52 protein-coding genes (1 of these 52 running past the window's edge) are annotated in these 57,671 nt (G+C 52.2%); 31 read left to right on the forward strand and 21 right to left on the reverse strand.

What is annotated here, in order from left to right:
- Nucleotides 1-70: 70 nt before the first annotated feature.
- On the reverse strand, nucleotides 71-514 hold the full coding sequence (locus A7Z29_RS15740; RefSeq protein ID WP_085461295.1) for an acetyltransferase: 444 nt from the start codon (nucleotides 512-514) through the stop codon (nucleotides 71-73).
- A gap of 156 nt (nucleotides 515-670) precedes the next feature.
- Here A7Z29_RS15740 and metA point away from each other — a divergent pair, with 156 nt between their 5' ends.
- From metA to aceK, 4 genes are all read left to right on the forward strand, one after another.
- The gene (metA, locus tag A7Z29_RS15745; RefSeq protein ID WP_001122790.1) at nucleotides 671-1,600 is read left to right on the forward strand and encodes a homoserine O-acetyltransferase MetA; all 930 of its coding nucleotides are present in this window, start codon (nucleotides 671-673) and stop codon (nucleotides 1,598-1,600) included.
- A 268-nt stretch (nucleotides 1,601-1,868) separates the two neighbouring features.
- Nucleotides 1,869-3,470, forward strand: a complete 1,602-nt coding sequence (gene aceB, locus A7Z29_RS15750) for a malate synthase A (protein ID WP_105279296.1) — start codon at nucleotides 1,869-1,871, stop codon at nucleotides 3,468-3,470.
- A 29-nt stretch (nucleotides 3,471-3,499) separates the two neighbouring features.
- Nucleotides 3,500-4,804 carry an isocitrate lyase gene (gene aceA / locus A7Z29_RS15755; protein ID WP_000857853.1) on the forward strand — a complete coding sequence of 435 codons (1,305 nt, stop codon included), beginning with the start codon at nucleotides 3,500-3,502 and terminating at the stop codon, nucleotides 4,802-4,804.
- A 224-nt stretch (nucleotides 4,805-5,028) separates the two neighbouring features.
- Nucleotides 5,029-6,753 (forward strand): bifunctional isocitrate dehydrogenase kinase/phosphatase, encoded by a 1,725-nt coding sequence (gene aceK, locus A7Z29_RS15760; RefSeq protein WP_001137207.1) that lies wholly within the window; start codon nucleotides 5,029-5,031, stop codon nucleotides 6,751-6,753.
- A 15-nt stretch (nucleotides 6,754-6,768) separates the two neighbouring features.
- Here aceK and iclR read toward each other — a convergent pair whose 3' ends face one another.
- Nucleotides 6,769-7,593 carry a glyoxylate bypass operon transcriptional repressor IclR gene (iclR, locus tag A7Z29_RS15765; RefSeq protein ID WP_000226416.1) on the reverse strand — a complete coding sequence of 275 codons (825 nt, stop codon included), beginning with the start codon at nucleotides 7,591-7,593 and terminating at the stop codon, nucleotides 6,769-6,771.
- 199 nt (nucleotides 7,594-7,792) lie between these two features.
- On the opposite strand from iclR, the gene metH reads away from it, so the two are divergent.
- Together metH and A7Z29_RS15775 are read left to right on the forward strand one after the other, a co-directional pair.
- On the forward strand, nucleotides 7,793-11,476 hold the full coding sequence (metH, locus tag A7Z29_RS15770; protein ID WP_105290443.1) for a methionine synthase: 3,684 nt from the start codon (nucleotides 7,793-7,795) through the stop codon (nucleotides 11,474-11,476).
- Between the two features lie 169 nt (nucleotides 11,477-11,645).
- The gene (locus A7Z29_RS15775; RefSeq protein WP_000956836.1) at nucleotides 11,646-13,277 is read left to right on the forward strand and encodes a Na/Pi cotransporter family protein; all 1,632 of its coding nucleotides are present in this window, start codon (nucleotides 11,646-11,648) and stop codon (nucleotides 13,275-13,277) included.
- Between the two features lie 89 nt (nucleotides 13,278-13,366).
- Here the strand turns inward: A7Z29_RS15775 and pepE are convergent, their stop codons facing one another.
- The 9 genes from pepE to A7Z29_RS15820 form a co-directional block, all read right to left on the reverse strand.
- On the reverse strand, nucleotides 13,367-14,056 hold the full coding sequence (gene pepE / locus A7Z29_RS15780) for a dipeptidase PepE (RefSeq protein WP_032226505.1): 690 nt from the start codon (nucleotides 14,054-14,056) through the stop codon (nucleotides 13,367-13,369).
- A 304-nt stretch (nucleotides 14,057-14,360) separates the two neighbouring features.
- Nucleotides 14,361-15,173, reverse strand: a complete 813-nt coding sequence (locus A7Z29_RS15785) for a shikimate 5-dehydrogenase (protein WP_000610345.1) — start codon at nucleotides 15,171-15,173, stop codon at nucleotides 14,361-14,363.
- Nucleotides 15,166-16,395, reverse strand: a complete 1,230-nt coding sequence (gene sorE, locus A7Z29_RS15790) for an L-sorbose 1-phosphate reductase (protein WP_105290444.1) — start codon at nucleotides 16,393-16,395, stop codon at nucleotides 15,166-15,168. The genes A7Z29_RS15785 and sorE overlap by 8 nt, the downstream gene beginning before the upstream one ends.
- Before the next feature lie 51 nt (nucleotides 16,396-16,446).
- A complete protein-coding gene (locus A7Z29_RS15795) occupies nucleotides 16,447-17,271 on the reverse strand; it encodes a PTS system mannose/fructose/sorbose family transporter subunit IID (RefSeq protein WP_123058415.1) in 825 nt (274 codons plus the stop codon).
- Between the two features lie 10 nt (nucleotides 17,272-17,281).
- Complete coding sequence (locus A7Z29_RS15800) at nucleotides 17,282-18,079, reverse strand: PTS mannose/fructose/sorbose transporter subunit IIC (RefSeq protein ID WP_105290446.1); 798 nt, start codon at nucleotides 18,077-18,079, stop codon at nucleotides 17,282-17,284.
- A 65-nt stretch (nucleotides 18,080-18,144) separates the two neighbouring features.
- The gene (locus A7Z29_RS15805) at nucleotides 18,145-18,639 is read right to left on the reverse strand and encodes a PTS system mannose/fructose/N-acetylgalactosamine-transporter subunit IIB (protein ID WP_001027842.1); all 495 of its coding nucleotides are present in this window, start codon (nucleotides 18,637-18,639) and stop codon (nucleotides 18,145-18,147) included.
- Nucleotides 18,639-19,046 carry a mannose/fructose/sorbose PTS transporter subunit IIA gene (locus tag A7Z29_RS15810; RefSeq protein ID WP_105290447.1) on the reverse strand — a complete coding sequence of 136 codons (408 nt, stop codon included), beginning with the start codon at nucleotides 19,044-19,046 and terminating at the stop codon, nucleotides 18,639-18,641. The genes A7Z29_RS15805 and A7Z29_RS15810 overlap by 1 nt, the downstream gene beginning before the upstream one ends.
- Before the next feature lie 9 nt (nucleotides 19,047-19,055).
- Entirely contained in the window at nucleotides 19,056-19,862 is an 807-nt protein-coding gene (locus A7Z29_RS15815) for an SDR family oxidoreductase (RefSeq protein ID WP_105290448.1), read from the reverse strand.
- 69 nt (nucleotides 19,863-19,931) lie between these two features.
- The gene (locus A7Z29_RS15820) at nucleotides 19,932-20,879 is read right to left on the reverse strand and encodes a sugar-binding transcriptional regulator (protein ID WP_105290449.1); all 948 of its coding nucleotides are present in this window, start codon (nucleotides 20,877-20,879) and stop codon (nucleotides 19,932-19,934) included.
- 348 nt (nucleotides 20,880-21,227) lie between these two features.
- Between A7Z29_RS15820 and rluF the strand changes: the two genes are divergently transcribed.
- Nucleotides 21,228-22,100: a 23S rRNA pseudouridine(2604) synthase RluF gene (rluF, locus tag A7Z29_RS15825; RefSeq protein WP_000936363.1), complete on the forward strand. Its 873-nt coding sequence runs from the start codon at nucleotides 21,228-21,230 to the stop codon at nucleotides 22,098-22,100.
- Here rluF and A7Z29_RS15830 read toward each other — a convergent pair whose 3' ends face one another.
- Nucleotides 22,101-22,373, reverse strand: coding sequence for a YjbD family protein (locus tag A7Z29_RS15830; protein ID WP_105290450.1), 273 nt, complete (start codon nucleotides 22,371-22,373; stop codon nucleotides 22,101-22,103).
- A gap of 303 nt (nucleotides 22,374-22,676) precedes the next feature.
- Between A7Z29_RS15830 and A7Z29_RS15835 the strand changes: the two genes are divergently transcribed.
- Nucleotides 22,677-23,465, forward strand: coding sequence for a nucleotidyltransferase domain-containing protein (locus tag A7Z29_RS15835; protein ID WP_105290451.1), 789 nt, complete (start codon nucleotides 22,677-22,679; stop codon nucleotides 23,463-23,465).
- A gap of 37 nt (nucleotides 23,466-23,502) precedes the next feature.
- Here A7Z29_RS15835 and lysC read toward each other — a convergent pair whose 3' ends face one another.
- Nucleotides 23,503-24,852 (reverse strand): lysine-sensitive aspartokinase 3, encoded by a 1,350-nt coding sequence (gene lysC / locus A7Z29_RS15840; RefSeq protein ID WP_001112913.1) that lies wholly within the window; start codon nucleotides 24,850-24,852, stop codon nucleotides 23,503-23,505.
- Between the two features lie 293 nt (nucleotides 24,853-25,145).
- On the opposite strand from lysC, the gene pgi reads away from it, so the two are divergent.
- The 5 genes from pgi to A7Z29_RS15865 all read left to right on the forward strand — a co-directional run bounded on the left by pgi (nucleotide 25,146) and on the right by A7Z29_RS15865 (nucleotide 31,204).
- Nucleotides 25,146-26,795 carry a glucose-6-phosphate isomerase gene (gene pgi / locus A7Z29_RS15845; protein ID WP_000789996.1) on the forward strand — a complete coding sequence of 550 codons (1,650 nt, stop codon included), beginning with the start codon at nucleotides 25,146-25,148 and terminating at the stop codon, nucleotides 26,793-26,795.
- Nucleotides 26,796-27,306: 511 nt separating this feature from the next.
- Nucleotides 27,307-27,549, forward strand: coding sequence for an exopolysaccharide production protein YjbE (yjbE, locus tag A7Z29_RS15850; protein WP_001233407.1), 243 nt, complete (start codon nucleotides 27,307-27,309; stop codon nucleotides 27,547-27,549).
- A 186-nt stretch (nucleotides 27,550-27,735) separates the two neighbouring features.
- Entirely contained in the window at nucleotides 27,736-28,374 is a 639-nt protein-coding gene (locus A7Z29_RS15855) for a YjbF family lipoprotein (protein WP_001296632.1), read from the forward strand.
- Nucleotides 28,371-29,108 (forward strand): capsule biosynthesis GfcC family protein, encoded by a 738-nt coding sequence (locus A7Z29_RS15860; protein WP_105290452.1) that lies wholly within the window; start codon nucleotides 28,371-28,373, stop codon nucleotides 29,106-29,108. The genes A7Z29_RS15855 and A7Z29_RS15860 overlap by 4 nt, the downstream gene beginning before the upstream one ends.
- A complete protein-coding gene (locus A7Z29_RS15865; protein WP_105290453.1) occupies nucleotides 29,108-31,204 on the forward strand; it encodes a YjbH domain-containing protein in 2,097 nt (698 codons plus the stop codon). The genes A7Z29_RS15860 and A7Z29_RS15865 overlap by 1 nt, the downstream gene beginning before the upstream one ends.
- 46 nt (nucleotides 31,205-31,250) lie before the next feature.
- Here A7Z29_RS15865 and A7Z29_RS15870 read toward each other — a convergent pair whose 3' ends face one another.
- Nucleotides 31,251-31,529, reverse strand: a complete 279-nt coding sequence (locus tag A7Z29_RS15870; RefSeq protein WP_010344805.1) for a hypothetical protein — start codon at nucleotides 31,527-31,529, stop codon at nucleotides 31,251-31,253.
- Nucleotides 31,530-31,804: 275 nt separating this feature from the next.
- Between A7Z29_RS15870 and psiE the strand changes: the two genes are divergently transcribed.
- Complete coding sequence (gene psiE / locus A7Z29_RS15880; RefSeq protein WP_000202902.1) at nucleotides 31,805-32,215, forward strand: phosphate-starvation-inducible protein PsiE; 411 nt, start codon at nucleotides 31,805-31,807, stop codon at nucleotides 32,213-32,215.
- Nucleotides 32,216-32,308: 93 nt separating this feature from the next.
- Here the strand turns inward: psiE and malG are convergent, their stop codons facing one another.
- From malG to malE, 3 genes are all read right to left on the reverse strand, one after another.
- Nucleotides 32,309-33,199 (reverse strand): maltose ABC transporter permease MalG, encoded by an 891-nt coding sequence (gene malG / locus A7Z29_RS15885; protein WP_001252058.1) that lies wholly within the window; start codon nucleotides 33,197-33,199, stop codon nucleotides 32,309-32,311.
- A 14-nt stretch (nucleotides 33,200-33,213) separates the two neighbouring features.
- The gene (malF, locus tag A7Z29_RS15890) at nucleotides 33,214-34,758 is read right to left on the reverse strand and encodes a maltose ABC transporter permease MalF (protein WP_010344809.1); all 1,545 of its coding nucleotides are present in this window, start codon (nucleotides 34,756-34,758) and stop codon (nucleotides 33,214-33,216) included.
- Between the two features lie 244 nt (nucleotides 34,759-35,002).
- The gene (gene malE / locus A7Z29_RS15895; protein ID WP_000695404.1) at nucleotides 35,003-36,193 is read right to left on the reverse strand and encodes a maltose/maltodextrin ABC transporter substrate-binding protein MalE; all 1,191 of its coding nucleotides are present in this window, start codon (nucleotides 36,191-36,193) and stop codon (nucleotides 35,003-35,005) included.
- Nucleotides 36,194-36,557: 364 nt separating this feature from the next.
- On the opposite strand from malE, the gene malK reads away from it, so the two are divergent.
- From malK to ubiA, 5 genes are all read left to right on the forward strand, one after another.
- Nucleotides 36,558-37,673: a maltose/maltodextrin ABC transporter ATP-binding protein MalK gene (malK, locus tag A7Z29_RS15900; RefSeq protein ID WP_000179160.1), complete on the forward strand. Its 1,116-nt coding sequence runs from the start codon at nucleotides 36,558-36,560 to the stop codon at nucleotides 37,671-37,673.
- A 72-nt stretch (nucleotides 37,674-37,745) separates the two neighbouring features.
- A complete protein-coding gene (gene lamB / locus A7Z29_RS15905; protein WP_000973648.1) occupies nucleotides 37,746-39,086 on the forward strand; it encodes a maltoporin LamB in 1,341 nt (446 codons plus the stop codon).
- 241 nt (nucleotides 39,087-39,327) lie between these two features.
- Nucleotides 39,328-40,266: a maltose operon protein MalM gene (gene malM, locus A7Z29_RS15910; protein WP_010344810.1), complete on the forward strand. Its 939-nt coding sequence runs from the start codon at nucleotides 39,328-39,330 to the stop codon at nucleotides 40,264-40,266.
- A gap of 179 nt (nucleotides 40,267-40,445) precedes the next feature.
- Nucleotides 40,446-40,943 carry a chorismate lyase gene (ubiC, locus tag A7Z29_RS15915; protein WP_105290454.1) on the forward strand — a complete coding sequence of 166 codons (498 nt, stop codon included), beginning with the start codon at nucleotides 40,446-40,448 and terminating at the stop codon, nucleotides 40,941-40,943.
- Between the two features lie 12 nt (nucleotides 40,944-40,955).
- A complete protein-coding gene (gene ubiA, locus A7Z29_RS15920) occupies nucleotides 40,956-41,828 on the forward strand; it encodes a 4-hydroxybenzoate octaprenyltransferase (protein ID WP_105290455.1) in 873 nt (290 codons plus the stop codon).
- Nucleotides 41,829-41,994: 166 nt separating this feature from the next.
- Here ubiA and plsB read toward each other — a convergent pair whose 3' ends face one another.
- Nucleotides 41,995-44,418 (reverse strand): glycerol-3-phosphate 1-O-acyltransferase PlsB, encoded by a 2,424-nt coding sequence (plsB, locus tag A7Z29_RS15925; RefSeq protein ID WP_016159874.1) that lies wholly within the window; start codon nucleotides 44,416-44,418, stop codon nucleotides 41,995-41,997.
- A 169-nt stretch (nucleotides 44,419-44,587) separates the two neighbouring features.
- Here plsB and dgkA point away from each other — a divergent pair, with 169 nt between their 5' ends.
- The 4 genes from dgkA (at nucleotide 44,588) to A7Z29_RS15945 (ending at nucleotide 47,397) form a co-directional block, all read left to right on the forward strand.
- Nucleotides 44,588-44,956, forward strand: a complete 369-nt coding sequence (dgkA, locus tag A7Z29_RS15930; RefSeq protein ID WP_000002906.1) for a diacylglycerol kinase — start codon at nucleotides 44,588-44,590, stop codon at nucleotides 44,954-44,956.
- Nucleotides 44,957-45,065: 109 nt separating this feature from the next.
- On the forward strand, nucleotides 45,066-45,674 hold the full coding sequence (gene lexA, locus A7Z29_RS15935) for a transcriptional repressor LexA (RefSeq protein ID WP_000646078.1): 609 nt from the start codon (nucleotides 45,066-45,068) through the stop codon (nucleotides 45,672-45,674).
- Between the two features lie 72 nt (nucleotides 45,675-45,746).
- The gene (gene dinF, locus A7Z29_RS15940) at nucleotides 45,747-47,072 is read left to right on the forward strand and encodes an MATE family efflux transporter DinF (protein ID WP_123058416.1); all 1,326 of its coding nucleotides are present in this window, start codon (nucleotides 45,747-45,749) and stop codon (nucleotides 47,070-47,072) included.
- Between the two features lie 115 nt (nucleotides 47,073-47,187).
- Nucleotides 47,188-47,397: a CsbD family protein gene (locus A7Z29_RS15945; RefSeq protein WP_001030603.1), complete on the forward strand. Its 210-nt coding sequence runs from the start codon at nucleotides 47,188-47,190 to the stop codon at nucleotides 47,395-47,397.
- Nucleotides 47,398-47,438: 41 nt separating this feature from the next.
- Here A7Z29_RS15945 and zur read toward each other — a convergent pair whose 3' ends face one another.
- Complete coding sequence (zur, locus tag A7Z29_RS15950) at nucleotides 47,439-47,954, reverse strand: zinc uptake transcriptional repressor Zur (RefSeq protein ID WP_000416266.1); 516 nt, start codon at nucleotides 47,952-47,954, stop codon at nucleotides 47,439-47,441.
- A gap of 154 nt (nucleotides 47,955-48,108) precedes the next feature.
- Between zur and dusA the strand changes: the two genes are divergently transcribed.
- Both dusA and pspG read left to right on the forward strand, forming a co-directional pair.
- Nucleotides 48,109-49,104: a tRNA dihydrouridine(20/20a) synthase DusA gene (gene dusA, locus A7Z29_RS15955; RefSeq protein WP_085461286.1), complete on the forward strand. Its 996-nt coding sequence runs from the start codon at nucleotides 48,109-48,111 to the stop codon at nucleotides 49,102-49,104.
- A 135-nt stretch (nucleotides 49,105-49,239) separates the two neighbouring features.
- Nucleotides 49,240-49,482, forward strand: coding sequence for an envelope stress response protein PspG (gene pspG / locus A7Z29_RS15960; RefSeq protein WP_000891404.1), 243 nt, complete (start codon nucleotides 49,240-49,242; stop codon nucleotides 49,480-49,482).
- A gap of 163 nt (nucleotides 49,483-49,645) precedes the next feature.
- Here pspG and A7Z29_RS15965 read toward each other — a convergent pair whose 3' ends face one another.
- The gene (locus A7Z29_RS15965) at nucleotides 49,646-50,629 is read right to left on the reverse strand and encodes a quinone oxidoreductase (protein ID WP_000235546.1); all 984 of its coding nucleotides are present in this window, start codon (nucleotides 50,627-50,629) and stop codon (nucleotides 49,646-49,648) included.
- 82 nt (nucleotides 50,630-50,711) lie between these two features.
- Here A7Z29_RS15965 and dnaB point away from each other — a divergent pair, with 82 nt between their 5' ends.
- The 6 genes from dnaB to A7Z29_RS15995 all read left to right on the forward strand — a co-directional run bounded on the left by dnaB (nucleotide 50,712) and on the right by A7Z29_RS15995 (nucleotide 56,631).
- Nucleotides 50,712-52,127 (forward strand): replicative DNA helicase, encoded by a 1,416-nt coding sequence (gene dnaB, locus A7Z29_RS15970; RefSeq protein WP_000918355.1) that lies wholly within the window; start codon nucleotides 50,712-50,714, stop codon nucleotides 52,125-52,127.
- A gap of 52 nt (nucleotides 52,128-52,179) precedes the next feature.
- Nucleotides 52,180-53,259 carry an alanine racemase gene (alr, locus tag A7Z29_RS15975; protein ID WP_001147290.1) on the forward strand — a complete coding sequence of 360 codons (1,080 nt, stop codon included), beginning with the start codon at nucleotides 52,180-52,182 and terminating at the stop codon, nucleotides 53,257-53,259.
- A 242-nt stretch (nucleotides 53,260-53,501) separates the two neighbouring features.
- Nucleotides 53,502-54,695, forward strand: a complete 1,194-nt coding sequence (gene tyrB, locus A7Z29_RS15980) for an aromatic amino acid transaminase (protein ID WP_000486927.1) — start codon at nucleotides 53,502-53,504, stop codon at nucleotides 54,693-54,695.
- A gap of 335 nt (nucleotides 54,696-55,030) precedes the next feature.
- A complete protein-coding gene (gene aphA, locus A7Z29_RS15985) occupies nucleotides 55,031-55,744 on the forward strand; it encodes an acid phosphatase AphA (protein WP_105290457.1) in 714 nt (237 codons plus the stop codon).
- Nucleotides 55,745-55,854: 110 nt separating this feature from the next.
- Entirely contained in the window at nucleotides 55,855-56,271 is a 417-nt protein-coding gene (locus tag A7Z29_RS15990; protein WP_000270381.1) for a secondary thiamine-phosphate synthase enzyme YjbQ, read from the forward strand.
- 3 nt (nucleotides 56,272-56,274) lie between these two features.
- Complete coding sequence (locus tag A7Z29_RS15995; RefSeq protein WP_000155671.1) at nucleotides 56,275-56,631, forward strand: MmcQ/YjbR family DNA-binding protein; 357 nt, start codon at nucleotides 56,275-56,277, stop codon at nucleotides 56,629-56,631.
- A gap of 241 nt (nucleotides 56,632-56,872) precedes the next feature.
- Here the strand turns inward: A7Z29_RS15995 and uvrA are convergent, their stop codons facing one another.
- Nucleotides 56,873-57,671 carry the final stretch of an excinuclease ABC subunit UvrA gene (uvrA, locus tag A7Z29_RS16000; RefSeq protein WP_000357756.1) on the reverse strand. Its footprint extends 2,024 nt past the window's final position, so only the last 799 of its 2,823 coding nucleotides appear in the window; the start codon falls outside the window, past its right edge — the gene reads right to left on this strand; the stop codon is at nucleotides 56,873-56,875.

Genomic DNA, 57,671 nt, shown 5'->3' on the forward strand with positions numbered 1-57,671 from the left:
AAAATGCCGGATGCGACGCTGGTGCGTCTGATCCGTCCTACTCAGGGTTACGGTAGGGGGCAACAGTGCATTATTCCTCCACATACGCCAGATTCAGCAACGGATACGGTTTCCCCAGATCGTCCACTTCAGAACGTCCTGTAACCTTAAACCCCATCTTCTTATAGAACCCAACCGCCTGCGTATTTTGCTCATTAACGTTGGTTGTCAGTTCTGGTGCCCTTGAGAGCGCATGTTTCACCAGCATTCGACCCACGCCAGCGCCACGCACATCAGGATCGATAAACAGCGCATCCATATGCTGTCCGCTTAGCAACATAAACCCAACCGGCCGATCCCGCTCATTAACCGCGACCCACAATGGCGCTTCCGGCAGAAACGAACGTACCAGTTCTTCCAGTTCAGCCCGATACTCTGCTGATAAAAAATCGTGAGTGGCATCGACAGAACGACACCAAATCGCAACGAGTTCCTCTCCTTCCTCATGCCGTGAGCGGCGAATACTAATAACCATTTTCTCTCCTTTTATTGGTGCTTATATCCTAACGCAATCTTTTCCTTGAAACTTTCTCACCTTCGACATGCAGGCTCGACATTGGCAAATTTTCTGGTTATCTTCAGCTATCTGGATGTCTAAACGTATAAGCGTATGTAAAGAGGTAATCAGGTTATGCCGATTCGTGTGCCGGACGAGCTGCCCGCCGTCAATTTCTTGCGTGAAGAAAATGTCTTTGTGATGACAACTTCTCGCGCGTCTGGTCAGGAAATTCGTCCGCTAAAGGTGCTTATCCTTAACCTGATGCCGAAGAAGATCGAAACTGAAAATCAGTTTTTACGCCTGCTTTCAAACTCACCTTTGCAGGTCGATATTCAGCTGTTGCGCATCGATTCCCGTGAATCGCGCAACACGCCCGCAGAGCATCTGAATAATTTTTACTGCAACTTTGAAGATATTCAGGAACAAAACTTTGACGGTCTGATTGTAACTGGCGCGCCACTGGGTCTGGTGGAGTTTAATGACGTCGCTTACTGGCCGCAGATCAAACAGGTGCTGGAGTGGTCGAAAGATCACGTCACCTCAACGCTGTTTGTCTGTTGGGCGGTACAGGCCGCGCTCAATATCCTCTACGGCATTCCTAAGCAAACCCGCACCGACAAACTCTCTGGCGTTTACGAGCATCATATTCTCCATCCCCATGCGCTTCTGACGCGTGGCTTTGATGATTCATTTCTGGCGCCACATTCGCGTTATGCAGACTTTCCGGCAGCGTTGATTCGTGATTACACCGATCTGGAAATTCTGGCGGAGACAGAAGAAGGGGACGCATATCTGTTTGCCAGCAAAGATAAGCGCATTGCCTTTGTAACGGGGCATCCGGAATACGATGCGCAAACGCTGGCACAGGAATATTTCCGCGATGTGGAAGCCGGGCTAAATCCGGATGTTCCGTATAACTATTTCCCGCACAACGACCCGCAAAACAAACCGCGAGCGAGCTGGCGTAGCCACGGCAATTTGCTGTTTACCAACTGGCTCAACTATTACGTTTACCAGATCACGCCATACGATCTACGCCATATGAATCCTACGCTGGATTAATCTTCTGCTGAGCTCGATCGTTAAGCGATTCAGCACCTTACCTCAGGCACCTTCGGGTGCCTTTTTTATTTCCGAAACACACCGCAACAGGTGAATAAATTTTATTCTTATTGTTATCAGTAAGTTAAATGCAATTTAAATTAAAAATGGAAATTGTTTTTGATTTTGCATTTTAAATGAGTAGTCTTAGTTGTGCTGAACGAAAAGCGCACAACGATCCTTCGTTCACAGTGGGGAAGTTTTCGGATCCATGACGAGGAGCTGCACGATGACTGAACAGGCAACAACAACCGATGAACTGGCTTTCACAAGGCCGTATGGCGAGCAGGAGAAGCAAATCCTTACTGCCGAAGCGGTAGAATTTCTGACTGAGCTGGTGACGCATTTTACGCCACAACGCAATAAACTTCTGGCAGCGCGCATTCAGCAGCAGCAAGATATTGATAACGGAACGTTGCCTGATTTTATTTCGGAAACAGCTTCCATTCGTGATGCTGGCTGGAAAATTCGCGGGATTCCTGCGGACTTAGAAGATCGTCGGGTAGAGATAACTGGCCCGGTAGAGCGCAAGATGGTGATCAACGCGCTCAACGCCAATGTGAAAGTCTTTATGGCCGATTTCGAAGATTCACTGGCTCCGGACTGGAACAAAGTGATCGACGGGCAAATTAACCTGCGTGATGCGGTTAACGGCACCATCAGTTACACCAACGAATCCGGCAAAATTTATCAACTCAAACCCAATCCGGCTGTTTTAATTTGTCGGGTACGCGGTCTGCACTTGCCGGAAAAACATGTCACCTGGCGCGGCGAAGCGATCCCAGGCAGCCTGTTTGATTTTGCCCTCTATTTCTTCCACAACTACCAGGCGCTATTAGCAAAAGGCAGCGGTCCCTATTTCTATCTGCCGAAAACCCAGTCCTGGCAGGAAGCGGCCTGGTGGAGCGAAGTCTTTAGCTATGCCGAAGATCGCTTTAATCTGCCGCGCGGCACTATCAAGGCGACGTTGCTGATCGAAACGCTGCCTGCCGTGTTCCAGATGGACGAAATTCTCTATGCGTTGCGCGACCATATTGTGGGTCTGAATTGCGGTCGCTGGGATTACATCTTCAGCTATATCAAAACGTTGAAAAACTATTCCGATCGTGTCCTGCCAGACAGACAGGCTGTGACGATGGATAAACCGTTCCTTAATGCCTACTCACGCCTGTTAATCAAAACCTGCCATAAACGCGGCGCATTTGCGATGGGCGGCATGGCGGCGTTTATTCCGAGCAAAGATGAAGAGCGCAATAACCAGGTGCTCAACAAAGTGAAAGCGGATAAATCGCTGGAAGCGAATAACGGTCACGATGGCACATGGATCGCCCATCCAGGCCTTGCTGATACCGCAATGGCGGTTTTCAACGACATCCTCGGCTCCCGCAAAAATCAGCTTGAGGTGATGCGCGAAAAAGACGCGCCGATTACTGCCGATCAACTGCTGGCACCTTGTGACGGTGAACGCACCGAAGAAGGTATGCGCGCCAATATTCGCGTAGCTGTCCAGTACATTGAGGCATGGATCTCCGGCAACGGTTGTGTGCCGATTTATGGCCTGATGGAAGATGCGGCGACGGCTGAAATCTCCCGTACTTCCATCTGGCAGTGGATCCATCATCAAAAAACCTTGAGTAATGGCAAACCGGTGACCAAAGCCCTGTTCCGCCAGATGCTGGGGGAAGAGATGAAGGTCATTGCCAGCGAACTGGGCGAAGAGCGTTTCTCCCAGGGGCGTTTTGACGACGCCGCACGCCTGATGGAACAGATCACCACTTCTGATGAGTTAATTGATTTCCTGACCCTGCCAGGCTACCGCCTGTTAGCGTAAACCACCACATAACTATGGAGCATCTGCACATGAAAACCCGTACACAACAAATTGAAGAATTACAGAAAGAGTGGACTCAACCGCGTTGGGAAGGCATTACCCGTCCGTACAGCGCGGAAGATGTGGTGAAATTACGCGGTTCGGTCAATCCGGAATGTACGCTGGCGCAACTGGGTGCGGCGAAAATGTGGCGTCTGCTGCACGGCGAGTCGAAAAAAGGCTACATCAACAGCCTCGGTGCACTGACTGGCGGTCAGGCGCTGCAACAGGCGAAAGCGGGTATCGAAGCGGTTTACCTGTCTGGCTGGCAGGTAGCGGCGGACGCTAACCTGGCGGCCAGCATGTATCCGGACCAGTCGCTCTACCCGGCAAACTCGGTGCCTGCAGTGGTGGAGCGGATCAACAACACCTTCCGTCGTGCGGATCAGATCCAGTGGTCTGCTGGCATTGAGCCGGGCGATCCGCGCTATGTCGATTACTTCCTGCCGATCGTTGCCGATGCGGAAGCCGGTTTTGGCGGTGTACTTAATGCCTTTGAACTGATGAAAGCGATGATTGAAGCCGGTGCAGCGGCAGTTCACTTCGAAGATCAGCTGGCATCAGTGAAGAAATGCGGTCACATGGGCGGCAAAGTTTTGGTGCCAACTCAGGAAGCTATTCAGAAACTGGTCGCGGCGCGTCTGGCTGCTGACGTGACGGGCGTTCCAACCCTACTGGTTGCTCGTACCGATGCCGATGCGGCGGATCTGATTACCTCCGATTGCGACCCGTATGATAGCGAATTTATTACCGGCGAGCGTACCAGTGAAGGCTTCTTCCGTACTCATGCGGGCATTGAGCAAGCGATCAGCCGTGGCCTGGCGTATGCGCCATATGCTGACCTGGTATGGTGTGAAACCTCCACGCCAGACCTGGAATTGGCGCGTCGCTTTGCGGAAGCTATCCACGCGAAATATCCGGGCAAACTGCTGGCTTATAACTGCTCGCCGTCGTTCAACTGGCAGAAAAACCTCGACGACAAAACTATCGCCAGCTTCCAGCAGCAGCTGTCGGATATGGGCTACAAGTTCCAGTTCATCACCCTGGCCGGTATCCACAGCATGTGGTTCAACATGTTCGACCTGGCAAACGCCTATGCGCAGGGTGAAGGTATGAAGCACTATGTTGAGAAAGTGCAGCAGCCGGAATTTGCTGCCGCGAAAGATGGCTATACCTTCGTTTCTCACCAGCAGGAAGTGGGTACGGGTTACTTCGATAAAGTGACGACCATTATTCAGGGCGGCACGTCGTCAGTTACCGCGCTGACCGGCTCCACCGAAGAATCGCAGTTCTAAGCAACCTACAAACGTTGCTGACTGTAGGCCGGATAAGGCGTTTATGCCGCATCCGGCAATCAGCGCCTGATGCGACGCTGACGCGTCTTATCATGCCTACAAATGTTGCAGACGCGTAGGCCGGATAAGGCGTTCACGCCGCATCCGGCAATCGGCGCATGATGCCTGATGTGACGCTTGCGCGTCTTTTCCGGCAATTCTCTGCTCCCTGATGAGGGCGACAAATGCCGCGTGGCCTGGAATTACTGATTGCACAAACGATTTTGCAAGGTTTTGACGCCCAGTATGGTCGATTCCTCGAAGTGACTTCCGGGGCGCAGCAGCGTTTCGAACAAGCCGACTGGCACGCTGTCCAGCAGGCGATGAAAAACCGTATCCATCTTTATGATCATCACGTTGGTCTGGTGGTGGAGCAATTGCGCTGTATCACCAACGGGCAAAGCACGGACGCGGCATTTTTACTACACGTCAAAGAGCATTACACCCGGCTGTTGCCGGATTACCCGCGCTTCGAGATTGCGGAGAGCTTTTTTAACTCCGTGTACTGTCGGTTATTTGACCACCGCTCGCTTACTCCCGAGCGGCTTTTTATCTTTAGCTCCCAGCCAGAGCGCCGCTTTCGTACTATTCCACGCCCACTGGCGAAAGATTTCTACCCCGATCACGGCTGGGAATCTTTGCTGATGCGCGTTATCAGCGACCTGCCGTTGCGTCTGCGCTGGCAAAATAAAAGCCGTGACATTCATTACATCATTCGCCATCTGACGGAAACGCTGGGGACAGACAACCTCGCCGAAAGCCATCTACAGGTGGCGAACGAACTGTTTTATCGCAATAAAGCCGCCTGGCTGGTGGGCAAACTGATCACGCCTTCCGGCACGTTGCCATTTTTGCTGCCGATCCACCAGACGGACGACGGCGAGTTGTTTATTGATACCTGCCTGACGACGACCGCCGAAGCGAGCATCGTCTTTGGCTTCGCGCGATCCTATTTTATGGTTTACGCGCCGCTGCCTGCTGCGCTGGTCGAATGGTTACGGGAAATTCTGCCGGGAAAAACCACCGCAGAACTGTATATGGCTATCGGCTGCCAGAAACACGCCAAAACCGAAAGTTACCGCGAATATCTCGTTTATCTACAGGGCTGTAATGAACAGTTTATTGAAGCGCCGGGCATTCGTGGAATGGTGATGCTGGTGTTCACGCTACCGGGTTTTGATCGGGTATTCAAAGTGATCAAAGATAAATTCGCGCCGCAGAAAGAGATGTCTGCTGCTCATGTCCGCGCCTGCTATCAACTGGTTAAGGAACACGATCGTGTTGGCCGAATGGCGGATACCCAGGAATTTGAAAACTTTGTACTAGAGAAGCGGCATATTTCCCCGGCATTAATGGAATTACTGCTCCAGGAAGCGCCGGAAAAAATCACCGATCTTGGAGAACAAATTGTGATTCGCCATCTCTATATCGAACGGCGGATGGTGCCGCTCAATATCTGGCTTGAGCAAGTTGAAGGGCAGCAACTGCGCGACGCTATTGAAGAGTATGGCAACGCCATTCGCCAGCTTGCCGCCGCCAATATCTTCCCAGGCGACATGCTATTTAAAAACTTTGGCGTCACTCGTCACGGTCGCGTGGTGTTTTATGATTACGACGAAATTTGCTACATGACGGAAGTTAATTTCCGTGACATCCCGCCGCCGCGCTACCCGGAAGACGAACTCGCCAGCGAACCGTGGTACAGCGTCTCGCCAGGCGATGTTTTCCCGGAAGAGTTCCGTCACTGGTTATGTGCCGATCCGCGCATTGGCTCGCTGTTTGAAGATATGCACGCTGACTTGTTCCGCGCCGATTATTGGCGCGCCTTACAAAAACGTATCCGTGAGGGGCATGTAGAAGATGTCTATGCTTATCGGCGCAGGCAGCGGTTTAGCGTGCGGTTTGTATAAATCGGAGGCGAAAAGTTACCGCATTCCACCATATGCCAGTGTCACTTCCTTCGCCGCTTTAATCACCATCGCGCCGAACTCGGTTACGCGGTCATCGGTAATACGTGAAATCGGCCCGGAAATCGAAATTGCGGCAAACGGTTCGCGGTGCTCATCGAAAATACACGCCGCGAGACAACGCAGTCCCAGCGCATGTTCCTCATCATCAAACGAATAACCTCGTTTGCGCGTTTGCGCGAGATCTTCTTTTAAATGCACAGGAGAAACCAGCGTTGCGTGGGTATAGGCATGTAAACCTTTGCGATGCAGCAGCTTCGTCACCTGGTCTTCGCTCAGTTGGGCTAAAAAGGCTTTACCGGCACCGGAAGCGTGCATCGGTAATTTACCGCCGATAGGGGCGGACATACGCATCAGATGCGTACACTGTACCTGGTCGATAATAATCGCTTCGTGATCGCTTTGATCGAGCACCGCCATATTGACCGTTTCGCCAGACTCTTCCATCAGATTACGCAGAATAGGATGGACAATGGCTAACAAATTACGGCTCTGGAGAAAGCTGCTGCCGACCATAAAAGCATGTGCGCCTATCGCCCAGTGACCCAGTTCGCCAACCTGACGGACAAAGCCTTGTTGCTGCATGGTTGTGAGCAATCGATGGGTAGTAGAGTTGGGTAATCCGGCTTGTTGCGCCAGTTCGGTTAACGCCACGCTGCCATTGGATTCGGCAATCCACTCCAGTAATTTCAGCCCACGCGTTAAAGACTGAACCTGTCCAGTCGCAGGTGTGGTGGCAACGGCGGGTTTTCTGCCGCGTTTTGCGGGAATGGGTGCGACCATGACAGCCTCCTTTTTCTGTATCGTGGAAATCATTTTCATTTTTATTGTTGGCTAATGCAATAGTTACTGAACTGATCCGATGAGTTAATGTTGAACAAATCTCATGTTGTGTGGTGGTCGCTTTTACCGCAGATGCGTTTATGCCAGTATGGTTTGTTGAATTTTTATTAAATCTGGGTTGAGCGTGTCGGGAGCAAGTGTGAGCAGCAAAGTGGAACAACTGCGTGCGCAGTTAAATGAACGTATTCTGGTGCTGGACGGCGGTATGGGCACCATGATCCAGAGCTATCGATTGAACGAAGCCGATTTTCGTGGTGAACGCTTTGCCGACTGGCCATGCGATCTCAAAGGCAACAACGACCTGCTGGTGCTCAGTAAACCGGACGTGATCGCCGCTATCCACAACGCTTACTTTGAAGCAGGCGCGGATATCATCGAAACCAACACCTTCAACTCCACGACCATTGCGATGGCGGATTACCAGATGGAATCCCTGTCGGCAGAGATCAACTTTGCAGCGGCGAAACTGGCGCGTGCCTGTGCCGACGAGTGGAGCGCCCGCACGCCGGATAAACCGCGCTATGTTGCCGGCGTTCTCGGCCCAACCAACCGCACAGCATCTATTTCTCCGGACGTAAACGATCCGGCATTCCGTAACATCTCTTTTGATCAGCTGGTGGCAGCCTATCGCGAATCCACCAAAGCACTGGTGGAAGGCGGTGTAGACCTGATTCTGATTGAAACCGTCTTCGACACCCTCAACGCCAAAGCGGCGGTATTTGCGGTGAAAACGGAGTTTGAAGCCCTGGGCGTTGAACTGCCGATTATGATCTCCGGCACCATTACCGACGCCTCCGGGCGCACGCTCTCCGGGCAAACCACTGAAGCGTTTTACAACTCTCTGCGCCATGCCGAAGCCCTGACTTTCGGCCTCAACTGTGCACTGGGGCCAGACGAACTGCGCCAGTACGTTCAGGAGCTGTCGCGTATAGCAGAATGTTACGTCACTGCGCACCCGAACGCCGGGCTGCCTAACGCCTTTGGTGAATACGATCTCGACGCTGACACGATGGCAAAGCAGATTCGCGAATGGGCGGAAGCGGGCTTCCTGAATATCGTCGGCGGTTGCTGCGGCACTACTCCTCAACATATTGCGGCGATGAGCCGTGCAGTAGAAGGATTAGCGCCGCGCAAATTGCCGGAGATCCCCGTAGCCTGCCGTTTATCAGGCCTGGAGCCGCTGAACATTGGCGACGATAGCCTGTTTGTGAACGTGGGTGAACGCACCAACGTCACCGGTTCCGCTAAGTTCAAACGCCTGATCAAAGAAGAGAAATACAGCGAGGCGCTGGACGTGGCGCGTCAGCAGGTGGAAAACGGTGCGCAGATTATCGATATCAATATGGATGAAGGGATGCTCGACGCCGAAGCGGCGATGGTGCGTTTTCTCAATCTGATTGCCGGTGAACCGGATATCGCTCGCGTGCCGATTATGATCGACTCCTCAAAATGGGAGGTCATTGAAAAAGGTCTGAAGTGTATTCAGGGCAAAGGCATTGTTAACTCAATCTCAATGAAAGAGGGCGTTGACGCCTTTATCCATCACGCGAAACTGTTGCGTCGTTACGGTGCAGCAGTGGTGGTGATGGCCTTTGACGAACAGGGACAGGCCGATACCCGCGCGCGGAAAATAGAGATTTGCCGTCGGGCGTACAAAATCCTCACCGAAGAGGTTGGCTTTCCGCCGGAAGATATCATCTTTGACCCGAACATCTTCGCGGTCGCAACTGGCATTGAAGAGCATAACAACTACGCGCAGGATTTTATCGGCGCGTGTGAAGACATCAAACGCGAACTGCCGCACGCGCTGATTTCCGGCGGCGTTTCCAACGTTTCCTTCTCGTTCCGTGGTAACGATCCGGTACGCGAAGCTATTCACGCAGTGTTTCTCTACTACGCCATCCGTAACGGTATGGATATGGGGATCGTCAACGCTGGGCAACTGGCAATTTACGACGATCTACCCGCCGAGCTGCGCGACGCGGTGGAGGATGTGATCCTCAACCGACGCGACGATGGCACTGAGCGTTTACTGGAGCTTGCCGAGAAATATCGCGGCAGCAAAACCGACGACACCGCTAACGCCCAGCAGGCGGAGTGGCGCTCGTGGGAAGTGAATAAACGTCTGGAATATTCGCTGGTCAAAGGCATTACCGAGTTTATCGAACAGGACACCGAAGAAGCGCGCCAGCAGGCTACGCGCCCGATTGAAGTGATTGAAGGTCCACTGATGGACGGCATGAACGTGGTTGGCGATCTGTTCGGCGAAGGGAAAATGTTCCTGCCGCAGGTGGTCAAATCGGCGCGCGTAATGAAGCAGGCGGTGGCCTATCTCGAACCGTTTATCGAAGCCAGCAAAGAGCAGGGCAAAACCAACGGCAAGATGGTTATCGCCACCGTGAAGGGCGACGTCCACGATATCGGTAAAAATATCGTTGGCGTGGTGCTGCAATGTAATAACTACGAAATTGTCGATCTCGGCGTGATGGTGCCTGCGGAAAAAATTCTCCGCACTGCCAAAGAAGTGAATGCCGATTTGATTGGCCTTTCGGGGCTGATCACGCCGTCGCTGGACGAAATGGTTAACGTGGCGAAAGAGATGGAGCGTCAGGGCTTTACTATTCCACTATTGATTGGCGGTGCGACGACCTCAAAAGCGCACACGGCGGTGAAAATCGAGCAGAACTACAGCGGCCCGACGGTGTATGTGCAGAACGCTTCACGCACCGTTGGCGTCGTGGCGGCGCTGCTTTCCGATACTCAGCGTGATGACTTTGTCGCTCGTACCCGCAAAGAGTACGAAACCGTGCGTATTCAGCACGGGCGCAAGAAACCGCGCACGCCACCAGTCACGCTGGAAGCGGCGCGTGATAACGATTTCGCTTTTGACTGGCAGGCTTACACGCCGCCGGTGGCACACCGTCTCGGCGTGCAGGAAGTCGAAGCCAGCATCGAAACGCTGCGTAATTACATCGACTGGACGCCGTTCTTTATGACCTGGTCGCTGGCCGGGAAGTATCCGCGCATTCTGGAAGATGAAGTGGTAGGCGTTGAGGCGAAACGCCTGTTTAAAGACGCCAATGACATGCTGGATAAATTAAGCGCCGAAAAAACGCTGAATCCACGCGGCGTGGTTGGTCTGTTCCCGGCAAACCGTGTGGGCGACGACATTGAAATCTACCGCGACGAAACACGCACCCATGTGATCAACGTCAGCCACCATCTACGCCAACAGACGGAAAAAACCGGCTTCGCCAACTACTGCCTTGCGGATTTCGTGGCACCAAAGATTTCTGGTAAAGCGGATTACATTGGCGCATTTGCCGTGACTGGCGGGCTGGAAGAGGACGCGTTGGCAGAAGCGTTCGAAGCGCAGCACGATGATTACAACAAAATCATGGTGAAAGCCCTTGCCGACCGTCTGGCTGAAGCCTTTGCGGAGTATCTCCATGAGCGGGTACGTAAAGTTTACTGGGGTTATGCGCCGAACGAGAACCTCAGCAATGAAGAGCTGATCCGCGAAAACTATCAGGGAATCCGCCCGGCACCAGGCTACCCAGCCTGCCCGGAACACACGGAAAAAGCCACCATCTGGGAGCTGCTGGAAGTGGAAAAACACACCGGCATGAAACTCACGGAATCTTTCGCGATGTGGCCTGGTGCTTCGGTTTCGGGTTGGTATTTCAGCCACCCGGACAGCAAGTATTACGCCGTGGCGCAAATTCAGCGCGACCAGGTGGAAGACTATGCCCGCCGTAAAGGCATGAGCGTTGCTGATGTTGAACGCTGGCTGGCGCCGAATCTGGGGTATGACGCGGACTGATTCACAAATCTGTCACTTTTCCTTACAACAAACAGGGCGCTCAATGAGTGCCCTGTCTCTTTATTAATATGAAACACTTATACTGGTCTTATATCGAACCGGAAAAGCGCAGCTCGCCCCCTTCGGTATCTGTTTCAGGAGCATATAACGATAAGGAGAACCTGAACTCGTGTTAACACTGCTTCACCTGCTTTCTGCCGTCGCCCTGCTGGTCTGGGGGACACATATTGTTCGTACCGGCGTAATGCGCGTCTTCGGTGCGCGCCTGCGTACCGTCCTCAGCCGGAGCGTCGAAAAGAAGCCGCTCGCCTTTTGCGCGGGGATAGGCGTTACCGCACTGGTACAGAGCAGTAATGCCACCACCATGCTGGTGACGTCGTTTGTCGCTCAGGATCTGGTTGCCCTTGCACCCGCGTTGGTCATTGTGCTGGGGGCAGATGTCGGGACGGCGCTAATGGCGCGTATTCTTACCTTCGATTTATCCTGGCTGTCACCGTTACTTATTTTTATCGGCGTGATTTTTTTCCTCGGACGCAAACAGTCGCGCGCCGGGCAACTGGGGCGCGTCGGTATCGGTCTTGGGCTGATTTTGCTGGCACTGGAGTTGATTGTGCAGGCAGTAACACCGATCACCCAGGCTAACGGCGTTCAGGTGATCTTTGCCTCGCTGACTGGCGATATTTTACTGGATGCGCTGATTGGCGCGATGTTCGCCATTATCAGTTACTCCAGTCTTGCCGCCGTACTGCTGACCGCCACCCTGACCGCCGCAGGCATTATCTCCTTCCCGGTGGCGCTCTGCCTGGTCATCGGCGCTAACCTCGGCTCCGGCCTGCTGGCGATGCTCAACAACAGTGCCGCCAATGCCGCTGCACGTCGCGTGGCGCTGGGTAGCCTGCTGTTTAAGCTGGTGGGAAGCCTGATTATCCTGCCGTTTGTCCATGTTCTGGCTGAATCCATGGATAAACTGCCTTTACCAAAAGCGGAACTGGTTATCTATTTCCACGTCTTCTACAACCTTGTGCGCTGTCTGGTAATGCTGCCATTTGTTGACCCGATGGCGCGGTTTTGCAAAACGATTATTCGCGATGAGCCCGAACTGGATGCCCATCTGAAACCGAAACATCTGGACGTTAGCGCGCTGGATACGCCAACGCTCGCCCTGGCCAATGCGGCGCGCGAAACATTGCGCATCGGTGACGCAATGGAACAGATGATGGAAGGGCTGAATAAAGTGATGCACGGCGCGCCTCGTGAAGAGAAAGAGCTGCGCAAGTTGGCGGATGATATCAACGTGTTATATACCGCGATTAAACTTTACCTGGCGCGGATGCCAAAAGAGGAACTGGCGGAGGAAGAGTCTCGTCGCTGGGCGGAAATCATTGAAATGGCGCTCAATCTGGAACAGGCTTCCGATATTGTCGAGCGTATGGGCAGCGAAATTGCTGACAAATCGCTGGCAGCGCGGCGGGCATTTTCGATTGATGGGTTGAAGGAACTGGATGCACTCTATGAGCAATTGCTCAGCAATTTAAAGCTGGCTATGTCGGTTTTCTTCTCTGGCGATGTCACCAGCGCCCGTCGTTTACGCCGCAGTAAGCATCGTTTTCGCATTCTTAATCGCCGTTATTCCCACGCTCACGTCGATCGCTTGCATCAGCAAAACGTGCAGAGTATTGAAACCAGTTCGTTACATTTAGGCTTGCTGGGAGATATGCAGCGTCTGAACTCGCTGTTTTGTTCGGTGGCTTACAGCGTGCTGGAACAGCCAGATGAAGATGAGGGGCGGGACGAGTATTAATACAGGAACCCTGTAGGCCTGATAAGACGCGTCAAGCGTCGCATCAGGCATTGTGTACAAGATGCCGGATAATGCATCCGGCAATTTACTTAAAAACGGTGCCCGGCTTCCAGCGGTACTGCTTCCTCACCCGCTTTAAACACATAGGTGGTATTCGGGCCGCCCAGCGTAGCGTGACCTTTACTCACCGTGATCCAGTTACCTTCCGGCAGACCAATAATCGTCAACTCTGGCGCAACCACCAGCAGTTCGCGAATACGCTGCTCGCGTGTTTCACCTTTGTGGCCTTCCGGCAGCGCGTTGGTGAAGTGCGGGTTGATTTGCAGCGGGAACAGATTTAGCGCATCGAAACCTTGCGGATCGACAATCGGCATATCGTTGGTGGTGCGGATAGTTGGGCAAGCGAGGTTAGCGCCTGCGCTCCAGCCAATATACAGCGCGCCGCGTTTCACCACGTCAACAATTGGTGCCAGCAGACCGCGCACACGACATTCCTTCAGTAACTGGAAAGTGTTGCCACCGCCGACAATCACGATTTCCGCATTTTCAATCGCGGCAACAGGATCGGCAACACTATGAATACCGGTGACAGAAACACCCAGCGGAGCGAGAACCGCAGCCGTTTTGGTGGTGTAATCATCCCAGGTTTGCGTTACGCCAGCGAAAGGAATAAACACCGCTGAACGGCGACCCTGCAACTGTTCAGCAATCAGCGGCAGCGCATGTTCCAGCCAGGCTTTTCCCGGCAGCGTCGAGTTACTCAATAAAAGCAGTTCCATTACTTCTCCGGTTAGTAAGAAATCACGGGAGCCATGCTATCACCGCGAATTTCACCACTTACTGACATGGCTCACGATGTCGTGTATTGCACCAGGCATTCTGGGGACGGTTGGCAAACAAGGCGTTGAGATTGATGACAGCGTAAGATGGCCTGATGCGCTACGCGTATCAGGCCTACCAGATAATTACAACATATTGAATTTTCAATATTTTGTAGGCCGAATAAGGCGTTCACGCCGCATCCGGCATAAACAACGCGCACTTTGCCAGTAATCTGAGCGCCCTTTAAGGCGCTGATGTTTCTTATCCTTCTCGTGCAAATTGTGCCGCTTCAGCAATCAGCTGCGCATCGGGTCGCACGCCGGTATACATCGCGAATTGCTCGACGGCCTGTAAGGCTATCACCTCCGCGCCGCTGATCGTCTGCTTATCAAGCCGTTGCGCCAGGCGAATGAGCGGCGTTTCCGGCGGCAAGGCTACGACATCAAAAACGACGCTTGCCGTTGAGACCATCGCTTCGCTGAAGGCCAGCTCATGACTCTCTTTACTGCCCGTCATGCCAAGGGGCGTCACGTTGACCAGAATGTCGAAGGCGATACCTTCCGGCAGCGGTTGCCACTGAAACCCATACTGCTTCGCCAGCGTCGAGCCGCTCTCGCGGTTGCGGGCGGCGATGGCGACATCCGTAAAACCCGCGTCGCGAAAGGCGGCAATCACCGCTTTGCCCATTCCGCCGCTGCCGCGAATCATCACGCGTGCGGTGGTATTAAACTGGTGGTGGGCTATCAGATTTTTCACCGCGATATAGTCGGTGTTAAATCCGGTCAGCTTGCCCTCGTCATTTACAATAGTATTCACTGAATCAATGACTTTTGCCGACGGATCGATAGCATCGAGAAAGGGCATACAGCTTTCTTTAAACGGCATCGACACGGCGCAGCCGCGAATCCCCAACGCGCGGACGCCGTTCACCGCCGCTGCAATATCCTGGGTAGTGAACGCTTTATAGATGAAATTAAGCCCCAGCTTTTCATAAAGATAATTGTGAAAACGCGTGCCGAAGTTGCCGGGGCGACCAGCAAGCGACATGCAGAGTTGAGTATCGCGATTAATCATGAGTAATCGCCTCTGCATGAGCGAGCAGGTATTGCTCCGCTTCACCGGACCAGATTCCCTGATGACGCGCCAGAATCGCCGCCAGGCCTTCATCCTGAATCTGCGTGAGTGACGTCAGCGGCAGATATTTCCCGGTATACACCAGCTTTTTCCCGCCGCCGACGGCGGGCAATTCCAGCGTGGTTTCGCCCGCAGCATTCAGCCCAAGAATATGTGTAACCACTTTTGCGGCCTGCACTTTTTTCTCTTCGATCAGTTTGACCGCCGCGCGCATGTCATCGGTATTGCCGCCTGACGTGCCCACGTAATGGGTAAATGCATAATGCACATCGTAGAAATTAATCGGCGCGCTGAAGTGTTTATCCTGCGGCCCGGCGAAGAAGTTCAGGCAACCATCTGTCGCTAGCAAGGAAGAGGCGAGAGTCACCAGTCCTTCATTAGGCACAAAGACGAAAATATCATCGAAGCCGTGACCGCCACTCAGCGCCATTAACGTATCAAATGCTGCATCGGTGGCATTGAGATAATGAATCAGCGTTTGCGGCTCTGACGGATAGTGTTTCCGCGCATAGCTCAGCTTGTCGTTATTGGTATCAGTGACAATTAACAGCGACGGGTTAACCGGCCCATGCAGCGCATAATCAATCGCCAGCAGCCCCATCGGGCCAGTGCCGCCAAGGATCAGCGTCCGTCCCTGCGGGCGAATCCCCATCTTGTGGTTATAGGTGCCTTCCTGCAGATGATAGTTAGCGTTGAACGCGCCAATCACGCAGGAGAGCGGTTCAACCAGCGAGCCTTCAAAGTAGGTCTCGCCTTCGTATGCCAACAGACAATCCTGCTCCATGACTTCGTTGGGAATAACCACATGCGTTGCTTCGCCGCCCACCCACGGGAAGGAGTAACCGGGGCAGTCCGGGCGATCCGGCAGTTGCAGGTTGGCCTGAATCACATAGCGCTGGCCTGGCTGGAATTTGTGCTGCCACTTTTTACCGACGGCCAGAATATCGCCGCAAAACTCGTGGCCGATAATGATCGGGTTGGTCGCCACATCGTCGGGCACTTTTTTATGGTTTTCACCCAGGTTGGCCTCTTTCCAGGAAGAAAGACACAGGCTGTCGGTGACTACTGTCGCCAGAATTTCATCCTCCTGCATTTCAGGAAGGTCAAAGGTTTCCAGACGCAGGTCACGTTTACCGTAAAGACGCAGAGCTGTTGTTTTCATAAACCACCTCATGTTGAGCGATGGCCCCGGCAGTCGCGCCGGGGCGAAGAATCAGGACAGGAAGCCCAGCGCATTGCCGATAATCCCTAAGCCAAACAGGGCGAAGATCAGCCATACGGGGTTAATTTTTTTGTTGAGCAGACGCACCATCAGCAGTGTCAGGCCGAGCGCCAGCAGGCCAGGGCAGAGCTGGTCAAGAATGTTCTGCACGGTCATGGTGACGGTGGAACCGTCTGCGGCAGGTGTTTGCGAGACGACCAGCGGCACGTTGATTGATGTCCATTTGGTGACCAGCACTCCCATGACAAACAGGCCAAGAATCGACGCGCCCTCGGTCAGTTTTTGCAGCACATTCCCGCCCATATCGCTGACAATATTCACGCCTTTGCGAAAGCCGAGTTGTAGCCCATACCACTTCATCGCCAGACGCACCGCGTTGAAAATAAAGAAGAACAGCAGCGGGCCGAGAATGTTGCCGGACAACGCCAGCGATGCGCCGAGCGCGGCGGTAATCGGGCGCAGTGTTCCCCAGACCAGCGGGTCGCCAACGCCCGCCAGCGGCCCCATCAGGCCGACTTTGATGCCGTTTATTGCACCGTCATCAATTTCTGCACCGTTGGCTCGTGCTTCTTCCATTGCCGCCGTCACACCAATCACCGGGCCACAGGCTGCAGGCGTGGTATTGAAGAACACCAGGTGGCGTTTCAGCGCGGCGACCTGATCTTCTTTCAGTGGATAGAGGCGCTTGATGGCGGGGATCATGTCGTAGCAAAAACCCAGCCCATGAATACGTTCAAAGTTGAATGACGCCTGTTGCAGGTTGGAGCGCAGAAACATGCTCACCAGATCGCTGCGTGTGATTTTTCTCTGTTCCATGATGGCTCCGTTAATCGTCAAGCTGGTCAAGGGCGGTGGAAGAGGTGGCCTGGAGTTGAGGTTCAGCTTTACGCCACTGTGGATTTAGCTGGATGTAGACCAGGGCCATGATCACGCCGACGCCACCGAACGCCAGCAGACTGAGATCGAGGTAGCCACCTGCGAGGAAACCGAGGAAAAAGAAAGGCATCAAATATTTCACGCCCATCATACGTAGCACCATGGCGTAACCGACCACCACGATAAAACCGCCAGCAATCTGTAGTCCTCGGGTCACAAATTCGGGAATGGCGTTTAACATATTGCTGACCATATCGGCGCTGACGAACAGCGAGACAATCAGTGCCGGAATAGCAACGCGCAGCGCCTGCACGCCAAGCGCGGAGACATGCAGAATATCGAGAGTGCGAAACCGCGCCTCTTCCGCTGCTTTATCCGCCGCGTGCTGGAACACTACGGTGATGGTACGGGCAAACACCGTCAGTACCTGGCCTGCCGCAGCCACAGGCAACGCGATGGCGATTCCGGTGGCGATGCTTTGCTGACCAACGATAACCAGAATGGCGGAGATTATGCTGGCGAGTGCAGAGTCCGGAGATTGCGCCGCGCCGACGTTCATCCAGCCGAGAGCTATCAATTCCAGCGTGCCACCGAGCATAATTCCGGTTTTTAAATCACCGAGAATTAAACCAATCACCGTACAGGCAATTAACGGGCGGTGAGTCTGAAATTCATCCAGCACGCTGCCCATTCCGGCAATACAGGAAAAAAGAAATATTGCAATGATTTGTAGGGTACTTATTTCCATTATTTGTCACCTTTTAAGTGTCGTCATCCCTGCCTGTTAAAGCATATGTACACAGGCGCTATTATTTAATTTGCGACTAACTGTTCTTTTATTTTGTCGAGAATATTAACGGATGGGTCGGAGGCCACGACGCGTAAATCCAGTTTCACGCCCTGTTTATCCAGCGCATAAAATGCCTGTATATCGTCTTCATCCAGTGAAACCGCTTTGGTTAATTGTTTTTTACCCGGCCGCCAGGCCATTCCGCCAATATTCAGGGTATCGATTTTCACCCCCAGCCTAACCATCGCTAAAGCATCCTGTGGTCGGGTAAAGAGATAAAAAACAGTTTCATCTTTATATTGTGGGTTGTGATACACAGCGACGGCTTTTTCAATATTCACCACGTTAACCTTCATTCCCGGTGGTGCGGCCTGACGTAATAATGTCCGGCGGACTTCATCGTTATATACGTCGTCATTACAGATAATAATCCGTTGCGCGTTGGCCACTTTTGACCAGACGGTGGTGACCTGACCGTGGATCAGACGGTCATCTATGCGAGCCAGCGTAATGTTCATCAAAAATCCTCCTCGGTCGTTTCAAGTTGTTTCCAGACGACGCAGGTTTGTTGGGCAATTGTCAGCAAGTGATCGCAAAGTTCATCGGCGTTCATACTGCTCTGGTTATCCACCAGTTCCAGAGCCAGCGGGAGAGACAGGCCGCTAATCACGCGGAGTCTGGGGTTGCGCATAGCGAGCATCGCTGCCGCATTCCACGGGCTGCCGCACTGTAAATCCACGGCAATCAGCCACTCATCTTGATTGTGAATGCTTACTAACTTTTCCAGCTTTGCTACGATGTCTCCGGCGTTCTCGCCGGGCACAAATTCAACGGCTTCAACATTGGCGTTGCCGTAAACCATCTGAACCGATTCCAGCATGGCGCAAGCTAATTTGCCGTGGGCACAAAAAATGGCGTTGACCATAAAGCCTCCTTATCCGCGTGTTTTGCCGCCCGCAATGTTAGTGGTTACTCCGGTGATGTAGCTGGCGCGTTCAGACAGCAGATAACAAACAAAATCAGCGACTTCTGCTAATCTTCCGGCGCGCCCAATAGGAATGGCGTTTTTGGTATAGCCTTCACGCAGCTGCTCGACGGTGATATTGCGCGTCCACGCCAGCGCCTCTTCATATTCCGGCGTGCGCAGCCCGGTTTTTTCCAGAATCCCCGGCGCGATACCCACCACGCGGATGCCATGCTTACCCAGCTCTTTCGACCACGAGCGGGTAAAACTGTTAAGTGCGGCTTTGGTGGCGGCGTAGCAGCTCTGGCCTTCTGAACCTTCCAGACCACTTTCGGAAGAGACATTCACAATGACGCCGTCATGCTGTTTAACCATCTGGCGTGCAACGGCTTGCGACATCAGAAATACGCCTTTTTGGTTGATATTGACCATCTTTTCGAATGCGGCTTCGTTGAGTTCATACTGCCCGGCAGGTGCTTTCTCATCGACCAGCAGACGCGGAAAATTGACCCCGGCATTGTTGACCAGACCGTCGATACGGCCAAAGCGTTGGATAATTTCCGCCACCGTATGATTCACTTCTTTGGCGCTGGAAATATCGGTCGGCCAGAATTGATAACCTTTATGACCTTCATATTGACCGTCACCACCGTGAATATCGGCCATCTGCACATTCGCGCCTTGTGCTAATAATTCTTCCACAATTGCCAGACCAATGCCGGATGCGCCGCCGGTGACGATAATGATTTTATCCTGCAAATTTAACCACGTTTGCATAACAGACTCCTGATTTTAGATAATAGGGACCCGCCGTAATTTTTATTACGGTAAACATCGGGAAGATTTTTATTTCAGTAACAGTTCAGCTGTGCTGCTATTCGTTACCAGACAATTAATATATTTTCCACGCAGTGCACCAACAATTCCGCTGTATTTTTCTTCACTCATGGCAATGCCAATGGAATATCGTGCCTGCTTTAATTTATTCATTTCGATAGAGAGTGTTTTTTCGCTCATATTCGTTTCAACCATTGCGCCGTGAATATCAAAAAAGCGCGAGCAAATATCACCGGCGACCTGGCGGGCATTCAGATCGTCACTCTCTTCACCACCATAAAACGCATGCCAGTTAGCTCCGTCGCGAATGGCCGGTGAGCCAATTCCCACCAGGGCGACATCCAGATTATCCCAGTAGGCAGAGATGGTTTTAAAGTGTTGAGACTGCATGATCCCATTACGAATTAATGGGTTATCCAGTAGGGCTGGAAAATCCGCAAGATGCGATTCCCCTTTCAGCTTCGCCGCCGCGCTGTAGGTTAATGTGTTTACGTGATAGCGGCTTTCGAGTTTACCGGACGGTCCGCCAATAATCGGTACGCAGATTAACTGCCGCGATTGCCCTGCCTGCGGCAAGTTTTCAACCAGTGCGCTCACTGCGCGGCCCCAGAAAAAACCGACAATATCGCCAGGCTCCAGCAAGCGATCCAGCAGTTGCGCGCCGTGTAACCCCATCATCGCCAGTTGAGTCTCTTCATCCTCATCATTTCCCGACACCACCACAACGTCTTTCAGGCCAAACTTTTGCTTCAGTTGCTGCTCCAGCCAGAGATTTTCGTTGTAGTCATAGTTGATGGCGATGGTGACAATTCCCTGATCGCGGCCTCGTTTAAGCAAGCGGCTGATGGTGGTGCGGTAAATACCCAGTTCGCGCGCAATTTGTGCCTGCGTCATATCCTGTTCGTAATAGAGTTGGGCAATCTTCACAATCAAACGGATATCGTCACTGTTTTCCATCGCCGCCTCCTGATTTTGCACATTTGTGCAAATACGCTTTTTAACCACTTGATCTGATATAACTCCATCATGGTGGCCTTTAAAAGTGATTTTTCACTCTTTGTTTGGGCTGGAATGGCGCTTTATCTTGCACATTTGTTTCTCTGCGTAGTAGTCGTCAGCACAGGTGTGCAAATATTCGTAATATATTGATTATCCTGGTTTTCGCCAGGCAAATTTGCATCGGGCTTCTGGTGACACTTTTGTGATAAAAGGCGCGGCAGATCACATTTAATTTCGACGTTGCTGCATAACCCTGTTTTTCCCCGTTAAGAGGTACGGTATATTCCGCGTTTTACAGGAGAATTTATGCTGCCCGACTCATCAGTCCGTTTAAATAAATACATCAGCGAAAGCGGAATTTGCTCACGCCGCGAAGCGGATCGCTATATCGAGCAAGGCAATGTGTTCCTTAATGGCAAGCGTGCCACCATTGGCGATCAGGTGAAACCCGGTGACGTTGTAAAAGTAAACGGTCAACTGATTGAGCCACGGGAAGCCGAAGATTTAGTGCTTATCGCCCTGAATAAACCTGTTGGCATTGTCAGCACCACCGAAGATGGCGAGCGAGATAACATTGTCGATTTCGTTAATCACAGTAAACGCGTCTTCCCGATTGGTCGCCTGGATAAAGACTCTCAGGGACTGATTTTCCTCACCAATCACGGCGATCTGGTGAATAAGATCCTCCGTGCGGGTAATGACCATGAGAAAGAGTATCTGGTGACGGTGGATAAACCGATTACCGATGAATTTATTCGTGGCATGGGCGCAGGCGTGCCGATCCTCGGGACGGTGACCAAAAAATGCAAAGTCAAAAAAGAAGCGCCATTTGTCTTTCGCATTACCCTGGTGCAGGGGCTGAACCGACAGATTCGTCGCATGTGTGAGCACTTTGGCTACGAAGTGAAGAAGTTGGAACGCACACGCATCATGAACGTCAGCTTAAGCGGCATTCCACTGGGCGAGTGGCGCGATTTAACTGACGATGAACTCATCGATCTTTTTAAGCTCATCGAAAATTCCTCTTCCGAGGCAAAACCCAAAGCGAAGGCCAAACCGAAAACGGCGGGTATCAAGCGCCCGGTGGTGAAGATGGAAAAAACGGCGGAAAAAGGGAGTCGCCCGGCATCAAACGGTAAGCGTTTCACCTCGCCGGGGCGGAAGAAAAAAGGGCGTTAATCAGCGTCTGCCGCGCGTCGATGTATTTGCCGACCAACTGAATGACGCTTCAGGGTCCGGTTTGTAAGCCTGCTTTTTCTTCAACTGGCGGGCTTTTTTCGCCTCAGCCTCACGCTCAACCATCAGCTTATCAATGTACTCTTTTTTAATGCTGTTGGTTTCGGCATTGGTCAACACACGACCATGCGCAATACGCGTCCGATCCAGTAGCGTCTTTAATTCGCGCTGTTCACGCTCGGTCATCTCTTTTTGTGTAATACGGGGGAGTGCCATGATGGTGCCCTCTGTTAATCGGATAGTTCAGTGTACGGGAATTTATTTGCAAGCAGAACTGATAAGATTCATTTGCCTTCTCTTTATTTTTATCTGCTTAGATAATTGGCGATAAATACAGATAAAAATTTAACGAAAATAAATGACCGCTAACTTATCAAATTTGATTAATTCTTTTTTATTCAATGCATTAAAGTTGTGGTTTTACTTCTGGCCTGTTTCTCGCATTAACGCTATCGCATTGATAATATCTCTGTTTTCAGTGGTCTGGTACGGGTTAGTTAATATCAAAGGATGAGTCACATGCCATTAAATGGAGTCAGTGCTGCGATGCGCGAACGGGTATCGCAGCAGTTAAAAGAAATTGAACGGCGCTATGGCGTGAAAGTGCTGTACGCCTGCGAATCGGGGAGTCGCGGTTGGGGATTTGCCTCACCCGACAGTGACTATGATGTGCGTTTTTTGTATGCCCATCCGCTGGAATGGTATCTGCGGGTGGAGTCACCGCGCGATGTTATCGAACTGCCCATCGACGATGAGCTGGATGTTTCAGGTTGGGAGTGGCGTAAGGCGCTGGGATTATTGAAAGGCGCGAACCCGACGCTGATTGAATGGCTGGATTCACCGGTGGTCTATCAGCAAGACGAAGAAACGATAACGGCGCTAAAGGCGATGGTGCCGAAGTGGTTTTCTCCGCTACGTGCGCGCTGGCATTATTATTCGATGGCGCGGAAAAACTTTCGCAGTTATTTGCAGGGCGACGAAGTTCGGCTGAAAAAATACTTTTACGTGCTGCGTCCATTGCTGGCTGTACGCTGGGTTGAAGCGGGTAAAGGTGTACCGCCAATGCGCTTTGCCGAGCTACTGGCGGGAAGCGAACTTGATGCGGCGTTACGCGCAGAAATAGACGAATTGCTGGAACGTAAACAGCGGGCGGGAGAAGCGGTGTATGATTCGCGCCGTCCTTTGTTGCATGAGTTTATTCGTGCGGAACTGGCGCGCGGGGAAATTCCTCCGATGTTACTGGATAGCAGGGACGGAGATGTCAGGGAACTGGATGGGTTGTTATATCAAACGGTAATGGGGAAATAAATACGACCCGGGGCACTTCATCCGGGCCGCACTGTTTTTACTCAAACAAATTACTATGCAATGTCTGCACCACCTGTTCCGCATCAGCACCCGGCACCAGGAAGCACAGGTTATTGCTGGAAGCGCCGTAGCAAATCATGCGGATGTTGAACGGTTCCAGCACGCCAAATACTTCTTTGCCGACGCCGCAGGCTTTTGACAGGTCATTACCAATCAGCGCCACCAGTGCCAGGCCTTCTTCCACTTCCACGCGGCACAGCGCCGAAAGCTCCATCAGCAGTGATTGCGTCAACAATGTATCGCCAGTGGAAGTTGAACCAGTCGTATCAAGAGTTAATGCCACGCTCACTTCGGACGTAGTAATTAAATCCACCGAAATATTATGCCGCGCGAGGATACCGAAAACTTCCGCGAGGAAGCCACGGGAATGCAGCATATTCAGGCTGTGCAGGGTTAATAGCGTTTGTTTACGGCGCAGAGCCAGTGCACGGAACAGCGGTGGATTTTCGGTTTTATTACACACCAACGTACCGCCAGCACGTGGGTCTTTGCTGGAACCGACAAACACCGGAATATCGCTGCGCACTGCGGGCAGCAACGTCGCTGGATGCAGCACTTTCGCGCCAAAGGTCGCCATTTCAGCGGCCTCTTCAAAAGCGATTTTATCAATGCGTTTTGCTGCCGGCACCACGCGCGGATCGGTCGTGTAGATGCCAGGGACGTCAGTCCAGATATCAACGCGAGATGCGTGTAAGGCTTCCGCCAACAAGGCTGCCGTATAATCGCTGCCGCCACGCCCAAGTGTTGTAGTACGCCCTTTACTTTCGCTACCAATAAAGCCCTGGGTGATGACTAAACCTTCACTGAGCCGTGGAGTCAGATGCAACGCAGACAGTTCCGCCAGTGCAACAACATCTGGCTCCGCGCGACCAAACCGGTCGTTGGTGCGCATCACTTTACGCACATCAAACCACTGCGCCTGGACATCGCGTTCGCGCAGGATTTCAACAAATAGTAGAGTAGACATCAGTTCGCCGTGGCTAACCAGTTCATCCGTCAGAGCCGGAGATGTTGCCAGCGCCGCCGCTTCGGCCAGAACGGTAATGTTCTCCAACAAACGTTCAATCTCTTCACGGATGACGTTCGGGTAACGCAGGCGCTCCAGAATGGCGAACTGAATATTGCGAATAGCATCGAGTTTTTCGAAACGCTCAACCGGTTCCAGACCTTCAGCCAGTGCAACAAGTAGGTTAGTAATCCCCGCAGAAGCAGAAAGCACAACTAAACGAACATTCTCATCAGAAAGCACAATGTCGGCGCTGCGGTTCATGGCGTCGAAATCAGCCACGCTAGTACCACCAAATTTGGAGACAACAATATCGGGCATAACAACCTCGTGTCAGGGAATGAAAGAAGCGACCTTGGCACAAAGGCAAAATAGAAACCGGTGCAGGCGCAGACCGTATTTATAAATAAAAGGTGTAGGGGAGTGTGTCAACGCCGGGATTATGCGGATTATTCATGCAGCGGGCGTGGTCAGAAATTGTGCTTATAACGTCTATACTTTTTATCCTCTTCAGTAGTTAGCTGAGCTAACGGCACTAAAACCATCACATTTTTCTGTGACTGGCGCTACAATCTTCCACAGTCACAATTCTCAATATCAGAAGAGTATTGCTAATGAAAAACATCAATCCAACGCAGACCGCTGCCTGGCAGGCACTACAGAAACACTTCGATGAAATGAAAGACGTTACGATCGCCGATCTTTTTGCTAAAGATGGCGATCGTTTTTCTAAGTTCTCCGCAACCTTCGACGATCAGATGCTGGTGGATTACTCCAAAAACCGCATCACCGAAGAAACTCTGGCGAAATTGCAGGATCTAGCGAAAGAGTGCGATCTGGCTGGCGCGATTAAGTCGATGTTCTCTGGCGAGAAGATTAACCGCACCGAAAACCGCGCCGTGCTGCACGTGGCGCTGCGTAATCGTAGCAATACGCCGATTCTGGTTGATGGCAAAGACGTAATGCCGGAAGTCAACGCGGTGCTGGAGAAGATGAAAACCTTCTCGCAAGCGATTATTTCCGGTGAGTGGAAGGGTTATACCGGCAAAGCAATCACCGACGTGGTGAACATCGGTATCGGCGGTTCTGACCTCGGCCCGTACATGGTGACCGAAGCACTGCGTCCGTACAAAAATCACCTGAATATGCACTTCGTTTCTAACGTTGACGGAACTCACATCGCAGAAGTGCTGAAAAAAGTGAACCCTGAAACCACGCTGTTCCTGGTGGCGTCTAAAACCTTCACCACTCAGGAAACCATGACCAACGCCCATAGCGCGCGTGACTGGTTCCTGAAAGCGGCCGGTGATGAGAAGCACGTTGCGAAACACTTTGCGGCGCTCTCCACCAATGCGAAAGCCGTTGGCGAGTTTGGTATTGATACCGCCAACATGTTCGAGTTCTGGGACTGGGTCGGCGGCCGTTACTCTTTGTGGTCAGCGATTGGTCTGTCGATTGTTCTCTCCATCGGCTTTGATAACTTCGTTGAACTGCTTTCCGGCGCACACGCGATGGACAAGCATTTCTCCACCACGCCAGCCGAGAAAAACCTGCCTGTATTGCTGGCGCTGATCGGCATCTGGTACAACAATTTCTTTGGCGCGGAAACTGAAGCGATTCTGCCGTATGACCAGTATATGCACCGTTTCGCGGCGTACTTCCAGCAGGGCAATATGGAATCCAACGGCAAATACGTTGACCGTAACGGTAACGTAGTGGATTACCAGACTGGCCCGATTATCTGGGGTGAGCCGGGTACAAACGGGCAACATGCGTTTTACCAGCTGATCCACCAGGGAACCAAAATGGTGCCGTGCGATTTCATCGCGCCGGCTATCACCCATAACCCGCTCTCTGATCACCACCAGAAACTGCTGTCTAACTTCTTCGCTCAGACCGAAGCTCTGGCCTTTGGTAAATCCCGCGAAGTGGTAGAGCAGGAATATCGCGATCAGGGTAAAGATCCGGCGACGCTCGACTATGTAGTGCCGTTTAAAGTGTTCGAAGGTAACCGTCCGACCAACTCCATCCTGCTGCGCGAAATCACCCCGTTCAGCCTGGGGGCGTTGATTGCGCTGTATGAGCACAAAATCTTTACTCAGGGCGTGATCCTGAACATCTTCACCTTCGACCAGTGGGGCGTTGAGTTGGGTAAACAGCTGGCGAACCGTATTCTGCCGGAACTGAAAGATGACAAAGAAATCAGCAGCCACGATAGCTCGACCAATGGTCTGATTAACCGCTATAAGGCGTGGCGCGGTTAATCATCGTGCATGTCTGATGCCGCTACGTAGGCCGGATAAGGCGTTTATGCCGCATCCGGCAACCGGTGCCTGATGCGACGCGGTCGCGTCTTATCAGGCCTACAGGTCGATGCCGATATGTACATCGTATTCGGCAATTAATACATAGCACGATTGATTAAATAACCTTAATAACAATGCCGACTATAAGTCGGCATTGTTCTATCAGATAAATCCTCTTGTCTGTGATTTAACGAAAATCATACCGTGAGGTTAATCCTAAAATAGATTTTTAGTCTGTAATTATTTCGGAAAATACGCAGGTCAATCGCTTTTGTGTTTATTTTAACCTCATGATTAACATAATTATTTATATATAATAAAAAATATATAATTGATATTTATTCCAATTATCCTAAAACCCCACCACTAATTCCTCGCGCCGTAATTCACATGCTTTAGTTGTGTATACTCGATCCCGCCCGAAATGTTTTTGGGTAAATCTCCATTCATTCAATGAAGGGAAATTGTTATGAGAAAAGTTCTGTATGGCATTTTAGCCATATCTGCGCTTGCGGCGACTTCTGCGTGGGCTGCACCTGTACAGGTGGGCGAAGCGGCAGGGTCGGCAGCAACGTCGGTTTCGGCGGGCAGTTCCTCCGCGACCAGCGTCAGCACCGTAAGCTCGGCGGTGGGTGTCGCACTCGCGGCAACCGGTGGCGGTGATGGTTCTAATACCGGAACCACCACAACCACGACCACCAGTACCCAGTAATAACGTATGTATCCCCAAAATAATTCGAGTTGCAGGAAGGCGACAAGCGAGTGAGTCCCCGGGAGCATAGATAACTATGTGACCGGGGTGAACGAGTGCGGTCACCGCATCTGCAGCTTGAAGTATGACGGGGATTAACCATAACCACACTCCGGTGTGGTTATTCTGCCCCTCTGGAGAAGAGTCGTGAAGCGACCTGCACTCATTCTTATCTGCCTGCTATTACAGGCCTGTTCAGCCACGACTAAAGAGCTGGGCAATTCACTGTGGGACAGTCTGTTCGGCACGCCAGGCGTACAGCTGACGGACGATGATATTCAAAATATGCCCTACGCCAGCCAGTACATGCAGCTTAATGGCGGGCCGCAGTTATTTGTGGTGCTGGCCTTCGCTGAAGACGGACAACAAAAATGGGTCACTCAGGATCAGGCCACTCTCGTCACACAACATGGTCGTCTGGTGAAGACTTTGCTTGGCGGCGACAACCTGATTGAAGTAAATAACCTTGCCGCCGACCCGCTGATTAAACCCGCACAAATTGTTGATGGTGCAACATGGACGCGCACGATGGGCTGGACCGAGTACCAGCAGGTACGCTACGCCACCGCACGCTCAGTCTTCAAATGGGATGGCACCGATACCGTCAAAGTCGGCAGCGATGAAACTCCGGTTCGCGTGCTGGACGAAGAAGTCTCCACCGACCAGGCGCGCTGGCATAACCGCTATTGGATCGACAGCGAAGGACAAATTCGCCAGTCGGAACAGTATCTCGGCGCGGATTATTTCCCGGTGAAAACCACTCTCATCAAGGCAGCAAAACAATGATTAAACAAACTATTGTCGCGTTGATTTTGAGCGTGGGAGCGTCATCGGTCTTTGCGGCGGGCACCGTCAAGGTGTTCAGCAATGGCAGCAGTGAGGCCAAAACGCTGACGGGCGCAGAGCATTTAATCGATCTGGTGGGGCAACCGCGACTGGCGAATAGCTGGTGGCCCGGTGCGGTGATCAGCGAAGAGCTGGCAACGGCAGCAGCATTGCGGCAGCAGCAGGCGTTGCTGACACGGCTGGCAGAACTGGCCACAGATTCCAGCGCCGAGGATGCCGCCGCGATTAACGCCTTACGTCAGCAAATTCAGGCGTTGAAGGTGACGGGCAGGCAAAAAATCAATCTTGATCCCGATATCGTCCGCGTTGCCGAACGCGGTAACCCGCCGTTGCAGGGCAACTACACGCTGTGGGTCGGACCACCACCGTCCACGGTCACGTTGTTCGGGCTTATCAGCCGTCCTGGCAATCAGCCATTCACCCCAGGTCGCGACGTGGCGAGCTATCTCTCTGACCAGAGCCTGCTCAGCGGTGCGGATCGCAGCTACGCGTGGGTGGTTTACCCGGACGGACGCACGCAAAAAGCGCCGGTGGCTTACTGGAACAAGCGTCACGTAGAGCCAATGCCCGGCAGCATTATTTATGTTGGCCTCGCGGACTCCATCTGGAGTGAGACGCCTGATGCCCTTAACGCCGACATTCTTCAGACTCTGACGCAGCGGATACCTCAATAATGAAAAAAAGACATCTGCTTAGCTTACTGGCGCTGGGCATTAGCACAGCTTGCTACGGCGAAACATATCCTGCGCCCATTGGTCCGTCGCAGTCGGATTTCGGCGGCGTAGGATTATTACAAACGCCCACCGCGCGTATGGCGCGGGAAGGGGAGTTAAGCCTGAACTATCGCGATAACGATCAGTACCGTTATTACTCAGCTTCAGTGCAACTCTTCCCGTGGCTGGAAACAACGCTGCGCTACACAGACGTGCGCACCCGGCAGTACAGCAGCGTCGAAGCGTTCTCTGGCGATCAAACGTATAAAGATAAAGCCTTCGATCTCAAACTGCGTTTGTGGGAAGAGAGTTATTGGCTGCCGCAAGTGGCGGTTGGTGCGCGGGATATCGGCGGTACGGGGCTGTTTGATGCGGAATATCTTGTTGCCAGCAAAGCCTGGGGGCCGTTCGATTTTACGCTCGGCCTGGGCTGGGGATATCTGGGCACCAGCGGTAATGTGAAAAATCCGCTCTGTTCAGCCAGTGATAAATATTGCTATCGCGATAACAGCTACAAACAGGCGGGATCTATCGACGGTAGCCAGATGTTCCACGGTCCTGCCTCACTGTTTGGCGGCGTGGAATACCAGACGCCCTGGCAACCGCTGCGCCTGAAACTGGAGTATGAAGGCAATAATTATCAACAGGATTTTGCCGGTAAGCTGGAGCAAAAAAGTAAGTTTAACGTCGGGGCGATTTATCGCGTTACCGATTGGGCCGACGTTAACCTTAGCTATGAACGTGGCAACACCTTTATGTTTGGCGTCACGCTGCGCACCAACTTTAACGATCTGCGCCCGTCTTACAACGATAACGCCCGCCCGCAATATCAACCGCAGCCGCAGGATGCCATTTTGCAGCATTCGGTGGTGGCGAATCAGTTAACGCTGTTGAAATACAATGCCGGACTTGCCGATCCGCAGATCCAGGCGAAAGGCGATACGCTGTATGTTACCGGCGAGCAGGTGAAATATCGTGATTCGCGTGAAGGGATCATCCGTGCTAATCGGATCGTGATGAACGATCTGCCGGATGGGATCAAAACGATCCGTATCACGGAAAACCGCCTTAACATGCCGCAGGTGACGACGGAAACCGATGTCGCCAGCCTGAAAAATCATCTCGTCGGCGAGCCGCTTGGGCATGAAACGAAGCTGGCGCAAAAACGCGTCGAGCCGGTGGTTCCGCAGTCCACCGAGCAGGGCTGGTATATCGACAAATCGCGCTTTGATTTCCATATCGATCCGGTGCTGAACCAGTCGGTTGGTGGCCCGGAAAACTTTTACATGTACCAACTGGGCGTGATGGGAATGGCGGATTTGTGGCTGACGGATCACCTGCTCACCACCGGTAGTCTGTTTGCTAACCTTGCCAACAACTACGACAAGTTTAACTACACTAATCCACCGCAGGACTCGCACTTACCGCGCGTTCGTACCCACGTGCGTGAGTATGTGCAGAACGATGTCTATGTGAATAACCTGCAAGCCAACTACTTCCAGCATCTGGGCAACGGCTTCTACGGTCAGGTCTACGGTGGTTATCTCGAAACCATGTTTGGCGGCGCGGGGGCAGAAGTGTTGTATCGCCCGCTGGACAGCAACTGGGCGTTTGGTCTGGACGCCAACTACGTTAAACAGCGTGACTGGCGTAGCGCGAAAGATATGATGAAGTTCACTGATTACAGCGTGAAAACCGGTCATTTGACCGCGTACTGGACGCCATCTTTCGCCCAGGATGTGTTAGTGAAAGCCAGCGTCGGGCAGTATCTGGCAGGGGATAAAGGTGGCACGCTGGAGATCGCCAAACGCTTTGATAGCGGCGTGGTGGTGGGTGGCTATGCCACGATCACGAATGTTTCGAAAGAAGAGTACGGAGAAGGGGACTTCACCAAAGGCGTGTATGTCTCTGTGCCGTTGGATCTCTTCTCGTCTGGCCCGACACGCAGCCGTGCGGCAATTGGCTGGACGCCGCTGACGCGTGATGGTGGTCAGCAACTTGGGCGTAAGTTCCAGTTGTATGACATGACCAGCGATCGAAGCGTGAATTTCCGCTAAGCCGTGGGAAAGGTGCCAGTTTTCGCAATCACTGGCACCCTCATTCTTAATGGCCTGTCGAGCCATCAGGAACGCAGTTCACCCCCGGTTTGCGATCTGGTGTGTAAAGGCGAAAACATTCTGTCTTCCTGTCCGTCGATATCGGTTGCAGGTCTGATTGCCTGAGCGACTGAGCCATCATTGGGCTGGAGACATTGCTTTGCGGAAGGTCGGCTTTATCAGCAGTACCAAGCGGACCGGCAAAAGCAGGAAGAACAGAGACTGATAACAACAAAGCAGCAAAATAAGGCTTCATTTTTACCACCTTTATCAGGTTACGTTTCATTTGTTCCAGAGGAACATTGTCGATTTTTCGCGCTTTGCTGGTGGCCGGGAATCACCTGAATGGGTGATTTTTTGAGGCTGTGTGTCTTGCCGGATGCGCCGCCAGACGCGGCTTATCCGGCCTACGGGTAGGACGGATAAGGCGTTCACGCCGCATCCGGCGCTGGCGGGAGGCACCATCTAACACCAGGTTGAACAAAACATACACAAAAAATATAGATCCCCGTCACATTTTTGCGTTATACAGGAAGCTCGCCACTGAGTTGGAGGGCTGTTATGACGTCGTTATCTCGTCCGCGCGTGGAGTTTATCTCCACCATTTTGCAGACCGTTCTCAATCTTGGCCTGCTGTGCCTCGGCCTGATTCTGGTCGTATTCCTCGGCAAAGAAACGGTGCATCTGGCTGATGTGCTGTTCGCGCCAGAACAAACCAGCAAATATGAGCTGGTGGAAGGGCTGGTGGTTTACTTTCTCTATTTCGAATTTATCGCCCTGATTGTGAAGTACTTCCAGTCCGGTTTTCACTTTCCCTTACGTTACTTTGTCTATATCGGGATCACCGCCATTGTGCGCTTGATCATCGTCGATCATAAATCGCCACTGGATGTGTTGATCTACTCGGCAGCGATCCTGCTACTGGTGATCACCCTATGGCTATGTAATTCGAAACGGCTGAAGCGGGAGTAAAAAAAGGCGCTCCAGGGAGCGCCGAATAACAGTCACAAGTTGGGATAACGTAAGTTGAGGGTGCAGCGGCATAACATTGGCAGAACAACATCTTTAACCTTTCACACCACCTGCCGTCAGGCCGTTGACCAGCCAGCGTTGAGCCAGCAAGAAGACGATGGTGATCGGTAATGCAGACATCACGGCAGCGGCGGCAAAATCGCCCCACAGGTAGTTTTGTGGGTTGAGGTATTGCTGCATCCCCACGGCCAGGGTGTAGCTGTTCACGTCACGCAGTAACAACGACGCGACCGGAACTTCAGTAATGGCAGCGATAAACGACAGGATGAACACTACCGCCAGAATCGGTACTGACAGCGGCAGCAGTACGAGGCGGAAGGCTTGCCACGGTGTCGCACCGTCCAGCGCCGCCGCTTCTTCCAGCGAACTGTCGATGGTTTCGAAATAACCTTTAATCGTCCAGACGTGCAGCGCAATCCCGCCCAGGTAAGCAAAGATAACGCCGCCGTGGGTATTCAGACCGATAAACGGAATGTACTCACCCAGACGGTCAAACAACGCATACAACGCCACCAGTGAGAGTACCGCCGGGAACATCTGGAAAATCAGCATTCCTTTCAGCAGCGTCGCTTTGCCTGGAAAGCGCATACGGGCAAAAGCGTAGGCGCAGGTGGTGGAGAGCGCCACAATGCCAATCGCGGAAATCCCGGCGACCTTTACCGAGTTCCATAGCCACAGCAGTACCGGAAATGGCGGTGGCGTAATGCGACCATCAGCCTGTTCAACGCTAAAACCTAACGCCAGTTTCCAGTGATCCCACGAGATTTGTTCCGGGATCAGGCTGCCGGTCGCGAAGTTCCCCTGACGCAGCGAGATTGCGACGACCATCAGCAGCGGGAACATAATCGCCGCGATAAAAAGTAGCAGTAGCAGGTGAGTAATAAACAAACGTGCTTTTTGCGATTTCGGTTGGACCATTGCCATTTTTGTTATCTCCCTTAATCAAACTTCATTCGTGTGGCTTTCAGGTTCACTATCGCCAGCGCACCCACCAGCAGGAAGATCAGAGTGGCAATTGCTGCCGCCAGACCGAAGTCCTGACCCCCGCCGCCTTCAAAAGCGATGCGGTAGGTGTAGTTAACAAGCAGGTCGGTATAACCGGCTGGCGTGGTGGTGCCAAGACGATCCGGGCCACCGTTGGTCAACAGTTGAATCAGCACGAAGTTGTTAAAGTTAAAGGCGAAGCTGGCGATCATCAGCGGTGTCAGCGGCTTGATCAGCAGCGGCAGCGTGATTTTAAAGAAGTTCTGGAATGGACTTGCGCCATCCATCGCTGAGGCTTCATACAGGTCGTCAGGAATCGCTTTCAGCAAGCCCATGCAGAGGATCATCATGTACGGATAACCCAGCCACGTGTTGACGATAATCAGCATCGTTCGTGCGGTGGTCGGATCGCTAAACCAGGCGGGCTTCACGCCAAACAGCGCGCTCAACATCATGTTGATTTCACCGAAGCTCTGGTTAAACAACCCTTTGAAAATCAAGATTGAAATAAACGATGGCACCGCGTAGGGCAGAATCAGCAGGACGCGATAGACCGCTTTGCCGCGCAACGCTTCCCATTGCACCAGACAGGCCAGCACCATGCCGACTGCAACCGTTAAAAAGACAGTGATCAGTGAGAACATCACGGTCCAGACGAAAATCGCGAGGAACGGTTTCTGAATGCCTTCGTCGGTGAAGACGCGGGTAAAGTTTTTCCAGCCGGTAGTCACGGTGTAACCGGGGCTGAGTTTGTCGTCGCCCCAGTTGCCATCGGCGGTGATGGACTGGTAAAAGCCGGTCTGGTCATTCGGACGATATTTGACGCCACTCTGGTTATTGGTCAGCGTACCGTCATCGCCCAGTGTGTAGAGCGGTTGTGTGCCAGAGAACTGGCGCAGGGAGCTCATCATCACTTTGTTGTCATCCGGGAGGATGGCGGTAATGTTGCTCAGCGCCTGACGATTTTGGGTAATCACGCGCAGATTTGCGCGCTCGCCCTCAGGCTGTGTGGCACTTTCTTTCAGTTGCAGCTTTTGCTCGCCGCCAAATTTAAAGGCATCGGAGAGATAATGCTTACCGGTTTCGCCATCGGTGAGCGCCAGTTGCCACTCATCACCTGCCGGATAAAGCCCGAAGTTATAGGTTTTGCCCGCTTGCCAGGAACGATCTAACAGAACTTCCTGGGCGCGTTCAAAAGTTAGCTGGTTAGTGCTGCTGTAGTTGGTAAAAGCAATGGCGATGGTGCAGACCAGAGGGAAGAGCACGAACAGCCCCATTCCTGCCATTCCCGGATAAACATAGCGCCAGGCGTAGGCTTTCCGGTTGGCGAAAATATACAGCCCCGCAGAACTTAAAATCAGCGTGGTAATGGCGAACAGGTACTCCCCTTGTGCGTACATTAAAACAACAAGGTAACCCACCAGCAGGCCAAGCAGACCTAACACTGACCATTTCAGCGCGTCGCTTTGCCACCAATGTTTCTTTTTAATGACATCCATGGGGTTCTTCCTCATTCCTGGACGGATAAATGATTACACCGCATCCGGCAACAACCGCCTGATGCGGCGCTGGCGCGCCTTATCAGGCTTACGTACAGTTCGTTTTTCCAGGTCGGATGAAGCATTTACGCCGTACCCGACAACAACCGCCTGATGCGACGCTGACGCGTCTTATCAGGCCTACATATGTTTCGGTTTCGTAGGCCGGATAAGGCGTTCACGCCGCATCCGGCATTTCACAGCATTACTTGGTGATACGACCCTGCGCATCTTTCAGCGCGGCATCAACAGTTTGACGACCGCTGGCGGCGTTGATCACTGCGGTACGCACGGCATACCAGAAGGCCGACATCTGTGGGATATTCGGCATGATTTCACCGTTCTTGGCGTTATCCATGGTGGCGGCAATGCGTTGATCTTTCGCCAGCTGATCCTGGTAAGACTTCAGCGCCACGGCGCCCAGCGGTTTATCTTTATTTACCGCTTCCAGCCCTTCGTCAGTCAGCAGGTAGTTTTCGAGGAACTCTTTTGCCAGTTCTTTGTTCGGGCTGGCAGCGTTGATGCCTGCACTCAGAACGCCAACGAACGGTTTGGAAGGTTGTCCCTTGAAGGTCGGCAGCAGCGTCACACCGTAGTTCACTTTGCTGGTATCGATGTTGGACCATGCCCACGGACCGTTGATGGTCATCGCCGTTTCACCTTTGTTAAAGGCCGCCTCTGCGATGGAGTAATCAGTATCCGCATTCATGTGTTTGTTTTTAACCAGATCAACCAGGAAGGTCAGACCCGCTTTCGCGCCGGCGTTATCCACACCAACGTCTTTCACATTGTATTTGTCATTTTCATACTTGAACGCATAACCACCGTCGGCAGCAATCAGCGGCCAGGTGAAGTACGGTTCTTGCAGGTTGAACATCAGCGCGCTCTTACCTTTCGCTTTCAGTTCTTTATCCAGTGCCGGGATTTCTTCCCAGGTTTTTGGCGGATTCGGCAGCAGGTCTTTGTTATAAATTAGCGATAACGCTTCAACGGCAATCGGATAAGCAATCAGTTTGCCGTTATAACGTACAGCATCCCAGGTAAACGGATACAGCTTGTCCTGTAACGCTTTGTCTGGGGAGATTTCAGCCAACAGGCCAGATTGGGCATAGCCGCCAAAGCGGTCGTGCGCCCAGAAAATAATGTCCGGACCATCGCCAGTGGCCGCAACCTGGGGGAATTTCTCTTCCAGCTTATCTGGATGCTCAACGGTGACTTTAATTCCGGTATCTTTCTCGAATTTCTTACCCACTTCTGCGAGGCCGTTGTAGCCTTTATCGCCGTTGATCCAGATTACCAGTTTACCTTCTTCGATTTTGGCGAGAGCCGAGGCGGAAAACATCATCGTCGTCAAAACAGATAATGCGAGGATGCGTGCACCTGTTTTTATTTTCATAATCTCTGGTCCTTGTTGGTGAAGTGCTTGTGAAAACGCCTGAACGGACTCTAGTTTCTTTATACGGCAACCTCTTTCCATCCTCCTTGCCCCTACGCCCCACCTTCGTTTTATGTGATCTGCATCGCAGAAACGGCAGTATTGCGGTAAGGCGCACACAAAATTGCCATGTTTTTTGCAAGCAATATCACGAATTTCCTTACTTTCCCTCGGATTAGTATGCAGACCCCACCTTCTCATCCTCCCGCCTCCTCCCCCATAAAAAAGCCAGGGGGTGGAGGATTTAAGCCATCTTCCGATGACGCATAGTCACTGCATCATGAATGTTGCTGTCGATGACAGGTTGTAACGAAGGGAGAAGGGCATGGCGAGCGTACAGCTGCAAAATGTAACGAAGGCCTGGGGGGATGTGGTGGTATCGAAAGATATCAATCTCGACATCCACGAAGGTGAGTTCGTGGTGTTTGTCGGACCGTCTGGCTGCGGTAAATCCACTTTACTGCGCATGATTGCCGGTCTTGAGACGATCACCAGCGGCGACCTGTTCATCGGTGATAAACGAATGAACGATACCCCGCCAGCAGAACGCGGCGTCGGCATGGTGTTCCAGTCCTATGCGCTCTATCCCCACCTGTCTGTGGCAGAAAATATGTCTTTTGGCCTGAAATTAGCAGGCGCAAAGAAAGAGGTCATCAACCAGCGTGTTAACCAGGTGGCGGAAGTGCTGCAACTGGCGCACTTGCTGGATCGCAAACCGAAGGCGCTCTCCGGCGGACAACGTCAACGTGTGGCGATTGGTCGTACGCTGGTGGCCGAGCCAAGCGTGTTTTTACTCGATGAACCACTTTCCAACCTTGATGCCGCGCTACGTGTACAGATGCGTATCGAAATTTCCCGTCTGCATAAACGCCTGGGGCGCACGATGATTTACGTCACCCACGACCAGGTCGAAGCGATGACGTTGGCCGACAAAATCGTGGTGCTGGACGCCGGTCGCGTGGCGCAGGTCGGGAAGCCGCTTGAGTTGTATCACTATCCGGCCGACCGCTTTGTCGCCGGTTTTATCGGTTCACCGAAAATGAATTTCCTGCCGGTAAAAGTGACCGCCGTTGCAATCGATCAAGTCCAGGTTGAGCTGCCGATGCCAAACCTCCAGCAGGTATGGCTGCCGGTTGAAAGCCACAACGTTCAGGTCGGCGCCAACATGTCGCTGGGCATTCGCCCGGAACATTTACTGCCAAGCGATATCGCCGACGTCATCCTTGAGGGGGAAGTTCAGGTGGTCGAGCAGCTCGGCAACGAAACGCAAATTCATATCCAGATCCCTTCCATTCGTCAAAACCTGGTGTACCGCCAGTCTGACGTGGTGTTGGTAGAAGAAGGTGCCACATTCGCTATCGGCCTGCCGCCAGAGCGTTGCCATCTGTTCCGTGAGGATGGCACTGCATGTCGTCGACTGCATCAGGAGCCGGGCGTTTAAGCACCCCTAAAAAAGACACAAAGCCTGTGACAGGCGATGTGAAAAAAGAAAAGCAATGACTCAGGAGATAGAATGATGATTACTCTGCGCAAACTTCCTCTGGCGGTTGCCGTCGCAGCAGGCGTAATGTCTGCTCAGGCAATGGCTGTGGATTTCCACGGTTACGCTCGTTCCGGGATCGGCTGGACAGGGAGCGGCGGTGAACAACAGTGTTTCCAGACCACTGGCGCTCAAAGTAAATACCGTCTTGGCAACGAATGTGAAACTTATGCTGAATTAAAATTGGGTCAGGAAGTGTGGAAAGAGGGCGATAAGAGCTTCTATTTCGACACTAACGTGGCCTATTCCGTAGCACAACAGAATGACTGGGAAGCCACCGATCCGGCCTTCCGTGAAGCGAACGTGCAGGGGAAAAACCTGATTGAATGGCTGCCAGGCGCCACTATTTGGGCCGGTAAGCGTTTCTATCAGCGTCATGACGTTCATATGATCGACTTCTACTACTGGGATATTTCTGGTCCAGGTGCCGGTCTGGAAAACATCGACGTTGGCTTCGGTAAACTTTCTCTGGCAGCAACGCGTTCTTCTGAAGCGGGCGGTTCGTCTTCTTTCGCCAGCAACAATATCTATGACTATACCAACGAGACTGCGAACGACGTCTTCGACGTGCGTTTAGCGCAGATGGAAATCAACCCGGGCGGCACCCTGGAGCTGGGTGTTGACTACGGTCGCGCTAACCTGCGTGATAACTATCGTCTGGTTGATGGCGCATCGAAAGATGGCTGGATGTTCACTGCCGAGCATACCCAGAGCATCCTGAAAGGCTTCAACAAGTTTGTTGTTCAGTACGCAACAGACTCGATGACCTCGCAGGGTAAAGGTCTGTCGCAGGGTTCTGGCGTTGCGTTTGATAACGAAAAATTTGCCTACAATATCAACAATAACGGTCACCTGCTGCGTATCCTCGATCACGGTGCGATCTCCATGGGCGACAACTGGGACATGATGTACGTGGGTATGTACCAGGATATCAACTGGGATAACGACAACGGCACCAAATGGTGGACCGTCGGTATTCGTCCAATGTACAAGTGGACGCCTATCATGAGTACCTTGCTGGAAGTGGGCTACGACAACGTCGAATCCCAGCGCACTGGCGACAAGAACAATCAGTACAAAATCACCCTCGCACAACAATGGCAGGCTGGCGACAGCATCTGGTCACGCCCGGCTATTCGTGTCTTCGCAACCTACGCCAAGTGGGATGAGAAATGGGGTTATGACTACAACGGTAGCTCCTCTTCCAACCCGAACTACGGCAAAGCTGTTCCGGCGAATTTCGAAGGCGGTAGCTTCGGTCGCGGTGATAGCGATGAGTGGACATTCGGTGCCCAGATGGAAATCTGGTGGTAATAGCAATATGTAGGCCGGATAAGGTGCTTGTACCGCATCCGGCAATCAACGCCTGATGCGACGCTGCCGCGTCTTATCAGGTCTACAACTACTGCCGAATGTAGGTCGGATAAGGCGTTCACGCCACATCCGGCATAAAACAGGTTGTCATTATTTATAAGGGGCGTAAGCCCCTCTGATTATCGGGTTAAGCGCGCTATTGCCTGGCTACCGCTGAACTCCAGATTTTGAGGTGAAAACAATGAAAATGAATAAAAGTCTCATCGCCCTCTGTTTATCCGCAGGGTTGCTGGCAAGCGCGCCTGGAATCAGCCTTGCCGATGTTAACTACGTACCGCAAAACACCAGCGATGCGCCAGCCATTCCATCTGCCGCGCTGCAACAATTAACCTGGACACCAGTCGATCAATCTAAAACCCAGACCACCCGGTTAGCTACTGGCGGTCAACAACTGAACGTCCCTGGCATCAGCGGTTCGGTTGCCGCATACAGCGTCCCGGCAAACATTGGCGAGCTGACACTGACGCTGACCAGTGAAGTGAACAAACAAACCAGCGTATTTGCGCCGAACGTGCTGATTCTTGATCAGAACATGACACCATCGGCCTTCTTCCCCAGCAGTTATTTCACCTACCAGGAACCTGGCGTGATGAGTGCAGATCGTCTGGAAGGCGTTATGCGACTGACACCTGCATTAGGGCAGCAGAAACTTTATGTGCTGGTCTTTACCACTGAAAAAGATCTCCAGCAGACGACACAACTGCTCGATCCGGCAAAAGCCTATGCTAAAGGTGTTGGTAACTCGGTGCCGGATATTCCAGACCCGGTTGCCCGTCATACCACCGATGGTCTGCTGAAACTGAAAGTGAAAACCAACTCCAGCTCCAGCGTGTTGGTGGGGCCGTTGTTTGGTTCTTCCGCTCCAGCTCCGGTTACGGTAGGCAACACTGCGGCACCGGCGACCTACACGGCACCGGCCGCAGCTGCACCTGCTCCGGCACCGGCGAAGAAAAGTGAACCTATGCTCAACGACACGGAAAGTTATTTTAATACCGCGATTAAAAACGCTGTCGCGAAAGGTGATGTTGATAAGGCGTTAAAACTGCTTGATGAAGCTGAACGCCTGGGCTCGACATCTGCCCGTTCCACCTTTATCAGCAGTGTAAAAGGCAAGGGGTAATTACGCCCCACAGTGCTGATTTTGCAACAACTGGTGCGTCTTCGGGCGCACCTTTTTTTCTCTCTCTCCTGTGATTGTTGCGTTATTGTTGCGTATTAGATCACTTAATATGCTTTACATCTCCCGTTAACGCTTTTCTGCGATACAATGCCTTTACGTTATGTAACGGAGAGTTCGGCATGTCACACCCCGCGTTAACGCAACTGCGTGCGCTGCGCTATTTTACAGCGATCCCTGCGCTGGAACCGCAACTGCTCGACTGGTTGTTGCTGGAAGATTCCATGACCAAACGTTTTGAACAGCAGGGAAAAACGGTGAGCGTGACGATGATCCGCGAAGGGTTTGTCGAGCAGAATGAAATCCCCGAAGAATTACCGCTGTTGCCGAAAGAATCCCGTTACTGGTTACGTGAGATTTTGTTATGCGCAGATGGAGAACCGTGGCTTGCCGGTCGAACTGTCGTTCCTGTGTCAACGCTAAGCGGCCCCGAGCTGGCGTTACAAAATTTGGGTAAAACGCCGTTAGGACGCTATCTGTTTACATCATCGACATTAACTCGTGACTTTATTGAGATAGGCAGTGATGCCGGACTTTGGGGGCGACGTTCCCGCCTGCGATTAAGTGGTAAGCCGCTGCTGCTGACCGAACTGTTTTTACCGGCATCACCGTTGTACTAAGAGGAAAAAAATATGGAGTGGAGTCTGACGCAAAATAAGCTGCTGGCGTTTCACCGCTTAATGCGTACGGATAAGCCAATTGGTGCGTTACTGCTGCTCTGGCCAACTTTATGGGCGCTATGGGTGGCGACACCCGGTGTTCCCCAACTCTGGATCCTGGCGGTGTTTGTCGCTGGCGTCTGGCTGATGCGTGCCGCCGGTTGTGTAGTGAATGACTATGCTGATCGTAAGTTTGATGGTCATGTTAAGCGCACGGCAAACCGACCGCTTCCCAGTGGCGCGGTGACGGAGAAAGAGGCGCGAACGCTATTTGTGGTGCTGGTGCTGATTTCGTTCTTACTGGTATTGACGCTGAACACGATGACCATTCTGTTGTCGATTGCCGGACTGGCGTTGGCGTGGGTGTACCCGTTTATGAAGCGGTATACCCATTTACCGCAAGTGGTGCTGGGTGCGGCGTTTGGTTGGTCGATTCCAATGGCTTTTGCCGCTGTGAGTGAATCGGTGCCGTTAAGCTGCTGGTTAATGTTCCTCGCCAATATTCTGTGGGCGGTGGCTTACGACACGCAGTATGCGATGGTTGACCGTGATGACGACGTGAAGATTGGCATTAAGTCCACCGCGATCCTGTTTGGTCAATACGATAAGTTGATTATCGGCATTTTGCAGATTGGCGTGCTGGTGCTGATGGCGATTATCGGCGAGTTAAATGGCTTAGGCTGGGGATATTACTGGTCAATACTGATCGCGGGCGCACTGTTTGTTTATCAACAAAAACTGATTGCCAACCGCGAGCGTGAAGCCTGTTTTAAAGCGTTTATGAATAATAACTATGTTGGCCTGGTACTGTTTTTAGGGCTGGCAATGAGTTACTGGTATTTCTGATGATGTAAAAAAGCCGGATGATCATGGTCATCCGGCTTTTTTTCTGTGAAATGCTGCCTGATGCGCTGCGCTTATCAGGCCTACATAACACATCGCAATTTATTGAATTTGCAGGTCATAGTAGGCCGGGTAAGGCGTTTGCGCCGCATCCGGCAACGCTCATCAGTTACCCTTCGCCCTGCGTCGCACTCTCAATCGTTAAGCGTACATCGGACGTAATCAACTCCGCCAGCAACTGATAAACCTTCATCGTTTCTGCCGGTTCGGCGTCGCCGCTGTCGCTGATATATCCTTCATCACGCAGCGTCAGCACCAGAGAACTGAACACCGCTTTGTCGAAGAACTCCGGTGCGTTGATGCCGTGCAGCACGGAAAGACGTTGTGCCACAGTGCGGCTCTCTTTCTCCAGCGTACCGCGATTGATCGACGGGTTGGCGCTCAACAGCCAGAAGGTAATCGCATAACGTTGCAGCGTTTCACGCGCGCCTGCGGCAAGCAACTGAAGCGTGCGGGAGTGCGCCGGATTGATATGTAACTCATCATCTTGCAGCGTAATCAGCCCCTGGCGTTGCATCTCATTCGCCAGCGCATCAATAACACCCGGCAACTCGTCACGCTCCCAGCGCAGGAACAGCTCCGCTTTTAGCATTGGGTAAAGCACATTGACGTGCTCCATCAACACTTCGCGGGAGATGTGCCGATGCTGCGTCACAATCGCTGCCATCAGCGAAGGCAGAACCAACATATGCGCAATGTTGTTGCGATAGTAGGTCATCAGCACCGCTTGCTCACGCGGCAGGATAATAATGTCGCCGATGGTGTCTTTCTCAACTTCAAACTTGTTCATTTGCAGCGCGTGATCAATCAGCTCACCGGCGCTGGCTGAAGGAACGGTAGAGTCCGTGGAGTAAGGCACGTTGCGCATCAAATCGAGATAACAATTCAGCTGCTCAGTCAATTGCTCGCGAGTGAGTGAACGCTGACGTGACGCCAGCAGCGCAGTACAGCACAGGTTCATGGCGTTAGCCGCGCCTGCGTTGTTAATGCGCACCATCAGATCGGCAGCAATGTTATTGACTGTCGGCGTTAACCAGGCCGGGCGTACAGCTTCGATAGGATCAATAGATTCACGCCAGTCTGGCACGTGCTGGTTGAGATAGGTCATCAACGGCATCGGTTCACCGAAGTTGACATACCCCTGACCGAGATTACGCAGCTTGCTTAAACCGCGCAGCATCTGCGGCAGGCTCTCTTTCTCTTTTGTCGCGCCGCGCAGTTCTTTGGCGTAAGTACCCACTTCCATGACGTGCTCATAACCGATGTAGATCGGAATCAACGTAATCGGACGCGTACCGCCACGCAGCATCGCCTGAATGGTCATCGACAGTGTGCCGGTTTTCGGATCAAGCAAACGTCCTGTACGCGAACGACCGCCTTCCACAAAGTACTCAACGGAATAACCACGGCTGAACAGTTCGCCGAGATATTCACGGAAAACGGTGGAGTAGAGTTTATTGCCTTTAAAAGTACGGCGAATAAAGAACGCCCCCAGACGGCGGAAAATCGGCCCGGCAGGCCAGAAGTTCAGGTTGATCCCGGCGGCGATATGCGGCGGCACCAGCCCCTGGTGATACAGCACGTAAGAGAGCAGCAGGTAGTCCATGTGGCTACGGTGGCATGGCACATACACCAGCTCATGACCGTCGTGAGCCAGCTGGCGAACGCGTTCGGCATTATGGACGTTGATTCCCTGATAGAGCCGGTTCCAGGTGAAGCCCAGAATACGGTCAGTCAGGCGGATCATCTCGTAAGAGAAGTTCGCCGCAATCTCTTCCATCAGCGCAATAGCGTTCTGCTGCGCTTTTTCATGGGAGATTTTTTTGCTGCGCGCTTCATCTTCTACCGCTTTGGCAATTGCACGCGAGGCGAGCAGCTTATTGAACAAATCCTGACGAGCAGGCAAGCGTGGACCCACGGCAGCCAGACGTTGACGGGCAAAGTGCATACGCGCCACGCGCGCCAGTTTTTGGGCGATAGTTTTATCTGTGCCGTGTTCATCAGCCATGCGGCGTAGCGAAACTGACGGCGAGAAACGCACAAAGCTATCGCGACCAAGCCACAGTACGGCGAAAAATTTCTGCACGCCGTTGAGCATACGTAGTGGCGGGTTTACTTCGCCTTTTTCACGTCCTGGCGCACGACCAAACATCACCGATACCGGCACCATCTGCACATCCAGATTTGGGTTGCTACGGTGCAGATCGAGATAGTCGTGGAACAGCTTAATAGACTCTTCTTTCGGCGTGTAATAGGTGAAAACACGCGGCCCGCCATGAATAAACACATAGCGCGGCAGTAGCGTGCCGTCTACCTCCAGCGGCTCTAATGGATCAGGCAGATCATGCGCCAGGCACTGGGCGCGCAACGTCAGCAAATCCGCTTTTGAGTTGTACGGTAAAACGTACATAATTGGACGAGAGGTATCGAGCCCCAATTCCGGGGCAGGATCTGCCGGAATAGACTTGCTTTTTACCAGGATGCTTAATGGTAAATTCAGTAATTTGTAGTAAATTCGTGGCCAGCCGGACATAAACGATGTAAAGCCTCTGGTTAATAATGCAAATGCGCGGGAAGGATAGCAGAAAGTCATGGGAAATTCTGTGGTATCCGCTCATGTTTCGCGCGGCGCTACGCTACCGGAATCATCGGATTCAACGGTACACTGATATTGACGCTCATAATGTAAAAAGGTTCTTTCAATGGCCAATAATACCACTGGATTCACTCGAATTATCAAAGCCGCTGGCTATTCCTGGAAAGGTTTACGCGCTGCATGGATCAACGAAGCGGCATTCCGTCAGGAAGGCGTGGCGGTATTGTTGGCGGTGGTCATCGCTTGCTGGCTGGATGTGGACGCGATAACCCGCGTACTGCTTATTAGCTCCGTCATGTTGGTGATGATTGTGGAAATTCTTAATAGCGCCATCGAAGCGGTGGTTGATCGTATTGGCTCTGAATACCACGAGCTTTCCGGGCGGGCGAAAGATATGGGATCCGCAGCGGTGCTGATCGCGATTATCGTCGCTGTGGCAACCTGGGTCATTCTGTTATGGTCGCATTTTGGATAACCCTTCCAGAATTCGATAAATCTCTGGTTTATTGTGTAGTTTATGGTTCCAAAATCGCCTTTTGCTGTATATACTCACAGCATAACTGTATATACACCCAGGGGGCGGAATGAAAGCGTTAACGGCCAGGCAACAAGAGGTGTTTGATCTCATTCGTGATCACATCAGCCAGACAGGTATGCCGCCGACGCGTGCGGAAATCGCGCAGCGTTTGGGGTTCCGTTCCCCAAACGCGGCAGAAGAACATCTGAAAGCGTTGGCACGCAAAGGCGTAATTGAAATTGTTTCCGGCGCATCGCGTGGGATTCGTTTGTTGCAGGAAGAGGAAGAAGGGTTGCCATTGGTAGGTCGTGTGGCTGCCGGTGAACCGCTTCTGGCGCAGCAGCATATTGAAGGTCATTATCAGGTCGATCCTTCCTTGTTCAAGCCGAATGCCGATTTCCTGCTGCGCGTCAGCGGAATGTCGATGAAAGATATCGGTATTATGGATGGCGACTTGCTGGCAGTGCATAAAACTCAGGATGTACGTAATGGTCAGGTCGTTGTCGCACGTATTGATGACGAAGTTACCGTTAAGCGTCTGAAAAAACAGGGCAATAAAGTCGAATTATTGCCAGAAAACAGCGAGTTTAAACCGATTGTCGTTGACCTTCGTCAGCAGAGCTTCACCATTGAAGGGCTGGCGGTTGGGGTTATTCGCAACGGCGACTGGCTGTAACAGATCTCTGATACCGCGATGCCGCCTGGCGTCGCGGTTTGTTTTTCATCTCTCTTCATCAGGCTTGTCTGCATGGCATTCCTCACTTCATCTGATAAAGCTCTCTGGCATCTCGCCTTACCTATGATTTTCTCCAATATCACCGTTCCGTTGCTGGGGCTGATTGATACGGCGGTAATTGGTCATCTTGATAGTCCGGTTTATCTGGGCGGCGTGGCGGTTGGCGCAACGGCGACCAGCTTTCTCTTTATGCTGTTGCTGTTTTTGCGCATGAGCACTACCGGGCTTACTGCGCAGGCGTATGGTGCCAAAAATCCTCAGGCATTAGCGCGTGCGCTGGTGCAGCCGTTGCTACTGGCGCTGGGGGCTGGCGCGTTGATTGCTCTGTTGCGTACACCGATTATCGATCTGGCGCTGCATATTGTTGGTGGCAGTGAAGCCGTGCTGGAACAGGCGCGGCGCTTTCTTGAAATTCGGTGGCTAAGTGCACCGGCGTCGCTGGCAAACCTGGTATTACTTGGCTGGTTGCTCGGCGTGCAATATGCCCGTGCGCCGGTTGTCCTGTTAGTGGTGGGTAATATTCTCAACATTGTGCTGGATGTCTGGCTGGTGATGGGGCTGCATATGAACGTGCAGGGCGCGGCGCTGGCAACGGTCATCGCAGAATATGCGACGTTGCTGATTGGTCTGCTAATGGTGCGTAAAATCTTTAAACTACGCGGTATTTCCGGCGAAATGCTGAAAACAGCCTGGCGAGGAAACGTCCGTCGCTTGCTGGCGCTTAACCGCGACATCATGCTGCGCTCCCTGTTATTGCAACTCTGTTTTGGTGCAATAACGGTACTTGGCGCGCGACTGGGAAGTGACATTATCGCCGTTAACGCGGTTCTGATGACGCTACTCACCTTTACTGCCTATGCGCTGGATGGTTTTGCCTACGCGGTTGAAGCGCATTCAGGTCAGGCGTACGGTGCGCGCGACGGTAGCCAGTTACTGGATGTCTGGCGCGCAGCGTGCCGCCAGTCGGGGATCGTAGCGTTGCTGTTTTCTGTGATTTATTTGCTGGCAGGGGAACACATTATTGCGTTGCTGACGTCATTAACCCAGATTCAGCAACTGGCCGACCGCTATCTTATCTGGCAGGTCATTTTACCGCTGGTTGGTGTCTGGTGTTATCTACTGGACGGCATGTTTATAGGTGCAACGCGCGCCGCCGAAATGCGAAACAGTATGGCGGTGGCAGCAGCAGGGTTTGCTCTTACGCTCCTCACGTTGCCGTGGTTGGGTAATCATGGTTTGTGGCTGGCGTTAACCGTCTTTCTGGCGCTGCGCGGGCTTTCTCTGGCGGCTATCTGGCGTCGTCACTGGCGCAACGGAACATGGTTTGCCGGAGCGTGACGGTTAAATATTCTGAATAAATAATCCTAAGCCAAATTCCTGACTACACTTAATCCCACGTTCAGAAGAAAAGCGAGCGTACTCTCATTCACCACCTAACGATGAGGACTTGAATATGAATAAAGACGAAGTCGGCGGTAACTGGAAACAGTTCAAAGGTAAAGTGAAAGAGCAATGGGGCAAACTGACCGATGATGATATGACGGTCATTGAAGGTAAACGTGATCAGTTAGTGGGTAAAATCCAGGAACGCTACGGTTACCAGAAAGATCAGGCAGAGAAAGAGGTCGTGGACTGGGAAACCCGCAATGAATACCGCTGGTAATTAATCCCTCCTGCCCGACGTGTACAAGGATGTACGCCCTCTTAACGCGGTTTCTTTTTCACCTGAATAGAGTGGTCATGATGGCACTGTTCAGGATGACGACACGCTTCCACTTCTACACATGCTGAACATAATCCATGCGCTTCAATCACATTATGCCGCAGGGCAAAACCCATTTTTGCCGCCAGCGTATGCATGATGTCTTCCACACCTTCCGCACACTCTTCTTTCACTGCGCCGCAGCGATCGCAAATAAACATAGCTGAAGTATGCGTTGGTTGATCGAACAGGTGACAGAGCACATAGCTGTTGGTGGACTCAACTTTATGCACAAACCCTTGCTCAAGCAGAAAATCGAGTGCGCGATAAACCGTTGGCGGCTTGGCCTGCGGCTCTGCTTCACGCAGTAAATCAAGCAGATCGTAGGCGCTGATTGCTCCTTCCTGCAGACTCATCAGGCGCAACACTTCAAGGCGCTGCGGGGTCAGGCGCACATTACGCTGTGCACAGAGTTTTTCAGCTTGCGCTAATAACTCCTGCGTTGTGGTCTTTTCCATTGGGCACCTCAAAGTGGGGTTAAGAATGTCCTTACTTTACCATAGTTCTCACTTAAACGCCGAGAACAGGGCGTCATAGCTGTCACATTGCCTGATCGCATATTCGTTATGCTATAGTAGCGCCCCCAATTCACCAGGTGCTTAAAAAAACGCCATGTCAGCAGAATCACAAACCGCTTATTCCGCATACCGTTTCTCCATTGCCCCGATGCTCGACTGGACGGACAGACATTGCCGTTATTTCCTGCGTCTGCTCTCCCGCAATACACTTCTCTATACCGAAATGGTGACCACGGGGGCAATTATTCACGGTAAAGGTGATTACCTGGCGTACAGTGAAGAAGAGCATCCGGTGGCGTTGCAACTGGGTGGAAGCGATCCAGCGGCACTGGCGCAGTGTGCGAAGCTGGCAGAAGCGCGCGGATACGATGAAATCAATCTGAATGTCGGCTGCCCGTCTGACCGGGTACAGAACGGCATGTTTGGCGCGTGCCTGATGGGTAATGCGCAACTGGTAGCCGACTGCGTTAAAGCGATGCGCGATGTGGTGTCGATTCCAGTCACGGTGAAAACGCGTATTGGTATTGACGACCAGGACAGCTATGAATTTCTTTGTGATTTCATCAACACCGTTTCCGGTAAAGGCGAGTGTGAGATGTTTATCATCCACGCGCGTAAAGCCTGGCTTTCTGGTTTAAGCCCGAAAGAAAACCGCGAAATCCCGCCGCTCGATTACCCGCGCGTCTATCAACTGAAGCGTGATTTTCCGCATCTGACGATGTCGATTAACGGTGGCATCAAGTCGCTGGAAGAGGCTAAAGCACATTTGCAACATATGGATGGCGTGATGGTCGGACGTGAGGCGTACCAGAATCCGGGGATTCTGGCGGCGGTGGATCGAGAGATCTTTGGTTCCTCTGATACTGATGCCGATCCGGTGGCGGTAGTCCGCGCCATGTATCCGTACATTGAGCGTGAGCTTAGCCAGGGGACATATCTCGGCCATATTACCCGGCATATGCTGGGTCTGTTCCAGGGTATTCCTGGTGCGCGGCAGTGGCGTCGTTATTTAAGTGAAAATGCCCATAAAGCGGGTGCTGACATTAACGTGCTGGAACATGCGCTCAAACTGGTGGCGGATAAGCGTTAATTTTTCACCACAAAGTAGTCAAATTCACTATGCCCTGCGCACCGTCGCGGGGCATATTTTTTGATAAATCATAATGTTAGGTTTTGGCATGATTCTTGTAATGGCTGCAAGAGATTTCATATTTGGGAGTACATCATGCTGGAACTACTTTTTGTGATTGGCTTTTTTGTCATGTTGATGGTCACCGGCGTTTCGTTGCTGGGCATTATCGCCGCGCTGGTTGTGGCGACGGCCATTATGTTCCTCGGCGGTATGCTGGCATTGATGATTAAGTTGCTGCCGTGGTTACTGCTGGCGATTGCGGTGGTGTGGGTTATTAAGGCGATTAAAGCACCAAAAGTGCCGAAATATCAGCGTTATGACCGCTGGCGTTACTAAGGGATTGTGCGGATGATCACAACCTAAGGTTTTATCCTTAGAACAAAATAGGAATTGATTATCAAATCTGTCACTATTGCGTCTCTAACAGATTCATCGTGCTGTACCCTACATACAGCCGAACTATAAAAGAAAGGGCTTCCCAGGTGGAAGCCCAATTTCTTTATGGGATCAGTAAGCTGGAACCCTGCGTCGCCCGGCTTTCCAGAATCTCATGCGCTCGCCGCGCATCCTTCAGCGGATATTTCTGTTGCTCTGCGACATCGACCTTAATCACGCCGCTGGCGATCAAAGAAAACAGTTCATTACTGGCTTCGGTTAACTCATCCCGCGTGGTGATATAGCCTTGCAGGGAAGGGCGTGTCACATACAGCGAGCCTTTCTGATTGAGAATGCCTAAGTTCACACCCGTCACCGCGCCTGATGAGTTACCAAAACTGACCATTAAACCGCGACGTTGCAGACAATCCAGCGACCGTTCCCAGGTATCTTTGCCTACGGAATCGTACACCACGCGCACTTTCTTGCCGTCGGTGATCTCTTTTAATCGCTCGACCAGATTTTCGTCGCGATAGTTAATTACCTGCCATGCACCCGCTTTTAATGCACTTTGCGCTTTTTGCGCGCTACCCACAGTGCCAATAAGTTTTGCTCCTAAGGCTTTTGCCCACTGGCAGGCAATTAAGCCCACGCCGCCGGCAGCCGCATGGAACAGGAACTGTTCGTCAGGTTTGATTTCATACGTTTTGCGCAGCAGATAATAAACCGTTAAGCCTTTCAGGAACGACGCGGCAGCTTGCTCAAAAGAGATCGCCGCTGGCAGAATTGCCGCTTTATCGGCATTGACGTTATGCACAGAACTGTAAGCCCCTAACGTTGACTGCGCATAAACCACACGATCGCCCGCTTTAATATGTTTCACGCCGCTGCCGACTTTGCTCACAATGCCAGCCGCTTCGGTGCCTAATCCGCTGGGTAGCGATGGCGGTGGATAAAGGCCGCTGCGGATATAAGTGTCGATGAAATTGATGCCAATGGCTTTATTTTCGACCTGGATTTCATTCTCTGCCGGATCGGCAGGAGTAAATTCCACGGTTTGAAGTACTTCCGGGCCACCGTGCTTGTGAAATTCAATTCGTGTTGCCATGTGTCCTCCAGAACGTATCGTCAGGGTCTGCTTCATATGGTAAAGTTTCGACCCATTCTTTATCTCGGTAACTCCATTCACTATGGCAGGAAATAAACCCTTCAACAAACAGCAGGCTGAACCCCGCGATCGCGATCCACAAGTTGCCGGGCTGAAAGTGCCTCCGCACTCGATCGAAGCGGAGCAGTCGGTGTTGGGCGGTTTAATGCTGGATAACGAACGCTGGGACGATGTGGCCGAGCGAGTGGTGGCAGATGATTTCTACACCCGTCCGCACCGTCATATCTTTACCGAAATGGCGCGTTTGCAGGAAAGCGGTAGCCCAATTGACCTGATCACCCTTGCCGAATCACTGGAGCGCCAGGGGCAACTTGACAGCGTTGGTGGTTTTGCTTATTTGGCGGAGCTGTCAAAAAATACGCCAAGTGCAGCGAACATCAGTGCCTATGCCGACATCGTGCGCGAACGTGCCGTTGTCCGTGAGATGATCTCAGTTGCGAATGAGATTGCCGAAGCCGGTTTTGATCCGCAAGGGCGCACCAGTGAAGACTTGCTCGACCTTGCTGAATCTCGCGTCTTTAAAATTGCCGAAAGTCGTGCCAATAAAGACGAAGGGCCGAAGAATATCGCCGATGTGCTCGACGCCACGGTGGCGCGTATTGAGCAACTGTTCCAGCAACCGCACGATGGTGTAACCGGTGTTAATACCGGCTATGACGATCTCAACAAAAAAACCGCTGGCTTGCAGCCGTCGGATTTGATCATCGTCGCCGCGCGTCCGTCGATGGGTAAAACGACATTTGCGATGAACCTCGTCGAAAACGCGGCGATGTTGCAGGATAAACCAGTACTTATCTTCTCGCTGGAGATGCCATCGGAACAGATTATGATGCGTTCTCTGGCGTCGTTGTCGCGCGTTGACCAGACCAAAATTCGTACCGGGCAACTGGATGATGAAGACTGGGCGCGTATTTCCGGCACGATGGGCATTTTGCTGGAAAAACGAAATATCTACATTGATGACTCCTCCGGCCTGACGCCAACGGAAGTGCGCTCCCGCGCGCGCCGTATTGCCCGTGAACACGGCGGCATCGGACTCATCATGATCGACTACCTGCAATTGATGCGCGTACCGGCGCTTTCAGACAACCGTACGCTGGAAATTGCAGAAATCTCCCGCTCGCTAAAAGCCCTGGCGAAAGAACTGAATGTGCCGGTGGTGGCGCTGTCTCAGTTGAACCGTTCTCTGGAACAACGTGCTGATAAACGCCCGGTCAACTCCGACCTGCGTGAATCCGGTTCCATCGAGCAGGATGCGGACTTGATCATGTTTATCTATCGTGATGAGGTTTATCACGAAAACAGTGACTTAAAAGGCATCGCGGAAATTATTATCGGTAAACAACGTAACGGCCCAATCGGGACGGTACGCCTGACCTTTAACGGTCAATGGTCGCGTTTCGACAACTACGCGGGGCCACAGTACGACGACGAATAATAATTATTTTATGAATTAGGTAATTAAAGCAAACACTTATCAAGGAACACAAATGCAAGCGGCAACTGTTGTGATTAACCGCCGCGCTCTGCGACACAACCTGCAACGTCTGCGTGAACTGGCACCTGCCAGTAAACTGGTTGCGGTGGTGAAAGCGAACGCCTACGGTCACGGTCTGATTGAGACCGCGCGAACGCTCCCCGATGCCGACGCCTTTGGCGTTGCCCGTCTCGAAGAAGCCCTGCGGCTTAGGGCGGGGGGCATCACGCAACCTATTTTGTTACTGGAAGGCTTTTTTGAAGCAGACGATCTGCCGACGATCTCCGCTGAACATCTGCATACTGCCGTGCATAACGAAGAACAGCTTGCTGCGCTGGAAGAGGCCAATCTGGAGGAGCCAGTTACCGTCTGGATGAAACTCGACACCGGTATGCACCGGCTGGGCGTGTTACCGGAACAAGCTGAAGCGTTTTATCAACGACTTACGCAATGTAAAAACGTCCGTCAGCCGGTGAATATTGTCAGCCACTTTGCTCGTGCTGATGAGCCAAAATGCGGCGCGACTGAGAAACAACTCGATATCTTCAATACCTTTTGCGAAGGCAGACCCGGCAAGCGTTCAATCGCCGCATCGGGCGGAATTTTGTTATGGCCGCAGTCGCATTTTGATTGGGTGCGCCCGGGCATCATTCTTTATGGCGTGTCACCGCTGGAAGATGGTTCCACCGGTGCCGATTTCGGTTGCCAGCCAGTGATGTCACTGACCTCCAGCCTGATTGCCGTGCGTGAGCATAAAGCAGGTGAACCGGTAGGCTATGGCGGCACCTGGATTAGCGAGCGCGATACCCGCCTTGGCGTGGTGGCGATGGGCTATGGCGATGGCTACCCGCGCGCCGCGCCGTCCGGTACACCAGTGCTGGTGAACGGCCGCGAAGTGCCGATTGTGGGGCGAGTCGCGATGGATATGATCTGCGTAGATTTAGGCCCGCAGGCGCAGGATAAAGCCGGGGATCAGGTCATTTTATGGGGCGAAGGTCTGCCCGTAGAGCGTATCGCAGAAATGACGAAAGTGAGTGCTTACGAACTTATCACGCGCCTGACATCAAGGGTCGCGATGAAATACGTGGATTAATCGTTCTGCAATAGTTGATTGTCTGTGCCGGATGCGGTGTGAAAGCCTTATCCGGCCTGCAAATTTATGTAAATTCAATAAATTGATACACTCTTGTCGTTCGTACCTCTGAAGGTTTTGCGTTTTTTATCAGCTTCGCTGCGTTATTAATTGCTGCTCATTGCTAAACATCCTCTCGATCTTCCCCATCTTCCGGTTTATTGTGTTTTAACCACCTGCCCGTAAACCTGGAGAACCATCGCGTGTTTCAAAAAGTTGACGCCTACGCTGGCGACCCGATTCTTTCGCTTATGGAGCGTTTTAAAGAAGACCCTCGCAGCGACAAAGTGAATTTGAGTATCGGTCTGTACTACAACGAAGACGGGATTATTCCACAATTAAAAGCCGTCGAAGAAGCGGAAGCGCGCCTGAATGCGCAGCCTCATGGCGCTTCACTTTATCTACCGATGGAAGGGCTTAACAGCTATCGCCATGCTATTGCGCCACTGCTGTTTGGCGCTAATCATCCGGTGTTACAACAACAGCGCGTGGCGACTATTCAAACGCTTGGCGGTTCAGGGGCATTGAAAGTGGGGGCTGACTTCCTGAAACGCTACTTCCCGGAATCAGGTGTGTGGGTCAGCGATCCCACCTGGGAAAATCACGTAGCAATATTTGCCGGGGCTGGATTCGAAGTGAGCACTTACCCCTGGTATGATGAAGTGACCAACGGTGTGCGTTTTGACGATCTGTTGGCGACGCTAAAAACATTGCCTGCCCGCAGTATTGTGCTGCTGCATCCGTGCTGTCATAACCCAACGGGCGCCGATCTCACCAACGACCAATGGGACGCAGTCATTGAAATTCTCAAAGCACGCGAGCTTATCCCATTTCTCGATATCGCTTATCAAGGATTTGGTGCCGGTATGGAAGAGGATGCCTACGCCATTCGCGCCATTGCCAGCGCCGGATTACCTGCTCTGGTAAGCAATTCATTCTCGAAAATTTTCTCCCTGTACGGCGAACGTGTCGGCGGTCTTTCGGTGGTGTGTGAAGATGCCGAAGCCGCAGGCCGTGTGCTGGGGCAACTGAAAGCTACTGTGCGCCGTATTTACTCCAGCCCGCCGAATTTTGGTGCACAGGTAGTGGCAACGGTGCTGAATGATGAGGCGTTGAAAGCCAGTTGGTTGGCAGAAGTAGAAGAAATGCGAACCCGTATTCTGGCAATGCGTCAGCAACTGGTGCGGGTGTTGAGCACTGAGATGCCGGAGCGCAATTTTGATTACCTGCTTAAGCAACGCGGCATGTTCAGCTATACCGGTTTAAGCGCCGCTCAGGTCGATCGCCTGCGCGAGGAATTTGGCGTTTACCTGATCGCCAGCGGTCGTATGTGTGTTGCCGGGCTTAACTCTGCGAACGTGCAGCGCGTTGCAAAGGCGTTTGCTGCAGTGATGTAAGGTTAACCAGCAGGCGGTTGAAAAGCCGCCTGCTCTACTATAAATAAGGGGGGCTATGTATTATCCAGGTAAATAGTACGAAGGAGATGAAGACTTATTTCTTATAAACGTGAATAAAATAGGCGTTTCATTTCCGAACATTTTTATACTATGGAAATATATTAAGTTATTAAATAGTTACAAACACGGACTGGTCTCATGTGATCCTTCTCCCTTTCTTCACAAAAGCCGCAGATAATCCTTCCTTTCCCTCGCTGCTGGCGTTATGGTCAGATGGCTTTTCCAACACACTTCATAATAAAAAGTTTCAACTTACTGACTATTTAGGGAAAAATATGCGCAAGATCACACAGGCATTGAGTGCCGTTTGCTTATTGTTCGCTCTAAACAGTTCTGCTGTTGCGTTAGCCTCTTCACCTTCACCGCTTAATCCCGGCACTAACGTTGCCAGACTCGCTGAACAGGCACCTGTCCATTGGGTATCGGTCGCACAAATTGAAAATAGCCTTGCCGGGCGCCCACCGATGGCGGTTGGGTTTGATATCGATGATACCGTTTTGTTTTCCAGCCCCGGATTCTGGCGCGGCAAGAAAATATTCTCGCCAGAAAGCGAAGATTATCTAAAAAACCCAGCATTCTGGGAAAAGATGAACAATGGTTGGGATGAATTCAGCATTCCAAAAGAGGTCGCACGTCAGCTAATTGATATACATGTCCGCCGTGGCGATACCATCTTTTTTGTGACTGGCCGTAGCCCAACGAAAACAGAAACGGTTTCGAAAACACTAGCCGATGATTTCCACATCCCGGCAACCAGTATGAATCCGGTAATTTTTGCGGGTGATAAACCAGGACAAAACACGAAAACGCAGTGGTTGCAGGATAAAAATATCCGAATGTTTTATGGTGATTCCGATAATGATATGACTGCCGCGCGTGATGTCGGCATTCGTGGTATCCGTATTCTGCGTGCCTCCAACTCTACCTACAAACCCTTGCCACAAGCGGGTGCTTTTGGCGAAGAGGTGATCGTTAATTCAGAATACTGATAGTGCGGGAGAGTGTGTCACTCTCCCGAATGCTGTTTTTTTAATCACACCTTTATCCTTTCGCTGTCTTGCTGCAAACTGATTAAGAGAGTTTTATCAAGGAGCAGCACATGTGGTATCAAAAGACGCTCACGCTTAGCGCCAAATCTCGCGGGTTTCATCTGGTAACGGATGAAATTCTGAATCAACTGGCAGATATGCCGCGTGTTAATGTCGGTTTACTGCACCTGTTGCTGCAACACACTTCCGCCTCTCTGACACTTAATGAGAATTGCGACCCCACGGTACGCCAGGACATGGAGCGTTTTTTCCTCCGCACTGTTCCCGATAACGGAAACTATGAGCATGATTATGAAGGGGCAGATGATATGCCTTCTCATATCAAATCCTCAATGCTGGGAGTATCGCTTGTTTTGCCAGTGCATAAAGGACGTATTCAGACCGGCACCTGGCAGGGTATCTGGCTGGGGGAACATCGTGTCCACGGCGGATCGCGTCGCATCATCGCGACACTACAAGGGGAGTAAAAAATGACCATATCGGAGTTGCTACAATATTGCATGGCAAAACCTGGCGCTGAACAGAGCGTTCACAGCGACTGGAAAGCGACGCAAATCAAAGTGGAAGATGTGCTGTTTGCGATGGTGAAAGAAGTGGAAAATCGCCCGGCGGTTTCGCTGAAAACCAGCCCGGAACTGGCGGATCTTCTGCGTCAGCAGCACAGCGATGTACGTCCCAGCCGACATCTGAATAAAGCGCACTGGAGTACCGTATATCTCGACGGATCGTTGCCGGATTCGCAAATCTATTATCTGGTCGATGCGTCGTATCAGCAGGCGGTGAATTTGCTGCCGGAAGAAAAACGCAAATTGCTGGTACAACTCTGAAAGGAAAAGACCGTTCAGAAAGCGGCCTGATATTGCTGAAAAACTGGCTTAAAAGTCAAAAGCGGCACGGTTTTCCCCCTCTCCCTTTTAGGGAGAGGGCCGGGGTGAGGGTAAATAATCACGCCAGTGCTGGTCTGTTCCCCTCACCCTAACCCTCTCCCCGGAGGGGCGAGGGGACTGTCCGAGCACATTTTTAGACTTTGTCATCAGTCTGAGGCCGCTCAGAAAGCGGCCTTTGTGATTACAGCATTGGTTTGAGGAAGCGCGCTGTATGCGAAGCTTCGCACTCCGCGACGGTTTCTGGCGTACCGGAGACGAGGATCTCGCCGCCGCCGCTGCCGCCTTCCGGGCCAAGATCGACAATCCAGTCGGCGGTTTTAATCACGTCCAGATTGTGCTCAATCACCACAATGGTGTTGCCCTGATCGCGCAGTTTATGCAGTACGTCGAGCAGTTGCTGAATATCGGCAAAGTGCAGACCGGTGGTCGGCTCATCGAGAATATACAGCGTCTGCCCGGTGCCGCGTTTTGATAGCTCACGCGCCAGCTTCACGCGCTGGGCTTCACCACCGGAAAGCGTGGTGGCGGACTGCCCGAGGCGGATGTACGTCAGGCCAACGTCCATCAACGTTTGCAGCTTACGCGCCAGCGCCGGTACGGCATCAAAGAACTCTCGCGCCTCTTCGATGGTCATATCCAGCACTTCGTGGATGGTTTTGCCTTTGTACTTTATCTCCAGCGTTTCGCGGTTATAGCGTTTACCTTTGCACTGGTCGCACGGTACGTAAATATCCGGCAGGAAGTGCATTTCAACTTTGATCACGCCATCGCCCTGACAGGCTTCGCAGCGTCCGCCACGGACGTTAAAGCTGAACCGTCCTGGCGTATAACCGCGCGCGCGGGATTCCGGTACGCCCGCAAACAATTCGCGCACAGGCGTAAACACGCCGGTATAGGTTGCCGGGTTGGAACGCGGAGTACGACCAATTGGGCTTTGGTCGATATCGATGACTTTATCGAAATGCTCCAGCCCCTGAATA

Source organism: Escherichia sp. MOD1-EC6842 (assembly GCF_002965705.1).
GTDB lineage: Bacteria > Pseudomonadota > Gammaproteobacteria > Enterobacterales > Enterobacteriaceae > Escherichia > Escherichia ruysiae.

Excerpts from the sequence above, each read along its gene's own strand:
- A7Z29_RS15740 (WP_085461295.1), bottom strand. The coding sequence starts at position 514 with ATGGTTATTAGTATTCGCCGCTCACGGCATGAGGAAGGAGAGGAACTC.
- metA (WP_001122790.1), top strand. The coding sequence starts at position 671 with ATGCCGATTCGTGTGCCGGACGAGCTGCCCGCCGTCAATTTCTTGCGT.
- aceB (WP_105279296.1), top strand. The coding sequence starts at position 1,869 with ATGACTGAACAGGCAACAACAACCGATGAACTGGCTTTCACAAGGCCG.
- aceA (WP_000857853.1), top strand. The coding sequence starts at position 3,500 with ATGAAAACCCGTACACAACAAATTGAAGAATTACAGAAAGAGTGGACT.
- aceK (WP_001137207.1), top strand. The coding sequence starts at position 5,029 with ATGCCGCGTGGCCTGGAATTACTGATTGCACAAACGATTTTGCAAGGT.
- iclR (WP_000226416.1), bottom strand. The coding sequence starts at position 7,593 with ATGGTCGCACCCATTCCCGCAAAACGCGGCAGAAAACCCGCCGTTGCC.
- pepE (WP_032226505.1), bottom strand. The coding sequence starts at position 14,056 with ATGGAACTGCTTTTATTGAGTAACTCGACGCTGCCGGGAAAAGCCTGG.
- A7Z29_RS15785 (WP_000610345.1), bottom strand. The coding sequence starts at position 15,173 with ATGATTAATCGCGATACTCAACTCTGCATGTCGCTTGCTGGTCGCCCC.
- sorE (WP_105290444.1), bottom strand. The coding sequence starts at position 16,395 with ATGAAAACAACAGCTCTGCGTCTTTACGGTAAACGTGACCTGCGTCTG.
- A7Z29_RS15795 (WP_123058415.1), bottom strand. The coding sequence starts at position 17,271 with ATGGAACAGAGAAAAATCACACGCAGCGATCTGGTGAGCATGTTTCTG.
- A7Z29_RS15800 (WP_105290446.1), bottom strand. The coding sequence starts at position 18,079 with ATGGAAATAAGTACCCTACAAATCATTGCAATATTTCTTTTTTCCTGT.
- A7Z29_RS15805 (WP_001027842.1), bottom strand. The coding sequence starts at position 18,639 with ATGAACATTACGCTGGCTCGCATAGATGACCGTCTGATCCACGGTCAG.
- A7Z29_RS15810 (WP_105290447.1), bottom strand. The coding sequence starts at position 19,046 with ATGGTCAACGCCATTTTTTGTGCCCACGGCAAATTAGCTTGCGCCATG.
- A7Z29_RS15815 (WP_105290448.1), bottom strand. The coding sequence starts at position 19,862 with ATGCAAACGTGGTTAAATTTGCAGGATAAAATCATTATCGTCACCGGC.
- A7Z29_RS15820 (WP_105290449.1), bottom strand. The coding sequence starts at position 20,879 with ATGGAAAACAGTGACGATATCCGTTTGATTGTGAAGATTGCCCAACTC.
- rluF (WP_000936363.1), top strand. The coding sequence starts at position 21,228 with ATGCTGCCCGACTCATCAGTCCGTTTAAATAAATACATCAGCGAAAGC.
- A7Z29_RS15830 (WP_105290450.1), bottom strand. The coding sequence starts at position 22,373 with ATGGCACTCCCCCGTATTACACAAAAAGAGATGACCGAGCGTGAACAG.
- A7Z29_RS15835 (WP_105290451.1), top strand. The coding sequence starts at position 22,677 with ATGCCATTAAATGGAGTCAGTGCTGCGATGCGCGAACGGGTATCGCAG.
- lysC (WP_001112913.1), bottom strand. The coding sequence starts at position 24,852 with ATGCCCGATATTGTTGTCTCCAAATTTGGTGGTACTAGCGTGGCTGAT.
- pgi (WP_000789996.1), top strand. The coding sequence starts at position 25,146 with ATGAAAAACATCAATCCAACGCAGACCGCTGCCTGGCAGGCACTACAG.
- yjbE (WP_001233407.1), top strand. The coding sequence starts at position 27,307 with ATGAGAAAAGTTCTGTATGGCATTTTAGCCATATCTGCGCTTGCGGCG.
- A7Z29_RS15860 (WP_105290452.1), top strand. The coding sequence starts at position 28,371 with ATGATTAAACAAACTATTGTCGCGTTGATTTTGAGCGTGGGAGCGTCA.
- A7Z29_RS15865 (WP_105290453.1), top strand. The coding sequence starts at position 29,108 with ATGAAAAAAAGACATCTGCTTAGCTTACTGGCGCTGGGCATTAGCACA.
- A7Z29_RS15870 (WP_010344805.1), bottom strand. The coding sequence starts at position 31,529 with ATGAAACGTAACCTGATAAAGGTGGTAAAAATGAAGCCTTATTTTGCT.
- psiE (WP_000202902.1), top strand. The coding sequence starts at position 31,805 with ATGACGTCGTTATCTCGTCCGCGCGTGGAGTTTATCTCCACCATTTTG.
- malG (WP_001252058.1), bottom strand. The coding sequence starts at position 33,199 with ATGGCAATGGTCCAACCGAAATCGCAAAAAGCACGTTTGTTTATTACT.
- malF (WP_010344809.1), bottom strand. The coding sequence starts at position 34,758 with ATGGATGTCATTAAAAAGAAACATTGGTGGCAAAGCGACGCGCTGAAA.
- malE (WP_000695404.1), bottom strand. The coding sequence starts at position 36,193 with ATGAAAATAAAAACAGGTGCACGCATCCTCGCATTATCTGTTTTGACG.
- malK (WP_000179160.1), top strand. The coding sequence starts at position 36,558 with ATGGCGAGCGTACAGCTGCAAAATGTAACGAAGGCCTGGGGGGATGTG.
- lamB (WP_000973648.1), top strand. The coding sequence starts at position 37,746 with ATGATGATTACTCTGCGCAAACTTCCTCTGGCGGTTGCCGTCGCAGCA.
- malM (WP_010344810.1), top strand. The coding sequence starts at position 39,328 with ATGAAAATGAATAAAAGTCTCATCGCCCTCTGTTTATCCGCAGGGTTG.
- ubiC (WP_105290454.1), top strand. The coding sequence starts at position 40,446 with ATGTCACACCCCGCGTTAACGCAACTGCGTGCGCTGCGCTATTTTACA.
- ubiA (WP_105290455.1), top strand. The coding sequence starts at position 40,956 with ATGGAGTGGAGTCTGACGCAAAATAAGCTGCTGGCGTTTCACCGCTTA.
- plsB (WP_016159874.1), bottom strand. The coding sequence starts at position 44,418 with ATGTCCGGCTGGCCACGAATTTACTACAAATTACTGAATTTACCATTA.
- dgkA (WP_000002906.1), top strand. The coding sequence starts at position 44,588 with ATGGCCAATAATACCACTGGATTCACTCGAATTATCAAAGCCGCTGGC.
- lexA (WP_000646078.1), top strand. The coding sequence starts at position 45,066 with ATGAAAGCGTTAACGGCCAGGCAACAAGAGGTGTTTGATCTCATTCGT.
- dinF (WP_123058416.1), top strand. The coding sequence starts at position 45,747 with ATGGCATTCCTCACTTCATCTGATAAAGCTCTCTGGCATCTCGCCTTA.
- A7Z29_RS15945 (WP_001030603.1), top strand. The coding sequence starts at position 47,188 with ATGAATAAAGACGAAGTCGGCGGTAACTGGAAACAGTTCAAAGGTAAA.
- zur (WP_000416266.1), bottom strand. The coding sequence starts at position 47,954 with ATGGAAAAGACCACAACGCAGGAGTTATTAGCGCAAGCTGAAAAACTC.
- dusA (WP_085461286.1), top strand. The coding sequence starts at position 48,109 with ATGTCAGCAGAATCACAAACCGCTTATTCCGCATACCGTTTCTCCATT.
- pspG (WP_000891404.1), top strand. The coding sequence starts at position 49,240 with ATGCTGGAACTACTTTTTGTGATTGGCTTTTTTGTCATGTTGATGGTC.
- A7Z29_RS15965 (WP_000235546.1), bottom strand. The coding sequence starts at position 50,629 with ATGGCAACACGAATTGAATTTCACAAGCACGGTGGCCCGGAAGTACTT.
- dnaB (WP_000918355.1), top strand. The coding sequence starts at position 50,712 with ATGGCAGGAAATAAACCCTTCAACAAACAGCAGGCTGAACCCCGCGAT.
- alr (WP_001147290.1), top strand. The coding sequence starts at position 52,180 with ATGCAAGCGGCAACTGTTGTGATTAACCGCCGCGCTCTGCGACACAAC.
- aphA (WP_105290457.1), top strand. The coding sequence starts at position 55,031 with ATGCGCAAGATCACACAGGCATTGAGTGCCGTTTGCTTATTGTTCGCT.
- A7Z29_RS15990 (WP_000270381.1), top strand. The coding sequence starts at position 55,855 with ATGTGGTATCAAAAGACGCTCACGCTTAGCGCCAAATCTCGCGGGTTT.
- A7Z29_RS15995 (WP_000155671.1), top strand. The coding sequence starts at position 56,275 with ATGACCATATCGGAGTTGCTACAATATTGCATGGCAAAACCTGGCGCT.